Here is a 56,508-nt window from a genome sequence, read left to right as displayed (position 1 = left end):
CCTGCTCCTGCACACCTCCTTCCGCGAAGACTTTCACGGGCTTGTCGCTCGGGGAAAGCACGCCGGTCACCACCTGCCAGGCCATCGACAGGGCCCCGACGATGAACACCAGGTCGCCGAAGGTGCGCACCCAGCGCAGTGTCTGCAGCAGCGGTTGCTGCATGAACTCCTCGCTGCGGGCGTACCAGAGACCGACGCTGGCGCTGGCGTGGAACTGGATGATGCCGATGGGCAGCAGGCTGGTGGCGAGCATCAGCACCAGGCCGCCGTTGAGGCACCAGAAGGCAGTCTTCATCAGCCGTTCGTTGAAGTGCAGTTGCGGGCGGATGTAGCGCAGCACCAGCAGGGTGAAGCCCAGGGCGAGGAAGCCGTAGACGCCGAACAGCGCGGCGTGGGCGTGGGTCGGCGTGGTGTTCAGGCCCTGGATGTAGTAGAGCGCGACCGGCGGGTTGATCATGAAGCCGAATACCCCGGCGCCGAGCATGTTCCAGAAGGCCACGGCGACGAAGCAGGCCAGCGGCCATTTCACCCGCTGCATCCAGGCGGCACGGCTCTTCAGGCGCCAGTTCTCCCAGGCCTCGTAGCCCAGTACCACCAGCGGCACCACTTCCAGGGCGCTGAAGGTGGCGCCCACCGCCATCACCGGCGTGGTGGTGCCGGCGAAGTACAGGTGGTGGAAGGTGCCCGGCACGCCGCCGAGCATGAACAGCGAGGCCGAGGCCAGGCTGGCGGTGGTGGCGGCGCGGCCGGAGACCAGGCCCATGTTGGAGAAGATGAAGGCCAGCGCGGTGGTGGCGAAGACTTCGAAGAAGCCTTCTACCCACAGGTGCACCACCCACCAGCGCCAGTACTCCATCACCGACAGGTTGGTGCGCTCGCCGTAGGCCAGGCCGGCGCCGTAGAACAGGCCGATGGCGATCACCGAGGCCGATAGCAGCGCCAGCAGGTTCTTGTCGCCCGGCTTGCCGAAGGCCGGCAGGATGCCGCGCAGCATCAGCAGCAGCCAGAAGGCGATGCCGAGGAACTTGCCGATCTGCCACAGGCGCCCCAGGTCGACGTATTCGTAGCCCTGGTGGCCCAGCCAGAAGTTCCACTCCGGCGGCATCAGCTGGGCGATGGCCAGGTAGTTGCCGATGAACGAGCCGACCACCACCACGACCAGCGCCCAGAACAGCACGTCGACGCCGAGTTTCTGGTGTTTCGGGTCCTTGCCGCCGTTGATGATCGGCGCCAGGAACAGCCCCGCGGCGAGGAAGCCGGTGGCGATCCAGAACAGCGCGCTCTGGATGTGCCAGGTGCGCAGCAGCGAATAGGGGAACCACTGCGACAGCGGGATGCCGTAGAAGTCCTGGCCTTCCACCGTGTAGTGCGCGGTGGCGCCGCCCAGCAGCACCTGGAAGCCGAACAGCCCGACCACCAGCAACAGGTACTTGCCCAGCGCCCGCTGCGACGGGGTGAGCGCCACCAGGCTGAGCGGGTCCTGCAGCGGCGGCTCCGGTTCCGCCTCCTCATGCCCACGCAGGAAGGCCCAGACCAGGAAGCCCACCCCGGCGATCAGCAGCACCACGCTGACGATGGACCACATGACGTTCTCGGCGGTCGGCTGGTTGCCGATCAGCGGCTCGTGGGGCCAGTTGTTGGTGTAGGTGGCCGCCGCACCCGGGCGTTCGGTGGCCGCGGCCCAGGCGGTCCAGAAGAAGAAGTGCGTCAGCTCCTGGCGCCGCGCCAGGTCCGGCAGGGTGCCCTCCTTCATGGCGAAGCTCTTGCGGCTGTGCTGCAGCGCCGGGTCGTCGCCGAACAGCGCGATGTAGTAGTCGGCGGTGTGGCGGATGGCTTCGACGCGACGTGCGCTGAGGGTCAGCACGCCATCTTCGGCACGGTTGCCGCGGTACTCGCGCTTCAGGCGGGCGAGCAGCACGGCCTGCTGGTCGCCGTCCAGTTCGCTGAAGGCCTTGCCGTACTGATCATGCGCGCCGATGTCGAGCCAGGCGCTCAGCTCGCGGTGCAGCCAGTCCGCGGTCCAGTCCGGGGCCTGGTAGGCGCCGTGGCCCCAGATGGAGCCCAGTTGCATCCCGCCCACGCTCTGCCAGGCGGTCTGGCCGTCGAGGATGTCGGTGCCGGTGAACAGGGTTTCGCCGGTCTCGCTGCGCACCTGCGCGGGGATCGGCGGCGCCTGGCGGTAGACCTCGCGGCCGAACCAGCCGAGTATGCAGAAGGTCACGCCGAGCACGGCGATCAGCGCCCACCACAACTTGCGGTATTCACCCATGATGGCGCTCCTCCCCGGTGACCGGGCGAATGGGGCTGGCGGATTTGACGCAGGCACGGCGGCCTGGGATGTTGCTGAGCGGGACGTGCATGGGATGGCTCCTTGGTCAGGCACTGCTTGCGCTATCGCAAGCTGTGTGCCATCCCATAAACCTCCCAGGATCAATAACTTGCGAAATTCAAGAGTCGAAATGACCGCACCCGTAACGGGTTCAAATGACCTCGCAAAGGTAAAAAATACCTCACTACTGGACAGGCTCCTGGCGGACCTGGCCGACGACCTGCCCACCGCCGAGCGCCTGCAGCGGCTGGTGGTGGCTTTGCGCGACGAGTTCTCCTGCAGCGCCGTGGTGCTGCTGCAGCTCGATGGCGACAGCCTCCAGCCCCAGGCGGCCGTGGGCCTGGACCGCGAAGTGCTCGGCCGGCGCTTCGCCGTGGCCAGCCACCCGCGCCTGGCGCACATCCTCGCGCAGCGCGAGCCGCTGCAGTTCAGCGCCGACAGCGAGCTGCCCGATCCCTACGACGGCCTGCTCCAGGACAGCCCCGACAAGCCCCTGCCGGTGCACGACTGCATGGGCATGAGCCTCTACCTGGAAGGCCGCGCCTGGGGCGCGCTGACCCTGGACGCCCTGCGCCCCGGCAGCTTCTCGCCGGCGCTGGTCCGGCGCCTGGAGCACTACGCGCCGCTGATCGAGGCCGCCGTGCGCGTCGGCCGCCTGGAAAGCGAAGTGCGCCGCCTGCGCCTGACCCGCGGCGCCCTGGCCGAGCCGGCCCTGGAGCCCGGCGCCGGCATCCTCGGCGAGAGCCCGGTGCTGCACCAGTTGCTAGACGAGCTGAAGATAGTCGCCGACTCCGAGCTGCCGGTGCTGCTGCAGGGCGAGACCGGCGTCGGCAAGGAGCTGTTCGCCCGCGCCCTGCACGCCAGTTCGCCGCGTTCGCGCAAGCCGCTGGTGTATGTGAACTGTGCGGCGCTGCCGGAAACCCTCGCCGAAAGCGAGCTGTTCGGCCACGTGCGCGGCGCCTTCTCCGGCGCCGCCCAGGACCGCCAGGGCCGCTTCGAGGCGGCCAACGGCGGCACGCTGTTCCTCGACGAGATCGGCGAGCTGCCGCTGTCGATCCAGGCCAAGCTGCTGCGCGCCCTGCAGGGCGGCGAGATCCAGCGCCTGGGGGCCGACCGGCCCAAGCACGTCGACGTGCGCATCATCGCCGCCACCAACCGCCACCTGGCCGACGAGGTGCGCGGCGGGCGCTTCCGCGCCGACCTCTACCACCGGCTGTCGGTATACCCGGTGCACATCCCGCCGCTGCGCGAGCGCGGCCAGGACGTGCTGGTGCTGGCCGGGCACTTCCTCGAACTCAACCGCACCCGCCTGGGCCTGCGCTGCCTGCGCCTGGCGCCGGACGCCGAGCAGGCCCTGCTGGACTACGCCTGGCCGGGCAACGTGCGCGAGCTGGAACACCTCATCAGCCGCGCGGCGCTCAAGACCCTGAGCCAGGCCGGCTCCCGGCGCGAGCTGCTGAGCATAGATGCGGCGGGGCTAGGCCTGGAGCTGCCGGCGACCGACGACGCCAGCGTGGCCATCGCCCCCTCGGTCGAGGACGCCCATTCCCTGCAAGAGGCGGTGGACGACTACCAGCGCCGCCTGCTGCAACGCGCGCTGCAGCGCCACGGCGGCAAGTGGGCGGCGGCCGCCCGCGCGCTGAAGATGGACCCGAGCAACCTGCGCAAGCTGGCGCGTCGCCTGGACCTGCGCTGAGCGCCGGGCCTGCGCTGATCTTCGGAGCGGACCTTGTCCGCGATAGCCGGCCATCCCGGCGCGATTCGCGGATGAGATCCGCTCCTACGCTGCCCCACCCGCACCATTCCCATTGTAGGAGCGCGCCCTGCGCGCGAATCGCGGGCAGGGCCCGCTCCTACAGGTTGCCGGGAGGCACGGTATTCCTTCCCCGTAGGAGCGGACCTTGTCCGCGATGGCCGGACATCCCGGCGCGCTTCGCGGATGAGATCCGCTCCTACGCCGCCCCACCTGCGCCACTCCAATGTAGGAGCGCGCCCTGCGCGCGAAATCGCGGGCAGGGCCCGCTCCTACAGGTTGCCGGGAGGCACGGTATTCCTTCCCCGTAGGAGCGGACCTTGTCCGCGATGGCCGGACATCCCGGCGCGCTTCGCGGATGAGATCCGCTCCTACGCCGCCCCGGCACGCCATTCCCCTGTAGGCACACCGGGGTGCTCTTCGTAGGATGGGTTGAGCCTTGGCGAACCCCATGTGGCCATGGCGATGGGTATCGCTTCGCTCAACACCATCCTACGGGCGTTGTGTTTGCCGGAGGTTCAGGCCCCGCCGATCCACCCCGCCGCGCGCTCGGCGATCATGATCGCCGCCGCGTTGGTGTTGCCGCCCACCAGGGTCGGCATGATCGACGCGTCGACCACGCGCAGGCCCTCGATGCCGCGGACCTTCAGGCGGCTGTCCACCACCGCGTCCTCGTCGGGCCCCATGCGGCAGGTGCCCACCGGGTGGTAGATGGTGTCGGTGCGGCGGCGCAGCACCTCCACCAGTTGCTCGTCGCTGTGCAGGCCGCTGCTGTACATGTCGCGCAGGCCGAAGCGCGCCATGGGCCGTTGCTCGCAGATTTCCCGCGCCATGCGGTAGCCCTTGAGCAGCGTCTGCACGTCGTCGTCATGGCCGAGGATGTTCGGGTCGATGCGCGGCGCCGCGGCCGGGTCGGCGGACTGCAGGCCCAGGCTGCCGGCGCTCTTGGGCCGCAGCACGCAGACGTGGCAACTGAAGCCGTGGCCCCAGTGCAGCGTGCGGTTGTGGTTGTCCAGCAGGCTCACCACCGAGTGCAGCTGCACGTCGGGGCGGCTCTGCTCGGGGCCGGTGCGCAGGAAGGCGCCGGCCTCGGCGAAGTTGCTCGCCAGCGGGCCGCTGCGGCTGGCCAGGTACTGCGCCAGGGCCGCGCTCATGCGCGCGCCGCCGCGCAGCGAATAGCCGGGCAGCGAGGTGTCGTGGCTGCGGTAGCAGAGCACCACATCGGGGTGGTCGCGCAGGTTCTGCCCCACGCCCGGCAGCTCGTGCTCCACGCGGATGCCGTGGGGTTTCAGCTCGGCCTCCGGGCCGATGCCGGAGAGCATCAGCAGCTGCGGGCTGCCGAACACCCCGGCGCTGAGCAGCACCTCGCGGCGCGCCTTGAGTTCCAGGTGCTGGCCCTTGTGCGTCACCCGCACGCCGCAGGCCTGCCCGCCCTGCAGCAGGATGCGTTCGGCGCGGGCGCCGGTGAGCACCGTCAGGTTGCTACGCGCCTGGCGGATCGGCTTGAGGAAGGCGGTGGCGGCGCTCCAGCGGCGGCCGTCGCGGATGGTCACCTCGTAGTGGCCCATGCCTTCCTGCTCGGCGCCGTTGAAGTCCTCGTTATAGCGATGGCCGGCGTGCAGCCCGGCCTCGATGAAGGCATGGGAGGCCACGTGGGCGTCCACCTTGCCGACGTAGAGTTCGCCCTGGCCGCCGTGGTACTCGCAGCCGCCGCCATGGTGGCGCTCGCTCTTGCGGAAGTACGGCAGCACCTCGGCGAAGGACCAGCCGGGGTTGCCCAGCGCCGCCCAGTCGTCGAAGTCGCTATGGTGGCCGCGGATGTAGATCATGCCGTTGATCGAGCTGCTGCCGCCCAGCACCTTGCCCCGCGGCTGGTAGCCGATGCGCCCGCCCAAGCCGGGCTGGGGCACGGTGTCGAAGGCCCAGTTGACGTGGTGCGTCGGCAGGATGGCGGCGATGCCGGCCGGCGCGTGCACCAGCGGCGAGCGGTCCTCGGGCCCCGCTTCGAGCAGGCACACGGAAACGCCGGGGTCGGCGCTCAGGCGGTTGGCCAGCACGCAGCCAGCCGAGCCGGCGCCAACGATGATGTAGTCGAATTCCATGGGTGCTCCGGGATGAGGGGATGGGAACGCCCTGGATTCTTCGCCGGACGCGGGCGGATTGATTGATCTTTGATGACATATAATTGATTCTTGACGACATGGAACCCTTCATCCGCACCACCTCCTTCACCGGCTTCCGTGAGCTGGTCGCCCAGCACGGCCGGGACCCGGTCGCCTACCTGGAGCGCTTTCGCATCAAGCCGCAGTTGCTCGACGACGAAGACGCCCGGGTGCCCTTCCGCTCGCTGGTAGGGCTGCTGGAATGCGCCGCCGCCGAGCTGGACTGCCCGGACTTCGGCCTGCGCATGGCCGCGTACCAGAACCTGCACGTGCTCGGCCCCATCGCCGCCATCGCCCGCCACTCGGTGACCGTGGCCCACGCGCTGGCCGACGTGGTGCGCTTCATCGGCTACCACAGCCCGGGCATCCAGCTGGAGCTGGACCAGACGCCCGGCCAGGCCCCGCGGCTGTGCATCGCCCTGCGCATCCCCGGGGTGACGCAGCAGCGGCAGATGGCCGAGCTGGCCATGGGCGTGACGCACAACACCATGACGCTGCTCTGCGGCCCCGCCTTCAAGGCGCAGGCAGTGGAGCTGCACGGCGCCAGCCCGTTGCCCCTGCTGCGCTACCGCCGCTACTTCCGCACCGAAGTGCGCAGCGGCCAGGCCGGCTACGCCATGCTGCTGACCCAGGCCCAGTTGCAGCAGCGCATCGAGCAGCAGGACCCGACGCTGCACCGCACCCTGGTGCAGTACCTCAGCCAGTTCGAGCAGGAAGGCGCCAGCGACCTGGGCGAGCTGGTGCGGCGCATGGTCATGCGCATGCTGCCGACCCAGCGCTGCCGCCTGCCCCTGGTGGCCGAGCAGATGGGCCTGCACGAGCGCACCCTGCAACGCCGCCTGGGCGAGCTGGGGCTGACCTTCGACGAGGTGGTCGAGGGCGTCCGCCGCGAACGCGCGCAAACCTACCTGGCGGCGCGGGACATTCCCCTGGCGCAGATCGCCAACATGCTCGGCTACAGCGAGCAGGCGGTGTTCAACCGTGCTTGCCGGCGTTGGTTCGACGTTACGCCCGGCGCGTATCGGCGCCAGTTGTTGGGGCCGCGCGCGTAGGGCGAGTCCCGCCGAAGCGCTTTTCGCAGGATGGGTTGGGCCTTGGCGAAACCCATGCGGCCATGGCGATGGGTATCGCTTCGCTCAACCCATCCTACGAGGCTGGAGCCGTTGCCCTCACCCTAGCCCTCTCCCGGAGGGAGAGGGGGCCGTTCGGAGCGGGCGGCGAATCCGGCGTCATCCTGGTGCTCCTGGCTACCCGGTGACTCCCACCGTAGGGCGTATAACCGTTCGCGGTTATACGCCGTTGGAGTGGATGCTGGCGTCAGGGAGCTTCGTGATTCCGCATCGCGCCGAACGGTCCCCTCTCCCGCTTGCGGGGGAGGGTTAGGGAGGGGGTGCGGAGTCAGGGTTGGCAGAGGTGCGTGGGGCGAAGTCCGCAACCCTCTCCCCAGCCCTCTCCCTGAAGGGAGAGGGAGCCGTTCGGCGCCGATGGAAAACCCGGCGTCATCCTGGTGCTTCTGGCTACGGCGCGCCGAGGAACCAGCGGTAATAGGGATTATCGCCGTCGTCGCGGACCACCTGGCGGGCGTCCCGCGCCCAGGCCTGGCGGTCGCCGCGGTAGGCGTGCAGGCTCAGGTCGTAGAAGCGCCGCAGGCGCGTCCAGTGGTCGTCCACCGCGGCGCGGAAGGATGGCTCGGCGCCCTCCAGCGGCGGCGCGTGGCGCAGTGCCAGCAGCGCCGGCAGCACCCGGGTGATCTCCTTGGCGCGCACCCAGGGCGCGTACTCGATGCGCGGCTGGTCGTCGGTGACTGGCGGCGCGTCGCCGGCGAAGCTTTCCAGCCCGGCGCGGTCGGTCACCCAGGTGGCCAGCAGCGCTTCGGGCGAGTCCACGCCCACTTCGGCCAGGGCCGCGGAAACCTCCGGCTGGGCGAAGCGCTCGCGGATGCGCGGCACGTCCAGGCGCAGCGGCTGCAGCGAGCCCACCAGCAGCATCTCGTGGAACTCGGTGGTCCACAGCCAGGCGTGGGGGAAGACGTCGATGAAGCTGCGCACCAGCGCGCGGCTGTCCTCTTCGTTCTGCGTCGGCAGCGGCAGCCACTGGGCGACGATGCCGCCCTGCTCCAGGCGGCTGGCGGCCAGTTGGTAGAAGTCCCGCGAGTACAGGTTGACCACGCCGGCGGCCGAGGGCGGCGGCGGCTCCAGGGTGATCATGTCGTAGCGCTCGGCGCTGCGCAGCAGCTCGCGGCGGCCATCGCGCAGGCGGATCTCCAGGCGCGGGTCGTGGCGGGCGTCGAAGGTGCCCTTGAAGTGCGGCGCGGCGGCCAGCACCTCGGGCAGCAACTCGGCCACCACCGGGTGCTGCAGGCCCTGGTAGCGCAGCATGGCGCCGGCGGTGATGCCGGTGCCGAAGCCGATCACCAGCGCCGAGCGCGGCTCGCCATCGTGCACCAGCAGCGGCAGCAGTGCCTGCAGGCGCATGTAGCGCAGCGAAGGCATGGCGTCGCCGGTGTTGGACACGCCCTGGATGTACAGGCGGCTGAAGCGGTTCTGCCCCCTGCCCTGCTCCACCACCGCCACGGTGCCGCCGCGGCCTTCCTCGTAGAAGGTGATCTGCCCGTGGCGCGCCGCCGGCAGCAGTTCGGCCAGGTGCCGGGGCGAAGTGAGCGCGCCAACGGCCAGGGTGGCCACCGCGACCAGCGCCACGCCCAGGCGCAGCCGCTTGCCCACGCCTTCGCCGCGCCACACCGCCAGCAGGCCGACGGCCGCGGCCAGCACCGCGAGCAGCGCCAGGGTGCGCACCAGGCCCAGGGCGGGCACCAGCACGAAGCCGGTAAGCATCACGCCGAGGATGCCGCCGAGGGTGTTGAGCGCCACTACCCGACCGACGTCGCGGCCGACGTGGGCGCTGTCCACCGCCAGGCGCAGGGCCAGGGGGAAGGCGGCGCCCAGCAGGGTCGTCGGCAGGAACACCACGCACAGCGCGGCCACGGCGAAGCGCGCACACATACCGGCCAGCTCGCTGCCGCCCAGCCCCAGCATCAGCGCCTCGGCGCGGGTCTGCGCACCCAGCAGCCAGGCGCCCAGGCCGGCGATCTGGAGGATGGCCAGCAGCCCGGCGGCGGCGATCAGCAGGCCGAACAGCCCCCAGGGGTCGCGCAGGCGATCGGCGCGCCGGGCATAGAGCGCGCTGCCCAGCACCAGCCCGCACAGGTAGGTGGCCAGCACCACGGCGAAGGCGAAGGCGCGGGTACTCATGAACTGCACGATGGACTGCGTCCACACCACTTCGTAGCCCAGCGCCACGCCACCGGCCACGCAGTACAGGGCGATGGCCAGGCGCATGGCCGGGCGGCGCGGCGGCGCAACCTGCCCGGCGGGCGCGGCGGGTTCCACGGCTTCGCGGCGGACCAGCAACGCACCGGCTGCGGCCAGCAGGTTGAAGCCCGCGGCGGCGCAGGCGCTGCCCAGCACGCCCAGGGCCGGCAGCAGCACGAAGGCGGCCAGCAGCGTGCCGGCGATGGCGCCGGCGGTATTGGCCGCGTACAGCCCGCCGCCGGCGCGGCCCAGCTGGCCCTCGGCGGGCTTCAGCGCGCGCACCAGCACCGGCAGCGTGCCGCCCATGAAGAAGGCCGGCAGCCCCACCAGGGCGAAGGGCAACAGCCAGGCCAGCAGGCCGAGGCTGGCCTCCAGGCGGGCGAAGGCCCCGGCGGCATGGGCCAGGGCGAAGGTGGCGCCTACGCCCAGCAGCGCCACCAGCAGTTCCAGGCCGGCATACAGGCGCACCGGCCGGCGCAGGCGGTCGGCCCAACGGCCGAAGGCCAGGCCGCCCAGGGCCAGGCCGGCGAAGAAGGCGCTGATGGCGGTAGTGACGGCATACACCTCCACCCCCACCACCAGGGAAAGCTGTTTCACCCACAGCACCTGGAACACCAGGGCCGCGCCGCCGGAGGCGAACATCAGCAGCGCCGGGACCCGCATCGACAGCTGCGCCCGGGGCTGCGTGGCGAGCGCGGGGCGGTTTCTCATACGGGACGGGCTGGCGGCTGGGGGCATCGGGACGGCCTTGTCGGGAAATGGAAATGCCTGCGACGGCGAACCGTCGCAGGCACGGGGGCGAAAGCCCGCTTCACGCAGGGCGGCTTACTTGGCAGTGCCCTGTTGCTTCATCTTCTCTTCGATCTTCTTGTCCACCTCTTCGCGCACCTGGTCGATGCTGAAGCTGGCCGGACGCTGGCTCGGCGGGTACTCGACGAAGGTCTGCAGGAAGGCCGCCGCCTTGCGCTCACCCTGGAAGGCCAGGTAGACGTTCTTCACCGCCCAGTCGTAATACTGGTCGGAGACGATGTCCGCCCGCTCGTACGGGTCCATGCGCAGGTTGAACAGCTTGGGCACCCGCAGGCAGGTGAAGGGCTCGCTCCACACCGTGAATCCGCCCGGCGAGCGCTGCTCGCAGAACACCAGCTTCCAGTTGTCCCAGCGCATGGCCACCAGCACGCCGTCGTCGTTGAAGTAGTAGAACTCCTTGCGGGCGCTCTTGTCGGTCTTGCCGGTCAGGTAGTCCAGCTGGTTGAAGCCGTCCAGGTGCACCTTGAAGGTCTTGCCGCCGATGTTGGCGCCCTTGAGCAGGCGTTCCTTGATGTCGGTGTCGCCCACCGCGGCGAGCAGCGTCGGGAACCAGTCCATGCCGGAGAACATCTGGGTGGAGACCTCGCCGGCCTTGATGTGGTTCGGCCAGCGGACCATCGCCGGCACCCGGTAGGCGCCCTCCCAGTTGGAGTTCTTCTCGTTGCGGAACGGGGTGGTCGCCGCGTCCGGCCAGGACCACTGGTTCGGGCCGTTGTCGGTGGTGTAGATGACGATGGTGTTGTCGGCGATCTTCAGGTCGTCGAGGGTCTTGAGCAGCTTGCCGACGTCACCGTCGTGTTCGAGCATGCCGTCGGCGTACTCGTTGCCGGGCATGCCGCTCTGCCCCTGCATGGACTCGCGCACGTGGGTGTAGGCGTGCATGCGGGTGGTGTTCATCCAGACGAAGAACGGCTTGTCGGCCTTGGTCTGCTTGTCGATGAAGTTGATGGCGGCCTGGGTGGTGTCGTCGTCGATGGTTTCCATGCGCTTGGCGGTCAGCGGGCCGGTGTCCTCGACCTTGCCGTCGGCGGTGGAGTGGATCACCCCGCGCGGCGAGGCAGCCTTGACGAAGTCCGCGTCGTCCTTCGGCCAGTACGGGCGCTCGGGTTCCTCCTCGGCGTTGAGGTGGTACAGGTTGCCGAAGAACTCGTCGAAGCCGTGCCTGGTCGGCAGGTATTCGTCGCGGTCGCCCAGGTGGTTCTTGCCGAACTGCCCGGTGGCGTAGCCCTGGGCCTTGAGCGCCTGGGCGATGGTCACGTCGCGGTCCTGCAGGCCCACCGGCACGCCGGGCACGCCCACCTTGGACAGCCCGGTGCGCAGGGCCGACTGGCCGGTGATGAAGGTGGAACGGCCGGCGGTGCAGCTGTTCTCCGCGTAGTAGTCGGTGAACATCATGCCTTCCTTGGCGATGCGGTCGATGTTCGGCGTCTTGTAGCCGACCACGCCAAAACCGTAGGCGCTGATGTTGGTCTGGCCGATATCGTCGCCGAAGATCACCAGGATGTTCGGCTTGTCGGCGGCGCTGGCGAGCGAGCAGCCGACTATCGCCGTCGCCGCCAGGGCGAACTGCGACAACCATCTTCCCGTACGTTTCATGTAGGTGTTACTCCCTTCCGGTTTAGCTGTCGTGAACCACGACTACGTTCACCGGGGGCACCAACTGCCTGGCTGGAATCCCCTGCGCGCCCGTGGTTCAGTTGTTTCCCGCGTGCTGTTCGAACGGATAGATCCGCTTCCACTCCTTTGCCATGTCCACTACCGTCCAGCCCTTCTGCGTGGCTTCGTCGAGTGCCTTGTCCAGGCGCCCGACCTGGCTCTGCCGGTCGTAGGCCCATTCGCGCGCGGCGTCGGTGTGGCGCACCAGGCCGGCGAAGCGCAGGCCCTCGCCGGCGGTGGTCCACTGCAGCATCTGCAGGTCGCCGTCGGAGTTGCCGAAGGCGAGGATCGGCCGGCGGCCGATGATGGCGTCGATGCTCTCCGGCTTGCCGGCGCCGTCGTCGTTGTGGGTGAGTTTGGGCAGGCGCTGGATCGACAGCGCGCCCTCGTCGTCCTGGAAGCGGGTGGCGAAGGTGGTGCCGATCACCTGCTCCGGCGGAATGCCGTAGACCTCCTCGGCGAAGGTGCGCATGAAGCCCACTTCGCCGCCGGAAACGATGTAGGTCTTGAAGCCGTGCTCGCGCAGGTAGCCCAGCAGTTCCAGCATCGGCTGGTAGACCATCTCGGTGTAGGGCCTGCCGCTGCGCGGGTGCCTGGCGCTGGCCAGCCAGCGCTGGGTGTTGGCGGCGAAGGCCTCGGCGCTCATGTTGGTGTGGGTGGCCAGGACGATTTCCAGCAGGCCGCGGGTACCGGTTTCCGCCAGCGCCTTCCGGTCGTTCTCCAGCACCGCCTTGAACGGCATCTGCGTCTGCCACTCCGGGTGCTGCGGCGCCATGCGCTTCACCTCGTCCAGGGCGAACAGCACCTCGAAGTACATCGGCTGCTCGCTCCACAGGGTGCCGTCGTTGTCGAACACGGCGATGCGCTCGGCCGGCGCCACGTAGCTTTCGCCGCCTTCGGTGGTCACCGCCTCGACGAACTTCACGATGGACTGGCGCGAGGGCCCGTCGTTCCACGACGGCAGCACCTGCGCCGCCTGGGCCAGCAACGGCAGGCAGAGCAGCAGGGCGAAGATCCAGCGCAGGGTGGGCAGGGTTCGATACGTGTACATCATGGGACGTCCTTGCTTCAGGGGTTCAACGGTTTGAGACTGCGGCGCGCCGGTTGCGGGCCATCGTGTTCGGCAACGGCCTTCGGCAGCCCGGGCAGGGCCTTGAGCAGTTCCACCGAGGTATCTGAGCGGTGCTCGCGTCCATAACGAGTTCTGAAGAACGCTAGCAAACAATCGACGCTCGGCTCAGGTAGCCGGGGAAAGGCGCTGCTCATTTCGCGACAGCCCGTGCGCCGGCGCAGCCACAGGTACAGCGCGCCCAGCTGCGGCGGCGAACCCGCCAGCTGCGGGCGCACCTGGCGCCAGGCGTAGTCGGGGGAATCCAGCCAGGCCTGGCGGCGGCGCTGGCGCCAGGCGCGCCACTGGCCGAGCAGCGACGGGCCCCAGGTGTTCACGGCCCAGGCCAGCGCCGCCAGCAGCGCCAGGGCGAGGCCGAACGCCAGCCAGTGCCCGGCGATGTGCAGCTGGGCGCGCTGGCCCAGGCGGCGCAGGTCCTCGGTGATGGAGAACGGCGCCTGGTAGGCGGCCGCGCCCTTGGCTTCGAAATCCAGGGCCGGCAACGTGGCGCTGTGCCGCTGGCCCGTGGCGGCATCCCACCAGCGCAGCTCGATGGCCGGCAGGCTGTAGCGCCCGGCCTCGCTCACCACGTAGGTCGCCGCGTCCTCGCGCTGGCCGCCATCGACACCGCCGCGGCCGTCGCCCAGGGGCGCCACGCTGGGCGGCTGCACGTAGCGCTTGAGCCCCTCCACCTCGGCGAAAACCGGCGCCGGGATGAGCATCGCCTGGGCCCCTTCGGCCTGCACGCGCAGGCGCCGGGTGACGCTGTCGCCCACCCGCAGCGGCTGGTGCGAAGGCTCCAGCGCCTGGCTGAAAATCAGCTTCCGGGCCACCAGCCGCGGCCCCTCCCCCGCGCCGCCGGCGGGCTCGCGGGCGCTGAAACGCAGGGCCTGGGTGCTCACCGTCTGCGGCCCGCTGCCCTGCCCCGGCTGCACCTGGATGGCCAGGGCGGGAATGTCGAAAGCGCGGGCCTGTTGCGGGGTGATCTGGTAGCTGTAGCGCAGGCCGAAGAACGCCTTGCCGTCGATCCGCTCGTTCAGGTGCGTGGCCTCGCCGCCGGGCGCCGAGACCACCGCGCCGTCCAGCGTCAGCTTGGGCAGTTGCGGCGCGGCGCTGAACCAGGTGTCCACCAGCACGTCCACCTGCAGGCTGAGGGTGCCGCCCACCAGCACCGAATCGCCCGGCAGCAGCTGGCTGCGCACCTTCACCACGGGGTCGTCGGCCAGGGCCGGCAGCGACAGGGCCAGCAGCAGGCACAGCAACAGGCGCTTCATGGGCTGGCCTCCGTGGCCGGGGCGTGGGCGGCATCCTGCAGCAGGAACTTGCGCTTGAGGAAGCGCGCCGGCGAGGTGGTCAGGTTGCTCAGCCATTGTTCGTCGGAGTTGGCCTGGCCGGTCTGGCTGGGCACCGTCTTGCCCTTGCCGGCGGTGTTGTCGAACACCTCCTTGTCGGCCTTCTCGTCCGGCGGCCCGGCTTCCTGCTGGGCGTCGCGGTCCTTCTGCAGGGCCTCGGCCAGGGCCAGGTTGGCGCTGGCCTCGGGGAACCGCGGCTGGCGCTCCAGGGCCTGGCGATAGGCGGCGATGGCTTGCTCGAACCTGGACAGGCGCACGTAGGTGTTGCCCAGGTAGAAATATGCCGGCGCCGTGTCCAGCCGGGCGAAGGTGGCCTGGGCCAGTCGATAGTCCGCCGCGCGGTAGGCGGCGATGCCCTTCCAGTAGGCGTCCTGGAAGTGCGCCGCGGCCTGCGGGTAATGCGCGTGCTCGAAGGCCCAGCGGCCCTGCTGGTCGGCCGTGAAGAAGGCGTCCGCCAGCGGCCCCGCGTGGGCCGGCGGCGCCGGCCAGCCCAGGCCCAGGGCCAGCAGCGCCGCGCCCAGCCAGTGCACCCGCCAGCCCTTGCGGATGCTCAGCAGCGCCAGCCCCAGCAATGGCCAGCACAGCCAGTAGCCGGCGTCCTTCCAGTGCAGCTCGCGGCCGTCGTCCTGGGCCGCCTGGAAGTGCTGCTGGGCATGCAGCTCGATCCAGTCCAGGTCGTCGTCGTTCAGCGTCAGGCTGCCCAGGGGCGCGTCGGCGGCGTCGGCCAGGCCCTTCAGGCCCTCGGCGTCGAAGGGCGCCGGCCCGCCGGGGCTGCCCACGGCCAGCACCAGCACCTGCAGCTCGCTGCCCTGCAGGGCCTTGCCGATGGCCGCGAACTGCTCGCGGTCGGCGCCGTCGGTGAGCAGCGCCAGGGTGCCCGGCGCCTGCTCGGCGGCCAGCAGGCGCTTGGCCTGCTCGATGGCGCCGAGCGCGTCCTTGCCCTGGCGCTCGATGAGGTTGCTCGACAGGGCCTGGAGGAAGCCCTCCAGCAGCGCCGGGTCCTCCGTGGCCGGCAGCACCAGGTGCGCACTGCCGGCATAGGCCAGCAGCGCGGTGCGGCCGCCGGCGCGGCGCTGGATGAGGTCGTGCAGCTTGTGCTTGGCCGCCTCCAGGCGCGAGGGCGGCACGTCGTCGGCGTCCATCGAGGACGACAGGTCCAGGGCCAGGATCAGCGGCGCGCGGTTGTCGAGGAAGGCCGGGCGGTCCTGCTCCCAGGTCGGCCCGGCGGCGGCGATGCCGCCCAGCGCCAGCAAGGCGCCGAGCAGGTGCACCGGGCGCAGGCGCTGGTTGTCCTGCGGGGTGATCACCAGGTGCTGCAGCAGGTGCGGGGCGATGACGCCGTCCAGGCGCCGCATCAGGTCGTGGCGGCGCGCCCACAGCAGCGGCAGCAGCACGCCCGGCAGCAGCGCCAGCAGCCACAGCGGGCGCAGGAAGTGGAAGGCGGCGAGGTCGATGTCCATCTCAGCCCTCCGCCTGCCGCCGGCGCCGTCCCGGCGCGCCCACGCGCCCGGCCAGGGCCGCCAGGCCGTGGGCCAGCGCCAGGGCCAGCAGCGCGGCGCCCAGGGGCAGCCAGAACAGGTCGCGCTTGGGCTGGTGGCTGAAGGTCTTCACCTGGTGCGGGGTGATACGGTCGAGGGTCGCGTACACCTGTTGCAGGGCGCCGCTGTCGCCAGCGCGGAAGAAGCGCCCGCCGGTGCTCTGGGCGATGCCGCGCAGGCTGTCGAGGTCCACCTTGGCCTCGCCGCTGGCGGCGGGGTCGCCGATGCCGATGGTGTGCACCACGATGCCGCGCTCGCGGGCCATGGCCGCCGCGTGGTCGGGGGTGATGGCGCTGGCGGTGTCGTTGCCATCGGTGAGCAGGATCAGCACCTTTTCCTGCTCCTTGGCGTCGGCCAGCAGTTTGATGGTCAGGCCGATGGCGTCGCCCAGCGCGGTGTTCGGCCCGGCCATGCCGATGCCCACCTCGTCCAGCAGCATCGACAGGCTGGCGTGGTCCAGCGTCGGCGGAGCCTGGGGGAAGGCGCCGGTGCCGAAGACGATCAGGCCGATGCGGTCGTCCTTGCGCCTGGCGATGAAGTCGCACACCACGCCCTTCACGGCGCTCAGGCGGTCCACCTTCTGCCCGTCGGGGCCTGCGTAGTCGCGGGTTTCCATGGACTGGGAGATGTCCAGCGCCAGCATCAGGTCGCGGATCGGCCGTTCCCGCTCGATGGGTTTCTCCACCAGCACCGGGCGCGCGCAGGCGGCCACCAGCAGGGCCCACACCAGCAGGTTCAGCGGCAGCTGCCAGCGCCCGCCGCCGGCCTTGCCGTTGCCGGGGGCCTGGCCGGTGGCGCGGCTCATGGCGGCGAAGAACGGCACGCGCAGGGCGCTGCGCGATTCGTGGTAGGCGCGCAGGCAGCGGTACAGCAGCCAGGGCAGCGGCAGCAGGAACAGCAGCCAGGGGTAGTCAAACCGCCACATCGCGGGCCTCGAAAGCGTGGGCCTCGATCCACTGCCGGCAGGCCGCCAGCAGCGCCTGCACTTCGTCATCGGCCATGGCCTGCACCCGCTCCGCCGGGGCATAGGCCAGCAGCGCCAGGCGCTGCGCCAGGTCGGTCGGCAAGGGCGTGGCGCTGCGCCGCTGCAGGAACGCCTGCCACTGTTCCCCGCCCAGGCGCGCGGCGGCCTCGCCACCTGGCAACGACAGGGCCACGCGCTTGAGCAGCTGCGGCAGTTCGCGCAGGGCGCCCAGGCGGCGCTGCGGGTCGTCCAGGGCGGCGCTCAATGCGTCCAGCAGGGCCAGGGCCTCGCGCCGGTAGCGGTCGCGGCGCCAGCGCAGGTAGCGGCGGGCGCCCCAGGCCGCCAGCAACGCCAGCAGCACCAGCGCCAACACCAGCCAGCCCCAGGTCTGCGGCCAGTAGCCGGTGGCCGGCGGCGGCAGGGGCAGTTCCTGCAGCTGGTCGATGCTCGGTACCGCGGCCAGGCTCATCGCGGCACGCCCGACAGCCGGCCCAGTTCGCCGCGCAGTTGCTCCAGGCTCTCGCGCCCGCTGCTGAACATCATCAGCGGCACCTGGCTGCGGCGCAGCAGCGTGGCCACGTCCTTCAACCGACCAACGAGGAATTCGCCCAGCGGCCGGTGCACCTGGCGCCGGCCCACTTCCAGCTCCACCTGCAGCTCGCCCTGGGTCACGGTGATGCGGCCGCGGTCGGGAATCTGCATGGCGATGGGGTCGAACACCTGCAGCGCCAGCACGTCGTTGTGCGTGCCCAACTGGCGCAGCAGCTGCAGTGTCTGCGGGCCGACGCCGGCGAAGTCGCTGATGATCACGATCAGCGCGTCGTGCCCGGCCACCGCCAGGCATTCGCGCAGCGCCCGGTCGAGCTGCCCCGGCGACTCGTCGTCGGTGCGCGTCGCGTGCAGCGCATGGTTGTGGCGGATCACCGCCGCGCACAGCGCCTCGACCCGCGCGCGGCTGCGCAACGGGCGCACGTAGTCGATGCGCTGGTCGCCGAACACCAGCCCGCCCACCCGGTCGCCGGCGTGGAAGGCCATCCAGGCGCCGATGGCCGCCAGCTCCGCCGCGGTCACCGACTTGAAGTAGCGCCGCGAGCCGAAATACATGCTCATGCGCTGGTCCACCAGCAGCAGCGTCGGGCGGTCGCGCTCCTCGGTGTAGCCGCGCACGAAGGGCTTGCCGTAGCGCAGCGAGGCGCGCCAGTCGAGGTGCCGCAGGTCGTCGCCGGGGCTGTACTGGCGCAGCTCGTCGAAGCTCAGCCCGCGGCCGCGCAGGCGCGCCGCGTGGTTGCCGGAGAGCACGCTGGACAGCGGCTGCCGCGACAGGAAGCTGAGCCCGCGCACCTGGTGCTCCAGCAGCATCAGCTGTTCCAGCGAGGCATAGACGAAGCCGTCGGCGACAGGTGTTTCAGGGGCCATGGCTACCCTCCCCTCAGGCCGGGACCGCGACCTTGTCGAGCAGGCGGTCGACCACCTGGTCGGCGCTCACGCCGTCGGCCACGGCGTCGAAGGACAGCAGCAGGCGGTGACGCAGCACCGGGTGCAGCACGGCGCGCACGTCGTCGGGCGACACGTAGTCGCTGCCGGCCAGCCAGGCGTGGGCGCGCGCCACGCGGTCCAGGCTGATGCCGCCGCGCGGGCTGGCGCCCACCTTGATCCAGCGCGCCAGGTCGGCGTCGTAGTCGGCCGGGCGGCGGGTGGCGTTGATCAGGTCGATCAGGTAGCGGTCGATGGCCTCGGCCACGTGCACCTGGCCGACCTCGCGGCGGGCGGCGAAGACCGCTCCCTGGGCCAGCGGCGTCGGCGCCAGGGCGGATGCGCCGGCCTGCTGGCGCTGCTCCTCGGCGCGCACCAGGCGCAGCACCTGGGTCTCGTCCTCGACCCTGGGGTAGTCGATCAGCAGCTTCATCAGGAAGCGGTCCATCTGCGCCTCGGGCAGCGGGTAGGTGCCCTCCTGCTCGATGGGGTTCTGCGTGGCCAGCACCATGAACAACCCGGGCATGGCGTGGGTCTGCCCGGCCACGGTGATCTGGCGTTCCTCCATGGCCTCCAGCAGCGCCGCCTGGACCTTGGCCGGGGCGCGGTTGATCTCGTCGGCGAGGATCACGTTGCCGAACAGCGGGCCGGGCTGGAACTTCAGCTGGTTGCCGCTCTCGGTCTGCTGCAGGATCTCGCCGCCGGTGATGTCCGAGGGCAGCAGGTCGGGGGTGAACTGGATGCGGCTCATGTGCGCGTCCAGGTTCTTCGACAGAGCCTTGACCGTGCGCGTCTTGGCCAGGCCGGGCAGGCTTTCCAGCAGCACGTGGCCGTTGGCCAGCAACCCCAGCAGGATATTGCGGATGGTCTGTTCCTGGCCTAGCACCTGGGCGCCGACGCTGGCTTCCAGGTTGGCGATCTGCTCACGTGGGGTCACTGTCGTTTTCCTTGTTCCGGCCGTCGCATCGCACTGGTTTCCCTGCGGCGGGCGCGCCCTGCCTGGCGCTTTGCCATTCCACCGCGCTGGCGCAGGGATGCCGTAACTCTAGTCCGCGGCTCGGCCGCCGCCATGGGAAAACCGGCAATGTCGTGTAATGAGCATCCCCGACGAAGGACAGAGCCTGCGGGGTTGCGCAACCCCTGCCAGTATCTAGGCTGATCCCTGCCGCCACACTCCCCCGAAGGGGTGGTTCGCGCGCACGACAGGTATTAATACCCGCCGCCGCACGAACGATGACCGAGCAAAAGGAAGCGCCATGAACGCCATGAACAAGCACCTGCGCCTGACTGCCCTGGCCAGTGCCCTGCTCCTGCCCGGCGCCAGCGCCTGGGCCGGCGGTATCCTCATCTACGAGGCCGGCCAGGAAGGCAACGGCCTGGCCAACGCCGGCGCCGCCGCCCTGGCCAGCGACCCCGGCGTGCTGATGAGCAACCCCGCCGGCATCACCGAACTCAAGGGCACCCAGGTCAGCGCCAACGGCCAGCTGATCCTCGGCCACCTCCGCTTCTCCCGCGATGGCGACAACCAGTTCGACGGCAACGAAGGCGGCAACGCCCTGCAGTACCTGCCCGGCGCCAGCCTGTTCGTCAGCCACCAGCTCGACGCGCGCAGCGCCATCGGCTTCGGCATGTACGGCAACTTCGGCCTGGCTCTGGACTACGACGACGACTGGGCCGGCCGATACTTCAACCAGGAGGCGGCGGTGATCGGCGTGTCCTTCCAGCCGACCCTGGCGCACAAGTTCACCGACGACCTCTCGGTGGGCATCGGCCCGCGCATCGTTTACGCGTACTACCGCAGCGAGATGGCCATCAACAACAACCTGCTGGGCCTGCTCGACAGGCCCGACGGCCAACTGGAATACAAGGACACCGACGTCGGCACCGGCATCAACCTCGGCCTGCTCTACCGCGTGGGCCCCGGCACGCAGATCGGCCTCGCCTACACCAGCAAGGTCAAGCTGGAGTTCAAGGACAGTCCCGACGTGCGCAAGGTCGGCAACCCGCTGCTCAACGCCGCCCTGCTCCGCCTGGACGTGGACTCGCTGGAACTGGACATGAACGTGCCGCAGACGGTGCTGCTGAGCGTGGCCCACGACCTGGATGCGCAGTGGAAGCTGCTGGGCAGCCTGGGCTGGCAGGACTGGAGCGACTTCGGGAACATCGGCGTGGAGGTCGACGCCAACGCCGGCGGCCTAAGCCGCACCGTCGACCGCCAGTACAAGGACACCTGGCACGCCTCCCTCGGCGCCCAGTACCAGGCCACCCGGCAATGGCGCTGGAGCTTCGGCGTCGGCTACGACAGCTCCGCCGTGGACGAAAAGGACCGCACCGTCGACAACCCCATGGGCGATGCCTGGCGCCTGGCCACCGGCGTCAACTACCAGGTGGAAGAGGGCCTGGACCTGCACCTGGCCTACACTCTGGTGTGGCTGGGCGACATGGACGACCAGCAGACCAAGGCGCGCTCGGGTACCACTCTTTCCGGCACCTACAAGGACGCCGCGCTGCACATCATCGGCGGCGGCGCGACCTGGCGCTTCTAGCCCCGCCGGCCCCGCACCAATCTCACTGATACAGAACCGTCCACAAGGAGCAACTCGATGAAGTTGAAATCGTTAGCGGTATCCGTGTGTCTGGCATCCCTCGTGCTCTCCGGCTGCGCGAGCAAGTACGTCGAGCCCGAGCAGTACTCCGGTTTCCTCAAGAACTACGGCGTGCTCAAGGAAGACAAATCGCCCTCAGGCGCCCCGGTCATGCGCTGGATCCAGCCGGGCGTCGACGTCAACCGCTTCACCAGCGTGTACGTCGAGCCGAGCCAGCTCTACCCGCAGCCGCAGCCCACCGAGAAGATTCCGCAGAGCACCCTGCAGGGCATCACCAGCTACTACGACCAGGCGCTGCAGACGCAATTCGCCAAGGCCCTGCCGCTGGCCAGCGGCCCCGGCCCGGGCGTGCTGGTGGTGCGCCCGGCGATCACCGGCGTCAGCGCCTCGACCAAGGGCCTGCAGCCCTACGAGGTGATCCCCATCGCCCTGGTGGCCGCCGGCGTCAGCGCCGCCACCGGCATTCGCGACCAGGACACCAGCATCGCCACCGAGGCGGCCTTCCTCGACGGCGGCACCAACGAGGTGGTGGCCGAGGTGGTGCGCAAGGGCGCCGGCACCGAGCTGGACAACTCCTCCCAGGTCATGAAGGCCTCCGACGCCCGCGCCGTGCTCGATGGCTGGGCCACGGACATGCTCAGGTCGTTCCAGGCCCTGAAGAAATGAGCCTTGCCGCCCCGGGGCCCGCGCGGCCCCGGGCGGCTCTGCGCGCCATCTTCGGCAAACGACAGCTCATCGCCCCGGCGTGCAGGCGCCGCCCCCGCGGCCATACTCACGAACAACCCACTCGCTGCACACAAGAACAGCCATGGATAGCATTCGCGGTACTGCCTTTCTCAAATTCGGCGAACTGGTCGCCGAACGCGGCGCCTGCGTGCGCGACTTTCTCGCCCCTTATCGCATCGGCCTGGACGTGGTCGGCAGTTTCGACAAACAACTGCCCTACAAGAGCCTGGTGCAGATCTTCGAGGGCAGCGCCCAGGCCCTCCAGCTGCCGCACTTCGGCCTGGAGCTGGCCACCCGCCAGGGTTTCGCGCTGGCCGGTCCGCTGCAGCAACTGGCCCACTCCGCGCCCACGGTGGGCGACGCCCTGGTGGCGGTGATCCGCTACATGAGCATCTACAGCCCCTCGGTTCTGTTCCGCCTGGAGCGCCGCCCCGGCCAGGCGCTGCTGTACTTCGACAACATTCTGCCCTGCAGTACCGAGACACCGCAGATCGTGGAGAAATCGGTGCTGCACGGCAAACTGCTGATCAGCGAACTGACCGGCCTCCCCTGGCAGCCCAGGGCCGTGATGTTCCGCCACCAGGCCCTTGGCGAAATGGCGGTCTACCGCAAGTACTTCGGCTGCCCCGTCCTATTCGGCCAGGACCACAACGCCCTGGTCATACCCACGGACATTCTGCAGCGCGCCTGCCTCCACCACGACGCCGCCCTGCACGCCATCGTGCGCTTCTACCTGGAGGCCCATGGCGACGTCGACGACGACCTGGTCGCGAAGGTGGCGCGCAAGATCCAGACACTGCTGCCGAGCCGCCGCTGCAACCTGGAACAGGTCGCGTACTCCCTCGGCCTGCATCCCAGGACGCTGCAGCGGCGCCTTTCCGAGGACGGCGTCGACTTCGAGGAACACCTGGAGCGCATCCGCCGCCGCCAGGCCACGTACATGCTGCGCCATACCACCCTGGGCGTGGCGCAGATCGCCGGCGAACTGGGCTACCGGCGCACCACCTCCTTCTGCCGCGCGCACCAGCGCTGGTTCGACATGACGCCCCTGGAGCACCGGCGCCTGCACGGCGACGCCAACATCGTGTCGATGGCCGCCGCCGACTAGCCGCGCGCGCCGGGTTCGCCCTCCCCGGCCGGCGGCGTGGCCGGCGCGCTGTACCACTTGTCCCGCGGCACCCGCTTCTCCTGCGCGGGGTCGCCCAGGTAGTGCGGCGACATGATCTGCACGCCGTACTCGTTGAACACGTCCTGGATGTTGGCGTGCAGCAGGCTCAGCAGCTCCGCGCGCGGGCGCGGCTCGCTGGGCACGGCCTGGGCCACCAGGCGGTACTCCGGGTAGAAGTCCGACAGCCCGGTCTGGAACACCTGCGGCCGGGGCTTCTCGAGGATGCCGTCGGTGCGCCTGGCGGCTTCGACCAGCATCGCCTCCACCTGGCGCCAGGGCGTGTCGTAGCCGATGGTGACAACGGTGTCGACGATGTAGCCGGCGCCCTGCACGGCGCGCGAATAGTTGCGCGTCACCGAGCCGGTGATCATCGAGTTGGGCAGCGTCAGCACTTCGCCCAGGCCGGTGCGGATGGTGGTGTTGAACATGCCCACCTCGGTGACCGTGCCCTCGTTGTCGCCCACCCGCACGTACTCGCCCACCTTCAGCGTGCGCGAATAGGTGAGGATCAGCCCGGCGGCGGCCTGGCCGACCATGCTCGACGCGCCCAGGGAAATCATCAGGCCCAGCAGCACGGAAAGGCCCTTGAAGGCATCGGTGCCCGAGCCCGGCAGGTACGGGTAGGCCATCACCAGGGCGAACAGCCAGATGGCCAGGGAGGTCAGCCGCGTGGTCGGCTGCAGGGTTTCCACGGTCAGCCAGCGGGTCGACCCGGGGCGCGCCAGGCGTTCCAGCAGGCGCCGGCTGAAGGCGCTCACGCCGCGGGCGATGAAGAAGATCGCCACGGCCACGGCGAGGCCGGGAATGGCGCCGACGATGCCGTCCAGCAGGTAGTTGGCCAGCTCCAGCAGGTACAGGTTGAGGCCCTCGCCCCAGGGCCGGGTGTAGGGGAACTGCGAGAGCACGAAGCTCAGCCACTTGTAGCCGCACAGCAGCACGAACACCCAGTAGAGCAGCGCCAGCAGGCGGTCCACCAGGTAGAACACGTACTGCATGTCGAACAGCGGCGTGTGCCCGACCTTGATCTGGTAGGTGCGCTCGCGCATCAGCTGCGGCAGCAGCCCGCGCAGCTTGCGCCGCAGGTAGCCGGCGCCCTTGAGCAGCGCCGCGTAGACCAGCGTGGCCAGGGCCGAGAAGCCCAGGGCCGTGAGCAGAAAGCGCAGGCTGCGCGCCTGGCCGGTTTCCTCCACCACCAGGCGCAGGTTCGCCGCCGCCTGGGCGGCCGCCTCCTGCACCGAGCCGCCGGGCGGGTCCAGGTCCAGCGGCGCGACGATGAAGGCGCGCCGGCCGCCCAGCAGCACTAGTTGGCTGTGCAGGATGGCGTCGATGCTCACCGTCAGCTCATCGGTGCCCTGCAACGCCTCCTCGATCACCGCCTTGGCCCTCTGCGCGCGGGCCGCCGGCGTCTCGCCGAGCAGGGTGGCGCGGAACACGACGATGCTGCGGTTGGCCACCTTCAGCTCCGCCGGCACGCCCGGCACCCCTTCCGTGGCGTCGGCCGGCATCTGCGCCAGGGCCCAGCCCGGCAACGCGACGCAGAGCAACAACAGCATGCCGAACCAGCGCCTCATTCACTCCGCTCCTTGGCCCCTCGCTACGGGCGTCGATGGTGATCCAGCGGGCGAATGCGACCGCCCTGGCTCAAGCGTAGCCACTGCCGCGGCAGTCGTCGGCCCGGCGCAGCGAACTCTCGAAACCCTCGACTGCGCCACACTTCGCCAGCGAAGCGGCCATCGCCATCGGCTATACCTGGGGTGTCGCCCACCCGGTTACGGGCGGGCGGCTCTCGTGTTCCGATGCAATGGCCTACTGGCCCGCCACGTTGCGGGCGAGCGCTCCCCGCCGGGCCCGGCCAGGCTCCTGGGCCCGGCCCTGGCGGGGGCCTGTCGTTCAGGAAGGACGAGGGCATTCTTATGCCCGCTCGCCAGCCCAACCGTAGGGCGCATAACGCCCCAGGCGTTACCTATGTGTCCCGGCAGAACATTTGCAAAACCCATCGCCTACCCTGCCGACACAATCGCGGACAAAGTCCGCTCCTGCGCGGCAGGCGAGCACGGCTTTTCGTAGGAGCGAGCACCCCGGCGCAGTGGGCAAGGCAGTTGTTCCTACGGGATAACATCGCGTCTCCGTCCACGATTCGCATGCAGGGCAAGCGCCTGCACGGGAAAACGTGGAGACACCTGAACGCGAAGTGCAAGGCGATGGCAAGACGGCCATAATCCGCCCTTGCCCCGCGATCCAGGCCCCGTCGATGTCCGAACAGCCCAGCCCTGCCAACGCAGAACCCGCCCCCACCGCCCGCCTCCGGCGCTTCCGACGGCCACGCTGGCTGGAATGGCGACAGCGCCTGGCGTTCTGGGTCGGCGCGCTGCTGGTGGGCCTGGTGGCGCTGGCCTTCGCCTGGCTGGCGGACCAGTCCTTCGCGCTGTTCAAGCGCATGCTCGGCATCGCGCCCTGGCTGCCGCTACTGGTCACCCCGGCGGGTTTCGCCCTGCTGGCCTGGATCACCCAGCGCTGGTTCGGCGAGGCCAAGGGCAGCGGCATTCCCCAGGTGATCGCCGCGCTGGAGTCGCCCTCGCGGCGCTTCCGCGCCCGGGTACTGGCGCTGCCGGTGGCCGCCGTGCGCATGCTCTTCACCCTGGGCGCGCTGCTGGTGGGCGGCTCGGTGGGCCGCGAAGGGCCCACGGTGCACGTCGGCGCCGCGGTCATCTACGCCTTCGGCCGGCGCCTGGGCCTGCATGGCCGGCGCACCATCGCCGGGCTGATCCTCGCCGGCGGCGCGGCCGGCATCGCCGCGGCCTTCAACACCCCGCTGGCGGGCATCGTGTTCGCCATCGAGGAACTCAGCCGCACCTTCGAGCAGCGCTTCAGCGGCCTGGTGCTGACCGCGGTGCTGATCGGCGGCGCCGTCACCCTCGGCCTGATGGGCCACTACTCCTATTTCGGCGAGATCGGCGGCAGCCTGCCGGCCGGCTGGGGCTGGAGCGAGGTGCCGGCCTGCGCCCTGCTCGGCGGCCTGCTGGGCGGGCTCTACGTCAAGCTGGTGCTGCCCACCCAGGCCGGCTGGCTGGGCCGCATGTGCCGCCTGCGCGAGCGCTGGCCGGTACGCTTCGCCGCCGCCTGCGGCCTGCTGCTGGCGCTGCTAGGGCTGGCCTCGGGCAACCACGTGTTCGGCACCGGCTACGAGGAAACCCGCGCCCTGCTCGAAGGCCACCCGATGACCGACCAGGGCTTCGTGCTGTGGAAGTTCCTGGCCAACGTGGTGTCCTACCTCGCCGGCATCCCCGGCGGCCTGTTCTCGCCCTCGCTGAGCATAGGCGCGGCCTTCGCCCCGCTGCTGTCGCAGTTGCCCGACGTCAACCCGCAGACCTGCGCGCTGCTGGGCATGGGCGCCTACCTCGCCGGCGTGACCCGCTCGCCGCTGACCGCCTCGGTGATCGTCCTGGAACTCTCCCACAGCCCCGACCTGCTCATCCCCATGCTGGCGGTCACGGTCATGGCCACCGCCATTTCCGGCTGGATCGCCCCGGTCTCGCTGTACCATGCGCTGGCCCGGCAGATTCTGGACAAGCTGGCGCCGGCGCAGGGGCCCCGCTGACGGAACAGGCCCGCTCGCACCAAGACGCTTTTCTACGAAAAACCGTGCTTCCTGGAACCGTAGGAGCGGACTCCGTCCGCGATTGTCCGTCGTTGCCTAGTCCAGCCCCGCGTCGTTGGCCTGCTGCTGCAGGCTGGCCTGGCTGATCTGGCTGCCCGGCGGCACGCTGCGCGTCAGCCAGACGTTGCCGCCGATGGTGGAGCCCTTGCCGATGGTGACGCGCCCCAGGATGGTGGCGCCGGCGTAGATCACCACTTCGTCTTCGACGATCGGGTGGCGCGGCTGGCCCTTGTGCAGTTGGCCGGTCTCGTCGGCGGTGAAGCGCTTGGCGCCCAGGGTGACCGCCTGGTAGATGCGCACCTGCTCGCCGATGATCGCCGTTTCGCCGATCACTACGCCGGTGCCGTGGTCGATGAAGAAGCTACCGCCGATCTGCGCGCCGGGGTGGATGTCGATGCCGGTGGCCGAGTGCGCCAGTTCGGAGATGATCCGCGCCACCAGCGGCAGGCCGGCGCGGTACAGGTGGTGCGCCATGCGGTGGTGGATGATGGCCAGCACCCCCGGGTAGCACAGCAGCACCTCGTCGACGCTGCGCGCCGCCGGGTCGCCCTGGTAGGCGGCCAGCACGTCGGAGTCCAGCAGTTGGCGCAGCAGCGGCAGGGCCAGGGCGAAGTCACGGACGATCCCCAGCGCCCGCTCCTCGATGCCGTCCTCCGCCTCGCCACGCTGGCGCGCGCTGTAGCGCAGCTCCAGGCGCGCCTGGATCAGCAGCGCGTTGAGGGCGCTGTCCAGGGTGCGCCCGACGAAGAAGTCCTCGCTCTCGTCGCGCAGGTCATTGGGCCCCAGGCGCATGGGGAAGAGCGCGCTGGCCAGGCGCTCGACGATCTCCTCGATGGAGCGCCGCGAAGGCAGCTCGCGCCCGCCCTGCTCCCGCGGCCGGCCGCTGCGGCTGCGCCATTCGCTGCGCGCCGCGCGCAGTTCCTCGACGATGCGCTCCAGTTGCCAACCCGCCGGGCCGTTCTCGTTCTGTTTGCCGATCTCGTGCATGTATCGATACTTCCAATGCCGTGGTTCTTTTCAAGCGTAGGCCGGCTGGGCAGCCTCCGTCACCATTACCGGCCTATCCTGGGGGTTCCCGGGCCCGTCGACAAATCGCTGGCGGTTCTAAGCTCATGCCTGGCGACCGAGTGTCCCGGCCCGACGAAGGCCCGGTTCGCCAACCGGCGGGCCAGAGCAAACTGCGAACGGACAAGCCATCGCACGCCATTGGTCAAATAATGGCTATATGCCACCAATTTCTCACCTAACATGAACCTTGGCAGGATAGACGGACGCAGCACCGGAGGACCGGCCGCTGACGGGCCGCTGCCTTGCCAGAACCCGGCGGCCCGCCGTTTCCGGCCGCCATCTACCACGCGCCACTGGAATACGTCCATGTCATCCGGGGCCATCCCCAAGCTCAACCTGCGCACGCTGATCCTGCTGTTCACCTCGCTGGCCATCCTCGCCACGCTGTTGAACGACCTCTATGCCACCTACCGGATCCAGCGCGAGACGCTGGTGCGCAATTCGCTGGAGACCAACCGCGCGTACGCGGCGAAAGTCGCCCTGACCCTCGGCCAGAGCCTCGACGCCGACCTCGGCCGGCTGCGCTACAGCGCCCAGGTGATGGGCAAGGATTTCGCCTCCCGGGCGACGATGCAGGCCGAGGCCCGGCGCCTGGCGGAGCAGGACCAGAGCTTCAACACCCTGGTGATCGCCGATGCCCAGGGCCGGATTCTCGCCTCGCACCCGCCGGCGCTCAGTGTGGCCGGCCAGAACCTGCGCTCGCGGGAGCCGCTGGAACGGCGCCAGGCGATGATCAGCCCGGCCTTCAATTCGCTGGTGGGCAACCTGATCGTCTTCGTCTCCCACCCCATCCGCAGCCCGCAAGGCGAGTACCTGGGGCTGGTCGGCGGGACCATCTACCTGCGCAAGAACAACGCGCTCAACGAGATCGTCAGCAAGCACTTCCAGACCGACGCCTCGCACCTGTACCTGGTGGACGGCAACCGCCACCTGCTGTTCCACCCCGATGCCGACCACATCGGCAAGGCCGTGGGCCGCAACGCGGCGGTGGACGCCGTGCTGCACGGCGAGAGCGGCGCGATGCAGGTCACCGATGCCGACGGGGTGCAGATGCTGGCGGGCTATGCCCCGGTGCCCAACAGCGGCTGGGGGGTGGTAGTCCAGCAACCGATGAGCGTGCCCCTCGCCGCCCTGCGGGCGCTGATGCTCCAGGTGGTGCAGGGCATAGTGCCGATGATCCTGCTGGGGCTGGTCCTGCTCTGGTGGGCCGCCTCGCGGATCAGCCAGCCCCTGAGCAGGCTCGCCGACTATGCCGAGCAACTGGACGACTCCCGCGGCATCGGCCAGGTGAGCGCCTGGTACTACGAGGCCTGGCGCATCCGCCGCGCGCTGATCCAGGGCGCGCTGCTGACCCAGGAGCGCATCGGCAAGCTCAACCACCAGGTGCTCAGCGACCCGCTGACCGGCCTGGCGAACCGGCGGATGCTGGAGGACTGCCTGCGCGACTGGGCGCTGCTGGAGAAGCCTTTCGCGGTGATCAGCATGGACATCGACCATTTCAAGCGGGTCAACGACCAATACGGCCACGACGTCGGCGACAAGGTGCTGCAGGCCTTCGCCGGCCTGCTGCGGCAGAACTGCCGCGACGGCGACGTGCCCTGCCGGGTGGGTGGCGAGGAGTTCATCCTGCTGCTGCCGCTGACCGGCCTCACCGACGCCGCGGAAGTGGCGGAGCGGATCAGGCGCTCGCTGGCCGAGGCCGTCATGCCTCCGGCCGGGCAGGTCACCCTGTCGCTGGGGGTGACCTGCTGGACGGCGGACCGGCCCGACGTCGCCGCCACGCTCAAGGAGGCGGATGAGCTGCTCTACCAGGCCAAGCAGGCCGGCAGGAACCGGGTGATGGTCCACGGCAAGGGGACCTCGACGACGGCCGCCTGACGAGCGCGTCGGCCAGGCAGGCTCACTCCAGCGGCGCGAGCCCGGCCTGGTCCTCCTCCCGGGTGTCGGGGTGCAGCGCCAATTCGATCCGGTGCGCGGCCTGCAGCAGCGCATCGGCATTCTCCTCGAGGCGTTTCGCGGCGGTGAGCAGGGCCGCGGCGGTAACGGGCGAGACGGCCTCCGCCGCTGCCTGGCGCAAGACCTGCACAGCGGAAGTCTCGTTGATGGCTGAGGCCAGCAATACCTTCCTTAGTCGTTCCATCTCCTCCTCCATCGTTGGTTGGAGCAGTGCAGGAATAGCTCTGAATTTGATGGGGTAGTGGATGAGCCGACAATCGGCAGTGTGGGGTTATGGCTTCGTTTGCGAGCCCTTGCATCCAACCTAACCCCGTCATTCCCGCGAACGCGGGAACCCAGCTGCCTTGGCTTGGGTGTTTCTGCGCCGCTCCGAGTTTGCCCGACCGTCTGGTTTCGCCCCCTCGGGCGAGTCCCTTTTGTCAAACGCCACAAAAGGAACCAAAAAGGCTTGCCCCACATACGGGCCCGACAGAGTCGGGCTACCCTCACGAACTCCCCCGCCACGGAGGCCCGCCCCGAGGGTACGTCCCTGTAGCCCGCGGGGCTCTCGCGACATCCATGTCGCATGACCTCCTGAGCGCCGGTTTCGCTCGGCCTTCTGAAGGGGCGTTTCGGTGCGCTCGGAAATTTCTCTGGAAGACCAAAAACCAGAGCAAGAGCTGCTTTTGCTCTTCGTAGGAGCGAGCTTGCTCGCGAACCCGCCAGTCTCTGGGTTATTCCCCTTCGGGCCAGCGCAAGCGCTGTTCGCGATGGAGCCGCGTCCCGCGTTCGCGGGAATGACGGGGTGATGTTAGGCGTTTCAGGATGACTCAGGACTTCCCGGCGGCTCAGGACAGCCCCCTCTCCCTTCAGGGAGAGGGCTGGGGAGAGGGTTGCGGACTCCGACCACACACCTTTGCCAACCCTATACTCCGCTCCCCCTCCCTAACCCTCCCCCGCAAGCGGGAGAGGGGACCGTTCGGCGTGAAGCGCATTCACGAAGCTCCCTGCCCCCTCATCCGTCTAGTCAAACCAATCGCGGACGGAGTCCGCTCCTACGGGTCCGGAATCATCAGGCATCGGAGCTTCGGCCAACGGCGTATAACCGCGAACGGTTATACGCCCTACGCGCTCACAGGATGACTCCGAACTTTCCGCCCGCTCCGGACGGCCCCCTCTCCCTCTGGGAGAGGGCTGGGGTGAGGGAACGGCGGCCAGGATTGAACACTCTTGCCGAACCCAGACACCGCTTGCCCTTCCTCGGGCGCCCCACCCTCACCAGCGCAACAGCCGCGGCCCCAGCAACGCCCCCAGCAGCGTCGGCAGCAGCATCCCCAGCAGATACCAGATGCCCCAGAAGGGCACGCCCATTTCCGGGCAGTGCAGGCAGTAGGCCAGGGTCGCTGTGGCGCCGGCCAGCAGGCCGCCGGCGGCGCCGGCTTGGCGCAGGCGCGTCGGCGCCAGGCCGCGCAGGGCCCAGAACACGCCGATGAAGGCCGGCAGCGAGAGCAACGCTATGTTCAGCGGGCAGGTGCGCCAGGTGCGGCCGAAGACCAGGTCGACGCGCGCCTCCAGCGGCGCGCCGGCCAGCGCCAGGGCGCCGCCCAGCCATACCAGCAGCACCGGCACGCACAGCGCGGCCCAGGCCGCGCCGCCGCGCACGCCCGGGCGCGCCAGGCGGCTGCACAGCCACAGCGCCAGCGGCGCCAGGCTGCCCGGCAGCGCGACCTTGGCCCAGAACAGCGGCGTGCGCGCCACCTGGGCGAGGTCGGCGCGCACGCCGTAGAGCGCCGCCACCAGCAGCAGCGCGCCCAGGCCGCCACCCAGCAGGGCCAGGGCGAAGCGCCGGGCCAGGGCGTGCCGGTCCACCGCCGTTTCGCCGGCGGCCAGCAGGTCGATCAGCTCATCGGTCTTCATCGTTGCCCTTACCTCGAATTATGCCCGCCAGGGCCTTGAGCCCGCGGTGGATGCCTACCTTCACCGCCGAGCTGGACAGCCCGGTGAGCCGCGCCGTTTCTTCCACCGACAACCCTTCCAGCTTCACATGGACGATCGGCAGGCGCTGCCGCTCGGGCAGTCGCTGCAACAGGCGGCCGAGGTCGCGGCTGGCCTGCGCCGGTTCGCCGTCCTCGCTGGCGAAGAGTTCGTGATCGTCCTCTTCCAGTGGCTGCTGCAGCGCCTCGCGACGGGCGTAGGCGCGGAAGTGGTCGGCCAGCTTGTAGCGCGCGATGGCCTGCACCCAGGCGGTCAGCGGCTGCTCGGCGCGGTAGGTGTGGCGGGCGTTGTGCACGGCCAGCAGCACCTCCTGCAGCAGGTCCTCGACCTCCGCCGGGCGCTGTGCCAGGCGGCGGCGCAGGAAGGCCCGCAGGTGCACGCCAAGGGCGCCGAGAAAGTCGCGGTAGGCTGCGGCATCGCCGGCCAGGCCGCGCAACAGCAAGGCCTGGAGCTGCGCCTCGCGTGCGTTCAACTGCGCCTGGCTGGTAGTTCGTTGCATCGCTCGCCCCGGTTACACCGCGGATGAAATTTTTCTGCACGGCGCGCACCAGCCAGCATGCACACCCCGGCGGCATGAAAAAACAGGCCGCCGTTCAATACGTTAGGGCCACGCCGGGGAAATCTCAAAAAAATTTTCGCGGCGCTGTAACCGGATCGGCGCAGTCGACGAACTGGTTCATGAGCCGACGGTAAGCCTCCGCCGGCCATCCCAATCTTTCGGAGACCGCACCATGAAAAGCATCGCCCTCGCTACCGCCGCCCTGGCCCTCGCCTCCCTCGCCGGCGCCGCCATGGCCGACGACATGAACACCCAGGCCGGCGCAGGCGCCGCCATGGAGAAATGCTACGGCGTGGCCCTGGCCGGCAAGAACGACTGCAAGGCCGGCGCCGGCACCACCTGCGCCGGCAGCGCCAAGAAGGACTACGACGGCATGCACTGGAAGAACGTCCCGGCCGGCACCTGCACCTCGATCAAGACGCCCCACGGCATGGGCTCGCTGACGCCGACCAAGGCCTGAGCGGAGGCCGCCGACCATGAACGCCATGCATGAACCGGGCGCCGGCCTGGGCCTGAAGGCCGAGCATTACGCCCAGGCCCTGGAATGCGACGCCAAGGGCCTGTGGTTCGAGGTCCACCCGGAGAACTACATGGTCGGCGGCCCGCGCCGCGCCTGGCTGGAGCGGATCGGCGAACGCCATCCGCTGTCGCTGCACGGGGTCTCGCTGTCCCTGGCAGCCGATGCACCGCCCGACGCGGCGCACCTGCAACGCCTGCGCGCGCTCGCCGAGCGCGTGCAGCCGATGCTGATTTCCGAGCACCTGGCCTGGTCGACCTGGCGTGGCCAGTACCTGCCGGACCTGCTGCCCTTCCCGCGCAGCCATACCGCCCTCGCGCGCATCGCCGAGAACATCCAGCGCACCCAGGACGCCCTGGGCCGGCGCATCGCCATCGAGAACCCCAGCCACTACCTGCGCCTGACCGGCCACGACTGGGACGAGATCGACTTCCTCACCGAACTGGTGCTGCGCACCGGTTGCGGCCTGCTGCTGGACGTCAACAACGTGCATGTCAGCGCCCACAACCTCGGCTTCGACGCCGCGCACTACCTCGACTGTTTTCCCGCCGCGGCGATCCTCGAAATCCACCTTGCCGGGCACAGCCACGACGAAGGCGGCGAACTGCTGATCGACTCCCACGACGCCGCCATCGCCGAACCGGTCTGGGCCCTTTACCAACGCCTGATCCAGCGCATCGGCCCACGCCCGACCTTGATCGAGCGCGACGACCACATCCCCGCATTCGGCGAATTGCTGGACGAGCGCGATGTCGCCCAGGCCATCCTCAACCTGGCGCAGGTGCCGGTATGAACAGCTCCCTCGGCGCCTTCCAGGACGCCTTCGTCGACGCCCTCTACCAGCACCCGGCGGGCGAGCTGGCGGTGCTGGCCGCGCAGCTGGGCTTCAGCGTCTACCGCAACACCGTGCTCAAGGGCTGCGTCGATGCCCTGTGCGACAACTTCCCCGCCGTCGAGCGCCTGGTCGGCCGCGAGTGGCTGGCCGCCGTCGCGGCGCTATATGCCCGCGAGACGCCGCCGAACGACGCGCGGCTGATCCTCTACGGCGAAGGCTTCGCCGACTTCTTCGATGCTTTCGAACCGGCCCGCCAGTTGCCCTACCTGGCCGACGTGGCGCGCCTGGACCGGCTCTGGCTGGAGGCCTTCGCCGCCGAGCAGGAACCCGCCCTGGCCCTGGCCGAACTGGCCGGCATGACCGCCACCGACCTCGCCCGCTGCCGCCTGCGCCCGCGGAGCAATGTGCGCTGGCGCTGGTTCGGCGGCCAGCCGATCTACAGCCTGTGGCGCTACAACCGCGAGGCGCTGCCCTTGCCGGAGGACATCCCCTGGCACGGCGAAGGCGCCCTGCTGGTGGGCAGCGCCGCGGGCGTCGCCTGGCAGCCGCTGGACCTCGGCGCCTGCGCCTTCCTCGACGCCTGCGCCGCCGGGCACGACCTCGACCGGGCCTCCGCCCTGGCGCTGCAGGCCCAGCCCGACCTGGACTTCACCGCCCTGCTCGGCCGCCTACTGGCCGCCGCGGCCTTCGCCCCGCTCATCCTGCCCCACTGAGGAACCCGCCATGGACATCACCCACGCCCCGTCGACGAACCCCGGCCTGCGCCAGCGCTGGAACCGCCTGGCCGACGCCCTGCAGCGCCTGCTCGGCGAATCCTTCCTGTGCCTGGTGGCGCGCCTGGGCATCGCTTCGATCTTCTTCCTCTCCGGGCGCACCAAGGTAGAGGGCCTGCTGACCATCACCCCGAGCACCTACGAGCTGTTCCAGAGCGAATACGCGCTGCCGCTGGTCCCGCCGCACATCGCCGCGCACCTGGCCACCTACGCCGAGCACCTGTTCCCGCTGCTGCTGGTGCTGGGCCTGGGCACGCGCCTCTCGGCCCTGGCCCTGCTGGGCATGACCACGGTGATCGAGGTGTTCGTCTACCCCGACGCCTGGCCCACCCACCTGTCCTGGGCCGGCCTGCTCCTGCTGCTGGTCGCCCGCGGCGGCGGCCGGCTGTCGCTGGACCGCCTGCTGGGCATCCGCTGAGCGGCGCCGCCTCAGCCTTCGAAGATCGCCACGGCACGGACGAACCCCGCCGAGGCGTGGCGGATCTTGTAGGGGAAGCAGCTGACCAGGAAGCCGTCGGCCGGCAACCGGTCGAGGTTGGCCAGCTTCTCCATCTGCCCGTAGCCGATGTCGCGGCCGGCCTTGTGGCCTTCCCAGATGAGCGCGGCGTCACCGCTTTCGGCGAAGCGTTCGCGGGTGTACTTGAAGGGCGCGTCCCAGCTCCAGGCGTCGGTGCCCACCACCCGCACGCCGCGCTCCAGCAGATGGAGCGTGGCCTCGCGGCCCATGCCGACGCCGGCTTCCAGGTAGCCCGGCTGGCCGAACAGGCTGCCGGCGCGGGTGTTCACCAACACGATGTCCAGCGGCTGCAGCGTGTGGCCGATGCGCGCCAGCTCCGCCTCCACCTCGGCCGCCGTCACCACGTGGCCGTCGGGAAGATGGCGGAAGTCCAGCTTCACCCCCGGTTGCAGGCACCACTCCAGCGGCAGTTCATCGATGCCGAAGGCCGGCTTGCCACCGTCGGTGGTGGAAGCGTAGTGCCAGGGCGCATCCATGTGGGTGCCACTGTGGGTGGTGATCTGCAGGCGCTCGGCGGCCCAGGCCTCGTTGCCCGGCAAGTCTTCCTTGCGCAGGCCGGGGAACATCGCGGCCATTTCCGGCCAGCCCTGCTGGTGGTCCATGTAGTCGATCCTCGGCAACAGCGGCGGCGGGTCGCTGTAGGGGTTGTTGTCCAGGCTCACCGAGAGGTCGAGCAGGCGGCGCTTGCTCAGGTTCATGCGGAAACTCCTTTGCGGGCGGCCGCGCGGCTGCGGCGCGGCGCAAGGTCGAGGGCGTTGCGCAGCAGCGCGGCGGCCGAGCCGTCGTGGCGGAAGCCCAGGGCGCGGGCCTGCGGCGTGCGCAGCGGTGGGAAGCGGCCGAACAGCGCTTCCAGCTGCGCGTCGGGTTCGAAGGCGATGCGCGCGCGGTTGGCCTCGCCGAAGCCGGCGGCCAGGGCGTCGAGCACCTGGGCGATGGACAGTTGCAGCACCGGCAGTTGCCACACGCGCCGCGCGCCGGGGTTCTCCAGCTCGGCGGCGTGCAGCAGGTTGTCCACGCAGCAGCGCGCCGACATCCACCAGGCCGTTGCCTGGGGCGAGACCGGGCAGGTGTAGGGCTCGCCGGCGGCGTAGGCGTGCAGCAGGTCGCTCATGAAGGCCGAGCGCAGGCCGTTGGGCTGCCGCGGCCGGGCGACGATGCCGGGCAGGCGCAGGGCGCGGCCGTCCACCTCGCCGCGGCGGGCCAGGTCCTCCAGGGCGGTTTCCACCATCAGCTTGTGCGCGGCATAGGACAGTTGTGGGTGCGCCGGCTGCGTCTCGTCCATGCGCGCCGGCAGCTCGCCGCCGTACACCGCCACGCTGCTGGCGTACACCAGCACCGGCGGGCGCTCGCGGTGGCGCAGCTGCTGCAGCAGTTCCAGGCTGGCCTGCAGGTTGACCTGGTAGCCCAGTTCGTACTGCGCCTCGGCAGCGCCGCCGGGCACGCTGACCAGGTGGAACACCACGTCGATGCCGTCGGCCAACACTCGGCGCAGCAGCGCCGGGTCGGTGACGCTGCCGAAGTGGCGGCGCAGGCGGCGGTCGTCCGGCAGGCCGTCCAGTTGCTGGTCGAGCAGCAGCAGCGCGTCTATCCGCCGCCCGCGCAGCTCGCCGCGTTCCAGCAGGTGGCGGACCAGTTCGCGGCCGACGAAACCATTGGCCCCGCTGACCATCACGCGCATGGCCAGCCCCCTTGCACCACGCGCTGGTCGATGGCGCCGAACAGCACTTCGCCGTCCGCGCCGCGGGCTTCCATACGCACGCGGTCGCCGAAGCGCATGAAGCCGGTGCGCGGCGCGCCCTGGGCGAGGGTCTCGATGGCGCGGCGCTCGGCGATGCAGGCCGAGCCCACCGCGCGGTCGGCGTTGGACACGGTGCCCGAGCCGATCAGGGTGCCGGCGCTCAACCTGCGCGTCAGGGCCGCATGGGCGATCAACTGGTGGAAGCCGAAGTGCATGGCGCCGCCGTGGGGGTGGCCGAACCATTCGCCGTTCCACTCGACCTTGAGCGGCAGGTGCACGCGGCCGTCGCGCCAGGCCGCGCCCAGCTCGTCCGGGGTCACCGCCACCGGGGCGAAGCTGCTGGCGGGCTTGGCCTGGAGGAAGCCGAAGCCGGTCTTCATCTCCCGCGGCGCCAGGGCGCGCAGGCTGACGTCGTTGAGCTGCAGCACCAGGCGCACGTGGGCCAGGGCGGATTCGGCCGGGCAGCCCATGGGCACCGCGTCCACCAGCACGGCGAACTCGCCTTCGAAGTCGATGCCGTGGGCCTCGCTGGGCAGCGGGATGTCCGCCCGGGGGCCGAGGAAGTCGTCGCCGGCGCCCTGGTAGATCAGCGGGATGCTGTCGGCGCCGTCGATGGGCTCCAGGTCGAAGGCCTTCTGCATCAGCTCGCCATGGCTGAGGAAGCAGGAGCCGTCCAGCCACTGCCAGGCGCGCGGCAGCGGTGCGGCCAGCTGCGCCGGGTCGAGGGCGAAGGCGCCATCCGCCTCGTCGGCGTTCAGGCGCTGGTAGAGGTGTTGCAGGGCAGGCTCGACGGCGTGCCAGTCGTCCAGCGCCGCCTGCAGGGTGGCGGCTACGGCGCCGGCCTCCACCGCCCGCTGCAGGTCGCGGGAGACCACCAGCAGGCGGCCGTCGCGGCTGCCGTCATTGAGGCTGGCGAGCTTCATGGCAGCAGCTCCTTCAGCGCCTCGGCGTAGCGGCCGTCGAGGAGGATGAAGACCATCCGCGCCATCTGCTCGGTGCGGTTGCTCCAGGCGTGGTTGGTGCCACGCTGCACCACGATGTCGCCGCGCTTCAACTGCACCTCGCCTTCGTCCAGCACCAGCCACACCTCGCCTTCGGTGACGATGCCGTAGTCCAGGGTTTCGGTGCGGTGCATCAGCTTGTGCTTCGACTCGGCCTTGCCGGTGCCGGCATGGGCCTGGCCGATCTCGGCGAAGGCGGCGGCCGCGTCCGCGGCGCTGACCTGGTTCTGCACGCTGTCCGGCGGGATGTCCACCACGCGGATCACGCTGCCCAGCAGGCCGGGGCTCAGTTGCAGCGGCTGGTTGGTCGGGTCATCGCCATTGTCCAGCGGCGCCGGGCTGGCGGCGCTGTTCCACACCTCGTAGAACACGGTGCCGGGCACCGCCTTGATCGGGAAGACGTTGGGCGTCGGGCCGCAGCTGGCGACCACCGCCTGGCCCCGGGCGTCGTGCCCGGTGACTATGCGCTTGAATTCGGGAAGCTGTTGCATGGCATCTCCTTTCAATTGCCGTCGCCGATGGTGGTGCCACCGTCGACGATGAGGTTCTGGCCGCTGATGAAGGCGCCGCCGGGCGCGGCGAGCAGCAGCGCCAGGGCGGCCACCTCCTCGGGGCGGCCGACGCGGCGCAACGGGGTGAGCGCCAGGCGGCGCCGCAGGACTTCGGGGTTGTCGGTGAGCGGACGGGCGAACGCGGTCTGGATCACCCCGGGGCTGATGGCGTTGACGCGGATGTTCGCCGGGCCCCATTCCACCGCCAGGTTGCGCGCCAGCTGGGCCAGGCCGGCCTTGGACAGGCCGTAGAGGCCCAGGCCCTTGTTGCCGCGCACGCCGGCGATGCTGGCCATCAGCACCACGCTGCCGCCGCCGCGCGCGGCCATGGCCGGCAGCAGCGCATTGGTCAGCCAGAGGGCACTGCGCAGGTTGACGGTGAGGGTCAGCTCCCAGTCGGCGTCGCTGGCCGTGGCGAGCGGGCCCATGTGCGGCGCCACGCCGGCGTTGCAGACCAGCGCATCGAGGCCGCCGAGGCGCGCCAGGGCCTGTTCCGCCAGCCGCTGCACGGCTTGCGGGTCGCGCAGGTCGGCGGGCAGCGCGAGGGCCTCGATGCCCTCCTCCGCCAGTTGCGCCACGCTGCGCGCGCAGTCCTCAGCGTTTTCGCTGCTGATCGCCAGGCGCGCGCCGGCGCGGCCGTACTCGCGGGCGATGGCCAGGCCGATGCCGCGGGTGGCGCCGGTGATGAGCGCGGCCTTGCCGACCAGGGAGAAGAGTTCGCTCATAGCGCCTCCACCGCCGGCGCCGACCGGCCTCGGCGCAGCAGCACCAAGCACAGCGGGGCCAGGACCAGTTGGCCGATGGCGACCGCCAGCAAAGCCTGGGGCAGCTGCGGGTTGGCGCCGCCAGTGATCGCCAGCACCAGCAGCGGGCTGAGGAATTCGCCGGCGAAGATGGATGCGGTGAAGCCGCCGGTGGCGCGGCCACGCTGGTGGAAGCCGACCTGCAGCATCACCTGGGTGATCAGCGTCGGCAGCAGCAGGCCCACGCCCAGGCCGTTGACCAGCACCGCCAGCACCACAAGCGCGTGGCTGTCGGCCAGGGCCATGAGCGCGCCGCCCAGGCCGGCGGTGGCGAAGCCCAGGGCCAGCAGGCGCCGCGCCGGCAGCGTGGCGAGCAGGCGGAAGGCCAGGGCCCCGGCGAGCACGCCGAGCTGGTTGGCGCCCATGGTCATGCCCACCTGCTGCGGGGCGTCCACATGCAGCAGTTGCAGCAGGTAGCCGGCCTGCACCGGGACGATGAACAGGCTGACGCCGGCCAGCAGGGTCAGCAGGTACAGCGGCGCCAGCGCGGCCCAGGGGAAGCCTTCGGCGTCCGCGCGCAGCGGCCCGGCATGGCGTACCTGCGGTTCCCACAGCAGCGCCGCCATCAGCGGCAGGCACAGCAGGCCCACCACGTAGAGCGCGAAGGGCGTGCGCCAGCCGCTCTCCCCCAGCGCCCCGCCCAGGCCCATGAACAGCGCGGCGGACAACGAGGTGGCGACCATCTGCAGGGCGAACAGGCGTTCGCGGCGCTGGCCGTCGAAGTAGTCGCCCATCAGGGTGGTGCAGCAGGTCATGATGCCCGCCTCGGCCAGGCCGATGCCGGCGCGGCTGGCGACGATCAGCCCCAGCGAGTCGAGCCACAGCGGCAGCACCCCGCACAGGCTGTACAGCAACATGCTGGCCAGCAGAAGCGGGCGCCGCCCGATGCGGTCGGCGAGCAGCCCGGCCAGCGGCGCCAGGAAGGCGATCACCAGCGCTGGCAGGGTCAGGGCGACGGGCACCAGCACGGCGGCGCCGGGGGTTTCGGCGAAATGCGCCTGCATGCGCGGCAGCACCGGTGCGATGAGCACCGCGCCGAGCACCGGCAGGCAGCTGCCGAACAGCAGGAGCAGGGCTTGCGCGGTTCCGGCGGGGCGTGCGGCGGTCATTGCGCACCTCCGCGCTGGAAACCCATGGGGCCGCGGCGATGGGTATCGCTTCGCTCAACCCATCCTACGCAGGTGTTCCTGCCGCACCTGTAGGAGCGGGCCCTGCCCACGATTCGCGCCCAGGGGGCGCTCCTACATGTGAAGCCGGCATTCGATGGATTCAGGCATGGCATCGGGCGGTCCTCTGGTTGGGGTTCGGCTCGCAGCAGTCGCGGTCGTGGTGGACTTCCTCCAGGTGGTGCGCCGGCGCGGCGGGTTGCGCCTGGCGCCGGGGCAACAGGAAGTAGGCGAGCGCCGGCAACAGGACCAGGGCGCCGACCATGTTCCAGACGAACATGAAGGCCAGCAGCACGCCCATGTCGGCCTGGAACTTGATGGGCGAGAAGATCCAGGTGCCCACGCCGATGGCCAGGGTCACGCCGGTGAGCATCACCACCTTGCCGGTGAACAGCAGCGCCCGGTAATAGGCGCTGGACAGGCTGGCGCCCTGGCGCAGCTGGGCCAGGACGATGCTCATGACGTACAGCGCGTAGTCCACGCCGATGCCCACGCCCAGGGCGATCACCGGCAGGGTGGCGACCTTCACGCCGATGCCCAGGGCCACCATCAGCGCCTCGCAGAGGATCGAGGTGAGCACCAGCGGCAGCACCGCGCAGAGCACCGCGCGCCAGGAGCGGAAGGTCACCAGGCAGAGCAGGATCACCGCGCCGTAGACCCACCAGAGCATGTCGTGGTTGGCCTGCCTGACCACGATGTTGGTGGCCGCCTCGATGCCGGCGCTGCCGGCGGCGAGGAGGAACTTCGCCTGCTCGCTGTCGTTGTCGCGGGCGAAGGCCTGCACGCTGTCGACCACCCGCGCCAGGGTGTCGGCCTTGTGGTCGGTGAGGTAGGCGTACAGCGTCAGCAGGCTGCAGTCGTCGTTGTACAGGCCGCGCGGGGCGTTGGCGGTGACCATGTTCAGGGTGGCCTGGTTGTTCACCAGCTCGTACCACTTCGGGCTGCCCTCGGAGAGGCCCACCAGCACGCGGCGGTTGAGCAGCGCCAGGGAGTTGGTCGAATCCACGCCGGCCAGGCCGCGCAGTTGCCAGTCCAGGTCGTCGACGCGCTTGAGGGTGTCGTAGGCCGAGCAGGCGCCGGCCGGGGTCTGCACCATCACCGCGAACACGTCGCTGCTGGCGCCGTAGTGCTGGGTGACGAAGGCGTTGTCGCGGTTGTAGCGCGAGTCCGGGCGCAGTTCCGGGGCGCCGGCGTCGAGGTCGCCGATCTTCAGGTTCAGGCTCACCACGTAGCCGCCGGCGGCCAGCAGCGCAGCCACGGCGATGCACGCGGCGGCCCAGCGGCGCCGGGTGAACAGGTCGAGGAAGCGCCACACGGCGTGCTTGTCCGCCCCGCTCGCTTCGGCCTCCTCCGCGCGCAGGCTGCGCCGCGCCGCCTTCGGGCTGACGCCGACGTAGGACAGCAGCACCGGCAGCAGGATCAGGTTGGTGAAGATCAGCACCGCCACGCCCAGGCTGGCGATCACCGCCAGGTCCTGGATGACCTGGATGCGGATGATCATCAGCACCGCGAAGCCCACCGCATCGCACAGCAGCGCGGTGAGCCCGGCGAGGAACAGCCGGCGGAAGGTGAAGCGCGCGGCGACCAGGCGGTGCATGCCGCGGCCGATGTCCTGCATGATGCCGTTCATCTTCTGTGCGCCATGGCTCATGCCGATGGCGAACACCAGGAAGGGCACCAGCACCGAATATGGGTCCAGTTCGTAGCCCAGCAGCGGCAGCAGGCCGAGCTGCCAGACCACAGCCACCAGCGAGCACAGCACAACCAGCGCCGTGCTGCGCACGCAACGGGTGTACCAGTAGAGCACCGCGGCGGTGATGGCGATGGCGGCGGCGAAGAACAGCAGGATCTGCTTCAGGCCGTCGATCAGGTCGCCCACCACCTTGGCGAAGCCGGTGATGTGGATGTCCACGCCCCGGGCCTGGTACTTGCCGCGCAGGGCCTCCAGCTCATGGGAGAAGGTGGTGTAGTCCAGCGCCTGGCCGTCGGGGGTCTTCTCCAGCAGCGGCACGTAGAGGATGCTCGAACGCTGGTCGAAGGCCACCAGTTGGCCGATCTCGTTGGAGCGCTCGACGTTGCGCTTGAGCGCTTCCAGGCTGGCGGCGCCGCCGTCGTAGCCGTCGGGGATCACCGGGCCGCCTTCCAGGCCGTCCTCGGTCACGCCGGTCCAGCGGGTGGACGGCGTCCACAGCGACTTCATCGCCGCGCGGTCCACGCCGGGCAGCAGGTACACCTCGTCGTTAAGCTGCTGCAGCACCTGCAGGTAGTGCTTGTCGTAGATGCTGCCTTGGGGGTTGGCCACGGCGATGCGCACGGCGTTGCCCAGGCCGGCCAGCTCCTGGCGGTGGTCCAGGTAGTTGAGGATGAACGGGTGCTCGCGCGGGATCATCTTCTCGAAGCTGGCGTTGAGCGTCAGCCGCGTGGCCTGCCAGCCCAGCAGCAGGGTCGCCGCCAGGCACAGCAGCAGGACCAGGCCGCGGTGGTTGAACAGGGCGCGTTCCAGCAGCGAGCCGGAAGCGCTGTCGAAGTCGTCGAGGCGGCCGCTGGACGGCGCGGGGGAAGTCGGGGCGTGCATGGCTCAGTCCGCTGTGCTGGAGGAGGAAGAAGGCGCCAGGCGGCGCGCGCCGGCCATGCCGACGGCCACCAGGGCGCCGTCGGCGGCGACGGTGGCGGCGCTCAGCGGCAGGCCGTCGGAGACCGGTAGCGGCGTTGCGGCGAACTCGCCCAGGCCGCTGCGCAGGAGCATGCCGGCCTGGTTGGCGAGCAGCAGTTGGCCGCCGGCCACGCGGATGCCGTTGAGCGAGGCCGGGATGGGATTGGCCAGGGCCTGGAAGCTGGCGCCGCCGTCGTCGGAGGCGAACAGCTTGCCGCGCAGGCCGCCCACCAGCAGGCGGCCGCCGGGCAGCACGGCGGCGGCGAAGTAACTGCCCTCGTAGGGGCCCTGCAGCGCCTGGAAGTGTTCGCCGGCGTCGCGCGAGCGCAGCAGCAGGCCCTGTTCGCCGGCGATGTAGAGGTCGCTGCCCTGCCCCGCCACGGCATAAAGGTGCAGGCCTTGGGGATTGGGCAGGTGGCCCATCCACGACTGCCAGCTGCGGCCACCGTCGGTGGTGGCCAGGGCCAGGCCGTAGGCGCCCAGCACCAGGCCATGGCGGGCGTCGCTGAAATGCACGGCCAGCAGGGGCTTGTCGGCGCCGTCGGCCACCAGGCGTTGGGCAGCGGCAACGCGGCCGGCATCGGCCGAGGCCTGGGCAGCCTGCAGTTCCAGGGTGGCGGCGCGCCTGCCGTCCAGTTGCAGGTTCCAGTGTTCGCCGCCGTCGTCGCTGTGCAGCACCACGCCGGCATGGCCCACGGCCCAGCCGTTGCGTGCATCGACGAATTGCACTGCGGTCAGGCTGGCGCTGACCGGCACCGCGCTCGCTTGGCGCCAGTTGGCGCCGTTGTCGTCGGAGAGCAGTACCACGCCGCGCTCGCCCACCGCCACCAGGCGGTTGCCGGCGCGGGTGACGTCCTGCAGCACCGCGCGCAGGGCCTGGGAGCCTTGCACGGCGGGCTGCGCCAGCACGTCCGGGGTACTTGCCGCGAAGGCCGGCGGCAGGGTGCAGCAGGCCGCCGCCAGGAGCAGGCCGGAAAGCATTTTGTTCATCGCACGCAACCTTGGTTTTTCTTGTAGTCGGGCCTGACGAGGCCGGGTACAGCGAGGTCTCCCGTAGGAGCGGGCCCTGCCCGCGATTCGCGCGCAGGGCGCGCTCCTACAGGAGCAGGGTGCTAACGCTCAGCGCACGCCCTCGCCCGCCATGGCATCGGCGGTGAACACCGAGTCCTTGTACGGCGGCACGATGCGGTACTGCTCGTTCTTGCCGGCGAACAGGTCGCCGGCGAACCAGGCCCCGGAGAGCAGGTCGTAGAAGCCGTTGGTGAGGGTCACCACGCCGGGCAGGTCGGGCAGCACCACCGGCGAGGTCCAGAGCACCTTGGCCAGCTGGCCGCGGGCGTCGTAGCGCTCGCCCAGCACCGCCGCCCAGGTGTCTTCGTCCAGGTAGTAGGTGCTCTTGGGCATCACATGGCGCTGGCCGTTCTTCAGAGTCGCTTCCACCACCCAGACGCGGTGCTTCTCCCAGCGCAGGGCGTCGGACTTCAGGTGGTGCGCATCCAGCAGCGCCTCGGGGCCGGCAGCAGTGAACACCTTGTTGGCGTTGTAGGGGATGTACATCTCCTGCTTGCCCGCCAGCTTCCAGTCGAAGCGGTCGATGCGGCCGTTGAACACGTACAGCTCGTCGAAGCTCATGACCCCGGCGGTGGCCGGCGTCGGGGTGTCGCAGCAGGCGTTGGGCAGGCGGCGCACGCGGCGCTGGCCGGGCAGGTAGGTCCACACCGAGGCCTTGTCGGCGTTGAGGTTCTCAAGGCCGGTGATGGCCTCGCCGGCGCGCAGCGGCGGGCCGTCGTTGATCATGCGGACGGACCAGAACACGCCCCTCTCGGCGCTGCCACCGGGCAGGTACCAGGGCATCTGCAGGTCGGCGCGCGAATCGTTGGTCAGCACGTGCTTGCCGTCGGCAGTGGTCAGGTACTGGGTGAAGTTGACGTGCCAGGACGCCCCGCGCCAGCGCAGCAGGTGGTTCCAGATGGCCTCGGCACCGCTCTGCGGGATGGGGAACGGGATGCCGCCGGCGGCGCCCTCGGGCATGGGCCCGGCCGGGCCGTCCACCAGCTTGCCGCTGGTGGCGTTGGCGAAGGTGGCGTCGTACACCGACTGCGGTGCGGCGGCGCTGCGGTGCGTCGGGTAGACCTCCAGGCGGTAGCTGTCGGGGTACTTCTTCAGCATCGCCTGCACCCCGGGGGTGAGCTGCCCGGCGTACTGCGCCATGTTCTGCGCGGTGATGGTGAACAGCGGCTTGTCGGCGGCGAAGGGGTCGCCGCGCTTGCCGCCGTCCTTGTAGGCCGGGTCGGCCTGGGTGTAGCCGCCGGTCCAGGCCGGGATGCTGCCGTCGGCGTTGCCGGCGCGCTCGCCGCCCAGCGGGGTGAGCGTGGTCCTGAGCTTGCCCGCCTCTTCGGCGGAGACGGCGGCCAGGGCGCCGTGGGCGAACAGCAGGGAGGCACTCAGGGCGGTGAGCAGGGAAACGACTTTCTTGTTGTGTTTCATCGGGCAGTCCTCGGTCAGAAGGTGCGGCTGACGGTGAAGGCGATGAAGTCGCGGTCTTTCAGCGACTGTTCGAAGGTGTAGTGGTTGTCGGCGTCGAGGAAGGTGTTCTGCGGGCCGTAGTAGTGCGTGTAGGTCAGGCCCAGGCTCCAGGTGTTGAGGTAGCTGCCCTTCAGGCCGATGTTGATGTCGCCGCCGTGGTCGGTGCCGAAGCCGGTGCCCAGGGCCTCGGAGGCGCCGTTGGTATAGCTGGCGCCGAGCGGCACCGAGAGGTCCAGGCCGGGGTAGATCTGCCGGTACATCGGCTCGTAGACCAGGCGCAGGCTGGTGGCGTCGCGGTCGGCATTGGGGTCGATGGCGTCGCGGTTCTTGCTCACGCTCAGCACCCGGTTCCAGGCGATCTCGCCGAGGAAGCTCGACTCGCCGGCGATGAAGTTCGGCTCAAGGCTGGCCAGCCAGGAGAAGTTGGCATGCAGGGTGCGGCCGGTGGCGTAGAGCGGGTCGTCGCTGTTGTTGATGGCCTCGCCCACGGCCAGGGCGTGCTGGTTGGTGGAAGCCAATGGCTGGTTCCAGCGGGTGGAGACTTCGCCGGCGACGTTGAAGTTGCCCAGGGTGGTGGAGAAGCTGCCGCCCAGGGCGCTGATGCCTTCGGGGTACACCCAGTAGAACTCGCCGGCCTTGCCGGTGAGCGGGTTGAGGTTGGCGAAGTCGCTGCGCACGTTCAGCTGCGGCGACTTGTCGTGGAAGCGGATGGCGTACAGGCCCCAGTCCACCGTCTCGGTGCGCCAGCGCAGTTGCACGCCGCCCTGCCCCGAGTCCTTCGCCTCCTTGTCGTTGCCGTGGTAGAAGGCCAGCGGCTGGCCGCCGGGCATCACCGGCGAGCCGATGTACATGCGCTCGGCGCCGTCGCCGAAGAAGTCGTCGGTGGAGAAGTAGCTGCCGGCGGCCGGCAGGCGGTTGGCCTCCCACTCGAACTGGTAGTAGGCGCCGATGGACACGTCCGGGGTCAGCTGCAGCTGGCCGGAAACCTGCTGCACCGGGCGGATCAGTTCCTTGAACTGGGTGTTGGGCACCGACAGGCCCTTGACCACGTCGATCGGCGCCATGCCGCCGGCGATGCCGTTCATGCCGTAGAACAGGCTCTCGCCCCACTGCATGGCGTACTGGCCCAGGCGCCCGGAGAGCGGCATGCCGGCCAGTTCGGTCTTGCCGAAGACGAAGGCATCAAGCAGCTCACCCTTGCGCCCATGCAGGGTGCGGGTGTCGTCGGTGAATTCGTCGTAGTCCACCGAGTAGCTGTTGGCGCGGCTGGGGTCGTTGGCGTCGGTGCCGCGGTTGTAGACGTCGTCGTACCAGGCCGCGCCGCTGACCCGCGCGCCGACGTCGCCGTAGGTGACGTCCAGCTCGGAGAGCAGGTCCAGGCGGTTGGAGATCAGGCCCTTGTCGAAGTTGCGGTCGCCGTCGTCGAGGTTCAGCGCGGTCTGGCCCTCGCTCAGCTTGCTGCTGGCGTCCTGGGTGCGCCAGGCGGCGCTGTACTTCAGGGTGTTGTCCCAGCGCGCCCGCAGGTCGGGGTTGCCGGTGTCGAATTCGAAGGCCTGGGCCTGGCCGGCGGCCAGGGCCAGCAGCGCCAGGGTGAGGGGCTTGAGCGGCGGCAGCGGCCGCGCGGTTGCACGCTTGTCAGCGGACATCGAGGTCACCTCTTTCTTGTTCTTGTGCGTTGGTGTTGGCGTGGGCCGCGGCGCGCCGGCAAGGCAGGGCGCGCCGGGCCGTGGGGTCAGATGGGCTGCGCGGTGACCTCCAGCATCTGTTTCACCAGGCCGATGCGGTCGAAGGACGGGTCGCGCGCGATTTCCCGCTCCCCGGTCAGCAGGGATTTCTCGCTGATGAACCGGCAGCGCTCGAAGCGCCGCCCCATGAAGCGCTGCAGCTGCTCGGCCAGGCTGCCGCCGGCGGTCAGCTCCTCGGCCAGCACCACCGCGTCCTCGATGGCCATTCCGGCGCCCTGCCCCAGGTGCGGCGTGGTGGCGTGGGCGGCATCGCCGATCAGCAGCACCCGGCCGCGGTGCCAGGGCTCGTCGACGAACACCGCTTCCAGCGGCTTGTAGACGACCTCGGCGCTGTCGACGACCTGCTCGCGCAGCTCGCCGATCAGCCCGCCGAAGCCGGCCAGGCGCTGGCGCAGGCCCTCGGCCAGGCCGGCCGGGTCCATCCAGGGGTTGCCTGGCTCGTAGGAGGTGGTGAACAGGTACATCAGGTCATCGGCCAGGGGCACCAGGCCGGCGTTTTCCGAGGGGCCCTGGTAATTGGCCAGGTGGTCGATGCTCGCCACGCGCTTGAAGTTGTGCCGCCACACCGATTGGCCGGTGAAGCGCGGCTGGTACTTGTCGCCGAACAGCAGGCCACGGACCCGCGAGTACAGCCCGTCGGCGCCCACCAGCAACTGGTAGCGGCCCTGGCTGCCGTCGCTGAACAGCACGTCGACGCCGTCGGCGTCCTGCGCGAAGCTTTCCACCGAGGTACCCAGGCGCACCCGGGTGCCCAGTTCGATGGCGGTCTCGCTGAGCACCTTGTGCAGCGCGCGGCGGGAGATGCCGACGTTGGCCGGGTACTGCGGCCCCGCCAGGCGCTGGCCGGGGATGCGCGCCAGCTGCTGGCCGGCGGGGGTGTAGATGGCTACGTCCTCGAAGGCGTAGGCGGCGTCCAGGTAGGTGTCGAGCAGGCCCAGGCGATGCATCTCGCGCACCACGTTGCTCTGCTGGATGATCCCCACGCCGTAGACGGTCCACTCGGTCTTCAGTTCGACCAGGTCGACGGCGATTCCCTTGCGGCGCAGGGCGATGGCGGCGCACAGCCCGCCGATGCCGCCGCCGACGATCAGCACGTTGCTCACAGTGTTCATGGCGTCTCTCACGTGTTGTTCTTGTTGTCCGCACCGGCTAGCGGTGCGTCCGTTCTCCGTGCCCCGGGGCACAGCTTCCCGGCGGGGCCGGGCCTTGACCAATCGAGTCCGCGGATGCGACCTATCGCGCAGCGCGATACCTCAGCCCCGCAGTTGCGCCAGCGGCAATAGCAGCCAGCCGTCCCTCTCTTCATGCACCAGCGCCGCCAGCGACTGCCCAAGGCACGGGCCGTACACGCATTCGCCGTCGTGCGGGCGGAAGCGCGCGCCGTGGGCGTAGCAGATGACCCACTGGCCATCGGCGCTGAGGAACCTGTCCTTGCGGTACTCCAGGGGCACCTGCAGGTGCGGGCAGCGGTTGCGGTACAGGCGCACCTGGCCGCGGTGGCGCAGGGCGAACAGCGCATCCGTGCCCTCGCCCTGCGGGTCGAAGCCGCGCGCCTGGCCCTCGCCCAGCTCGTCGAGCCGGCACAGCGCCACGCAGTCCACGGCTCAGCCCTGCTTCGGCGGCGGGCCGCTCGGCGCCCAGTTCTCCCGCGAGGTGAAAAGGAACAGCTGCGAGGTGTCCGCCGACATCGGCGCCTGGCGCGCGGCCCAGTCGTCGTCGTGCTTGTCCATGTCGGCGTCGTACTCGATGTGGCAGCCCAGCGGGCTGTTGAAGTACCAGAACCAGTTGGAGCCCAGCAGGTGCCGGCCCGGGCCCCAGAAGCTGGTCCAGCCCTTGCGCTCGAAGCGCCGGCCGGCCAGCAGCACTTCGCTGCCGCTGCCCAGGTGGAAGGTGAAGTGCTCGCAGCCCTGCATGTGCGGCGGCGTCTGGATCATGAACAGGCAGTGGTGGTCGTCCATGCCCGCCGAACGCATGAAGGGGCCGACGCCGACGAAGCTGTCGGTGGTGACGAAGCCCAGGCGGTCGCGGTAGAAGGCCTCGCCCTTGGCGACGTCGGGCGCGAAGTAGACAACGTGGGACAGGGTGCGCGGCAGCGCCGGCATGTCCGGGGTGATGCCCAGCTGGTTGAGCGGGCGCTGCGGCGCGCTGCCGGGGGCGTTGGTCAGGTCGGCCGGGGCCTCTAAGGGCCGCCGGCAGCTGACCTGGAAGGCGATGGCGAAGCCCAGGTCGTCGACGCAGTGCAAGGCGCCTGCGGCATCGCGGCGCACCTCGCGGTCGCGCCCCAGTTCGTCGGCGATGGCTTCCAGGTCGGCGGCGCTGGCCACGCCGTAGACGGTCTCGCGCAGCGACGGCGTCGGGCCCAGGGCCGGCGGCAGGCTCGCGTCGTCGCCGCGGCGGATGACGATGGCGGTGCCGTCGAGGGCTTCGAAGCGCCCGCCGTCGGCGGTGAGTTGCACGGCCGACAGGCCATAGTCGCGCAAGCAATCGGCACAGGCCTGGATATCGTCGACGCCAAAGACCAGCGCGTCGAGGCCAAGGATGTTCATGGCTACCACTCCATTGAAATTATGATTCGGCGCCGGGCAGGGGGCCGCCGGTGGTGGGTCACCGCGGCACGGGGGCCGCTCGACTGGAGCGCAGGTTGCTGGGCGGGACGGCGCCCTGACCAATCGCATGTGGGGATGCGAGACATCGCCGATCGCGATACCTGGGCGCGAGCCCATGGCGGCGGGCGTTTGCCGCCCACTCATGACGAGGCGCTATTGACGTATCGGGAATGCGGCGGGAAGGTATCGCGAAAATAACTACAACAAGCCTGAGCCATCTGCCATGCGATTCCATCACCTGGACCTGAACCTCCTGGTGGCGCTGGATGTGCTGCTGGAAGAGCAGAACATCACCCGCGCCGCCGAACGCCTGCACATGACGCAGTCGGCCACCAGCGGCGTGCTCGGCCGCCTGCGCGCCTTCTTCGAGGACGAGCTGCTGGTGCAGGTCGGCCGCAAGATGCAGCCCACCCCCTACGCCCTGGAACTGGCCAAACCGGTGCGCGAGGTACTGCTGACCATCCGCTCCTCGATCACCGCCAAGCCGGTGTTCGACCCGGCCAGCAGCAAGCGCCACTTCCGCCTGGTGACCTCCGACTACCTGATCAGCGTGCTCTTCGCCCAGGTCATCCAGAAGATCCACCAGCAGGCCCCGCACATCACCTTCGAAATACTCAGCCCCGGCGACAACATCGCCGAGCTGCTGATGCGCGGCGAGGTGGACATGATGATCGTGCCCGAGCGCTACACCATCGACGGCCACCCGGCGCAGCTGCTGTTCGAGGAGGACCACGTCTGCGTGGTCTGGCGCGACAACCCCGAGGTGGGCGAGAGCCTGACCCTGGAGCAGTACATGCAGATGGGCCACATCTCGGTGGGCTTCGGGCGCAACCGGCACCTGAGCATCGAAGACTGGTTCATGAGCCAGTACGGCTTCAACCGCCGCCTGGAAGTGATCACCAACGACTTCAACACCCTGCCCCAACTGCTGGTCGGCACCCCGCGCGTGGCCACCATGCACCGCCGCCTGGCCGAGCTGTACGCACGCTACCTGCCGCTGCGCATCTTGCCTCCGCCGGTGAAGATCCCGGTGATGCGCGAGTACATGCTCTGGCACCGCAGCATGGAGGGCGACCCCATGCACCGCTGGCTGCGCGAGCGCATCCGCGACTTCATCCAGAGCCTCGACCAGCAGCCCGAAGCCCTGCGCCACACCGGCTGAGCCCGTCCCATCGCCCCGGCCGCCGGCATGGCGCCGGGGCATCGCGTTTGGCGATACCTCGCATCCCCACTCGCGATTGGCGCGCCGCCGCCCCGCCTGCGTACCTTGCCGTCGAACCGCGCCCTGCGTGCCTGCCGCCATTCCCGGGCGCCGGATACATCGACCGCAGAAGGACAACAAGAATGTTCCGCTACTTCCCCACCAATTACGTCTGGAACCTCTCGGTGGACCTGGCCATCGAGATGGGCGCCCGCCTGGGCGAGATCGAGGAAATGTGCGCCCCGCTGCAGGAGGCCGCGAAGCAGCCCGACGCCGCCGGCACCCAGGCCTTCCGCGAGACCTGGTCGAAGATGGCCGACAAGCTCTGCGGCCTGGCCGAGGAAGACGAGGCCGGCGGCCGCCTGCTCTCCGCCGGCGAGAAGTACAACCGCGCCGCCACCTACTACCTCACCTGCGAACGCCTGCAGGCCCACGGCGCACCGGGCCGCGAGGCGCTGTACCAGCGCTTCCTGCAGACCTTCGCCCGCGGCATCGCGCTGGCAAAGGAGAACTGCGAGCGCGTGGAGATTCCCTACGAGGGCAAGCACATCGCCGGCCTGTACGTGCGCGCCGAGGGCGTCGCAGGCCCGGCGCCGCTGCTGGTGCAGGTCAACGGCCTGGATTCGACCAAGGAAATGAAGTACCGCGTCGGCCTGCCGGCCTGGCTGGCGAAACGCGGCGTGGCCTCGCTGATCATCGACCAGCCCGGCACCGGCGAGGCCCTGCGCCTGCACGGCCGGACCGCGCGCTACGACAGCGAACACTGGGCCAGCCGCGTGTTCGACTGGCTGGAAACCCGCGAGGACGTCGACGCCAAGCGCATCGGCCTGGAAGGCGTGTCCCTGGGCGGCTACTACTGCCCGCGCGCGGTGGCCTTCGAGCCGCGCTTCGCCTGCGGCGTGGTCTGGGGCGCCAACCACGACTGGCGCAACGTGCAGAAACGCCGCCTGGAGAAGGAAGGCGACTTCCCGGTGCCGCACTACTGGGCCCACGTGCGCTGGGTATGGGGCGCCAAGGACATGGACGAGTTCATGCGCATCGCCGAGAACGTCCACCTGGACGGCGTACTGGAACGCATCCGCGTGCCCTTCCTGGTCACCCACGGCGAGAAGGACTCGCAGATCCCGCTGAAATGGGCGCACCGCACCTACGAGCAACTGGTGAACAGCCCGAAACGCGAGCTGAAGATCTTCACCGAACGCGAAGGCGGGGTACAGCATTCGAGCTTCGACAACAGCATCAATGCCGGGCAGTACATAGCCGACTGGGTGGCGGAGACGCTGGGTGGGCGTACGGACTGAGGGCTCGCCGGCGCGGACTTCGCCAAAGCGTTTCCGTAGGATGGGAGGCTATGGCGCCGGACCTGAGAGCACCCTCTCCCTAACCCTCTCCCTGAAGGGAGAGGGGACCGTTGGGCAGGGTCGGATGTTCTGGAGTTAGCCGGCTAGCACGGAGATTGCCGTCTGGAACCCGGCCTCCTCTCGGCAGAGTTAGCCGGCCTGCACAGGGATTGCCATCTGGAACCAGACCTACTCTCGGCACGGACAGCCCTCTCTCCCGCTTGCGGGAGAGAGGCCGTTGGCCAGGGTTGGATGTTCTGGAATTAGCCGGCTAGCACGGAGATTGCCGTCTGGAACCAGACCTACTCTCGGCACGGACGCCCCTCTCTCCCGCTTGCAGGAGAGAGGGCCGTTGGGCAGGGTTGGATGTTCTGGAGTTAGCCGGCTAGCACAGAGATTGCCGTCTGGAACCAGACCTCCTCTCGGCACGGACAGCCCCCTCTCCCGCTTGCGGGAGAGAGGGCCGTTGGGCAGGGTTGGATGTTCTGGAGTTAGCCGGCTAGCACAGAGATTGCCGTCTGGAACCAGACCTCCTCTCGGCACGGACAGCCCCCTCTCCCGCTTGCGGGAGAGGGTTGGGGAGAGGGGCTCTTCGCTCTGGAAGCAGGCGCGGAATCGGCGGATAACGCCTGGGCGTTATCCGCCCCACGATCCCGCCATCCGGCAAATCTGTAGGAGCGGGCCCTGCCCGCGATTTCGCGCGCAGGGCGCGCTCCTACAGGGAAATGGCGTGGGCGGGGCGGCGTAGGAGCGAGCTTGCTCGCGAACAGGCCTCGCTGCTGGGCTGATTCGCGAGCAAGCTCGCTCCTACGAAAAGCAACAGCCCTGCCCTACGCCGGCACCCGCGTCCCGTGGAACGACGCGATCCGCCAGCCCGCCTCTTCCTTCACCCACAGCTGCGTGGCGAAGCCCTCGGCACGCACCGGCTCGCCGCCGCCACGCTTCTGCAGCAGGTTGCACTGCGGCCCGCTCATCAGCGCCAGGCCATCGCCGAACAGGCGCACCTGCAGTTCGCCGCGCTCCACCGCCAGGTAGCGCACGGCGTGGCGGGCGTAGTCCAGGTACTGCGCCTTGTCCTGCACCAGGCCTGTGGTGTGCACGTACAGCAGGTCGTCGGCGAATAGCCACTCCAGGCCGGCGTGGTCTTCTTCCACCAACGCGCGCTGGCGTTCCTGCTCCAGGGCCAGCAGTTCGCTACGGATATCGTTCATCGGGTTTCCCTCTTGGTTTGATGGCGGCGGCATCCTCACCCCGGCCGCCGCGGCGGGAAAAATCGCCATTGCCCATGCCTGCCATCGCCACTGCCGATACCTGCCCTGCGCTGCGTCCCACCTGCCTGGAACCCGGACGCCACGCACCCTGGAGTAGGTATCGACACCATCGATGGCCGCGCATCGACAGCATCTGTTGGTCAGTCGGGCCGGCGCCGCCCTAGCCTGCCAGCACAACAAGAAGCCGAGGAGAAACCGCCCATGGGCGCCCTGCACCTGCACTGCTCCACCCTGTTCGACGGCACCGGCCTGGAGGCCCGCCACGCCCAGACGCTGATCATCGACAACGGCCTGATCCGCCATGTCGGCCCAACCGCCCAGGCCCCGCGGCCGCAGCCGGGCGACCGCGAGGAACGCGCCGCCTTCGTCATGCCCGGGCTGGTGGACGTGCACACCCACCTGGCCTTCGGCAACGCCCAGAGCGAGGAAGACATCGATATCTGGACCAGCGACGAATTCCGCGCCCTGCGCGGGCTGTTCTTCGCCCAGCACGTGCTCGCCGCCGGTGTCACCTCCATGGTCTGCCCCGGCGACAGCGGCCAGCTCAGCATCGCCGTGCGCAACACGGTCAACGCCGGGCTGTTCGAGGGCCCGCGCATCGCCGCCAGCAGCCGCGTTATCACCAACCGACAGAGCCTCAACGACTGGTTCCCCAGCCGCGTCGGCGCGCCCGAATACTTCACCGCCGCCCTGGTCACCAGCCGCACCGAGGCCATCGCCGAGATCCGCAAGCAGGCCAAGGACGGCGTCGACCTGATCAAGATCGCCATGGACGGCACCCACCGCCGGCCCAACGGCGAGATCATCGCCGCCTTCACCGCCGACGAGACCCGCGAGATGGTCGAGGAAGCCCACCGCCTGGGCTGCCGGGTGGCCACCCACGCCTACGGCCGCGAGGCGGTGATGTACGCCGCCAGGGCCGGGGTGGACCTGGTGTTCCATGCCTTCTACATGGACGACGCCTGCATCGAGGCGCTGCTGGAGGCCGGCAGCGTGCTGGCCCCGACCATGACCTTCCCGCAGAACACCGTGGACTTCTGCCAGCCCCACGACCCGGCCATCGCCACCGGCTACGCCGGCTACTGCGCACGCACCCTGGAGCTGGGCACCCCGGTGCTCAAGCGCGCCAAGGCCGCCGGCATCCCCTTCGCCTGCGGCAGCGACAGCGGCTTCGCCGTCACCCCCTACGGCGAATGGCATGCCCGCGAGCTGGAGCTGCTGGTCACCCGCCTGGGCTTCACCCCGGCCGAGGCGCTGTACGCCGCCACCAACGTCGGCGCCCGGCTGATGCCGCGCGGCGAGACGCTGGGCGCGCTGGAAGCGGGCAAGCAGGCCGACCTGCTGCTGCTCGACGGCTCGCCCCTGGACGACATCCGCATCCTCCAGGATCGCCAGCGCCTGCAGGCCGTGTACAAGGCCGGCGAACCGGTGCGCCTGCAGCGCACGGCGTACAACCCCAAGCAGGTGTCGGACTTCAACTCGCTGAAATGGACCGACCTCTACACCCGCGACCGCGTCGCCCAGCTCGGCAAATGGAGCCTGTGAGCATGCCCACCCTCGACTTCGAACGCGCCGCGCAACTGGCCGCCGCCACCCTGCGCCATGCCCGAACGCTGGGCCTGCGCCCGCTGGCCGCCGCGGTGCTGGACGCCGCCGGCCACCCGCTGGCAGTGCTGCGCGACGAGCAGGCCAGCTTCCTGCGCCCGCAGATCGCCAGCGGCAAGGCCCGCGGCTGCCTGGGCATGGGCTTCGGCGGCCGCGAACTGGCGCGCCGCGCCCAGGCCATGCCGGCGTTCTTCGATGCGATCAACAGCCTGACCGGCGGCGAGGTGATCCCGGTGCCCGGCGGCATCCTGCTGCGCGACGAGGCCGGCAACCTGCTCGGCGCCATCGGCGTGAGCGGCGACACCTCCGACAACGACGAGCGCTGCGCCCTGCTGGCCATCGAGGAATTGGGCCTGCACGGCGACACTGGCGACGCTCAGGCCTGATCCAGCCGCGCGGCCTGCTCCGCCAGCAGTCCGCGGAGCCAGGCCAGCGCCGGGTCCAGGTCCTGCTGCGGGTGCCACTGCAACAGCTGCGGCGCCGCCGGGAAGGCCAGCGGCGCCGGCAGCACCCGCAGCGGGTAGCGCCGCGCCAGGGCCTGCGCCTGGCGGCGGAACAGCGTGGCCACCCGCGGCGTGCCGACGATGAACTCGGCCATCAGCGCGAAGCTCTGCACCGCCACCGCCGCGCGCCGTTCGATGCCCAGCTCGCGCAGGTGCAGCGCGTCCATGGCCAGGTTCTGGCCGTCGGCGAACTCGCGCAGCACATGCTCGGCGGCGCAATAGTCGGCCAGGCTCAGGCCCTCGGCGAAGGCCGGATGCCCGGCGCAGACGATGCAGCACAGCTCGTCGCTGAGCAGCGACATCTGCGGATAACGGGCATTCACCCGGCGCTGCGGCACTATCACCAGGTCGCTGCGGCGGTACTCCAGGGCTTCGGCGACCACGTCACCGTCGCGCGGCAGCGGCAGGTCGCGCACCACCAGCGAGGCCCCCGGCGCCAGCCGCGACAGTTCGCGGCTGGCCGCCGGCAACAGGGTCGCCGCCACGTAGTCCGAGGCCACCAGGGTGAAGCGCCGGTCGCAACGCGAAGGATCGAACACCACCGCCGCATCCACCACCTCGCCGGCCAGGGCCAGCGCCTCGCGCACCTTCGGCAGCAACTGGCGGCCCAGGGCGCTGGGCACCAGGCGCCGCCCCACCGGCAGCAGCAGCGGGTCGTTGAAATGCTCGCGCAGGCGCGCCAGCGCCGCGCTGGTGGCCGACTGGCCCAGGTGGAGGCGTTCGGCGGCCCGGCTGACGCTGCACTCGTCGAGCAGCGCGGCCAGGGCCACCAGCAGGTTGAGATCGAGGCGACGGTAGCGCATGGGCGCTTTATACCCCGCCCGCCGCCGGCGACGGAGCGCGTTTGCCGCTGGCAGGTATCGCGCCGGGCGATACCTGCCGGCGCTTACCCTGCGAAACGTCGCGCCAGGAAGGGCTCCAGCGGCACCGACAGCGCCAGCCCCGAGGCCTGCTCGGCCAGCAGTTGGCCGGTGATGGCGCCCAAG

Annotated in this window: 47 protein-coding genes (2 of these 47 only partly in view); 15 read left to right on the top strand and 32 right to left on the bottom strand. The window is 70.0% G+C overall.

The features are described 5' to 3' along the window. Positions 1 to 2,269 carry the 5' portion of a nitric-oxide reductase large subunit gene (locus tag M8R19_RS31645; protein WP_249919971.1) on the bottom strand. Its footprint begins 5 nt before the window's first position, so only the first 2,269 of its 2,274 coding nucleotides appear in the window; its start codon is at positions 2,267 to 2,269; its stop codon lies beyond the left edge, outside the window. A 190-nt stretch (positions 2,270 to 2,459) separates the two neighbouring features. Between M8R19_RS31645 and norR the strand changes: the two genes are divergently transcribed. Further along, positions 2,460 to 4,025 (top strand): nitric oxide reductase transcriptional regulator NorR, encoded by a 1,566-nt coding sequence (gene norR, locus M8R19_RS31640; protein ID WP_249919970.1) that lies wholly within the window; start codon positions 2,460 to 2,462, stop codon positions 4,023 to 4,025. Between the two features lie 575 nt (positions 4,026 to 4,600). Here the strand turns inward: norR and M8R19_RS31635 are convergent. Further along, on the bottom strand, positions 4,601 to 6,184 hold the full coding sequence (locus tag M8R19_RS31635) for a GMC family oxidoreductase (protein ID WP_249919969.1): 1,584 nt from the start codon (positions 6,182 to 6,184) through the stop codon (positions 4,601 to 4,603). A gap of 98 nt (positions 6,185 to 6,282) precedes the next feature. Between M8R19_RS31635 and M8R19_RS31630 the strand changes: the two genes are divergently transcribed. Next, a complete protein-coding gene (locus tag M8R19_RS31630; RefSeq protein ID WP_116424374.1) occupies positions 6,283 to 7,296 on the top strand; it encodes an AraC family transcriptional regulator in 1,014 nt (337 codons plus the stop codon). A 465-nt stretch (positions 7,297 to 7,761) separates the two neighbouring features. Here M8R19_RS31630 and M8R19_RS31625 read toward each other — a convergent pair whose 3' ends face one another. The 9 genes from M8R19_RS31625 to M8R19_RS31585 all read right to left on the bottom strand — a co-directional run bounded on the left by M8R19_RS31625 (position 7,762) and on the right by M8R19_RS31585 (position 19,393). Continuing rightward, positions 7,762 to 10,266: a fused MFS/spermidine synthase gene (locus M8R19_RS31625; protein WP_249919968.1), complete on the bottom strand. Its 2,505-nt coding sequence runs from the start codon at positions 10,264 to 10,266 to the stop codon at positions 7,762 to 7,764. A gap of 114 nt (positions 10,267 to 10,380) precedes the next feature. Beyond that, positions 10,381 to 11,961 (bottom strand): arylsulfatase, encoded by a 1,581-nt coding sequence (locus M8R19_RS31620; RefSeq protein WP_249919967.1) that lies wholly within the window; start codon positions 11,959 to 11,961, stop codon positions 10,381 to 10,383. Between the two features lie 97 nt (positions 11,962 to 12,058). Further along, positions 12,059 to 13,075, bottom strand: coding sequence for an HAD family hydrolase (locus tag M8R19_RS31615; protein WP_249919966.1), 1,017 nt, complete (start codon positions 13,073 to 13,075; stop codon positions 12,059 to 12,061). A gap of 14 nt (positions 13,076 to 13,089) precedes the next feature. Continuing rightward, positions 13,090 to 14,403, bottom strand: a complete 1,314-nt coding sequence (locus M8R19_RS31610; protein WP_249919965.1) for a hypothetical protein — start codon at positions 14,401 to 14,403, stop codon at positions 13,090 to 13,092. Further along, entirely contained in the window at positions 14,400 to 15,941 is a 1,542-nt protein-coding gene (locus M8R19_RS31605) for a VWA domain-containing protein (RefSeq protein ID WP_249919964.1), read from the bottom strand. Before M8R19_RS31605 ends, M8R19_RS31610 begins: the two co-directional genes overlap by 4 nt. 1 nt (position 15,942) lies before the next feature. After that, positions 15,943 to 16,944 carry a vWA domain-containing protein gene (locus M8R19_RS31600; RefSeq protein WP_249919963.1) on the bottom strand — a complete coding sequence of 334 codons (1,002 nt, stop codon included), beginning with the start codon at positions 16,942 to 16,944 and terminating at the stop codon, positions 15,943 to 15,945. Next, positions 16,931 to 17,452 (bottom strand): DUF4381 domain-containing protein, encoded by a 522-nt coding sequence (locus tag M8R19_RS31595; RefSeq protein ID WP_249919962.1) that lies wholly within the window; start codon positions 17,450 to 17,452, stop codon positions 16,931 to 16,933. The genes M8R19_RS31600 and M8R19_RS31595 overlap by 14 nt, the downstream gene beginning before the upstream one ends. Next, positions 17,449 to 18,399, bottom strand: coding sequence for a DUF58 domain-containing protein (locus M8R19_RS31590; RefSeq protein ID WP_249919961.1), 951 nt, complete (start codon positions 18,397 to 18,399; stop codon positions 17,449 to 17,451). Before M8R19_RS31590 ends, M8R19_RS31595 begins: the two co-directional genes overlap by 4 nt. 13 nt (positions 18,400 to 18,412) lie before the next feature. Further along, positions 18,413 to 19,393, bottom strand: coding sequence for an AAA family ATPase (locus tag M8R19_RS31585; RefSeq protein ID WP_249919960.1), 981 nt, complete (start codon positions 19,391 to 19,393; stop codon positions 18,413 to 18,415). A 328-nt stretch (positions 19,394 to 19,721) separates the two neighbouring features. On the opposite strand from M8R19_RS31585, the gene M8R19_RS31580 reads away from it, so the two are divergent. The 3 genes from M8R19_RS31580 (at position 19,722) to M8R19_RS31570 (ending at position 22,896) form a co-directional block, all read left to right on the top strand. Next, the gene (locus tag M8R19_RS31580) at positions 19,722 to 21,002 is read left to right on the top strand and encodes an OmpP1/FadL family transporter (RefSeq protein WP_249920259.1); all 1,281 of its coding nucleotides are present in this window, start codon (positions 19,722 to 19,724) and stop codon (positions 21,000 to 21,002) included. A gap of 57 nt (positions 21,003 to 21,059) precedes the next feature. Beyond that, positions 21,060 to 21,728: a DUF3313 domain-containing protein gene (locus tag M8R19_RS31575; protein WP_249919959.1), complete on the top strand. Its 669-nt coding sequence runs from the start codon at positions 21,060 to 21,062 to the stop codon at positions 21,726 to 21,728. 142 nt (positions 21,729 to 21,870) lie between these two features. Then, positions 21,871 to 22,896, top strand: coding sequence for an AraC family transcriptional regulator (locus tag M8R19_RS31570; RefSeq protein ID WP_249919958.1), 1,026 nt, complete (start codon positions 21,871 to 21,873; stop codon positions 22,894 to 22,896). Here the strand turns inward: M8R19_RS31570 and M8R19_RS31565 are convergent. Next, entirely contained in the window at positions 22,893 to 24,509 is a 1,617-nt protein-coding gene (locus tag M8R19_RS31565; RefSeq protein ID WP_502943079.1) for a mechanosensitive ion channel family protein, read from the bottom strand. The genes M8R19_RS31570 and M8R19_RS31565 overlap by 4 nt on opposite strands. Positions 24,510 to 25,207: 698 nt before the next feature. Here M8R19_RS31565 and M8R19_RS31560 point away from each other — a divergent pair. Further along, on the top strand, positions 25,208 to 26,554 hold the full coding sequence (locus M8R19_RS31560; protein WP_249919957.1) for a chloride channel protein: 1,347 nt from the start codon (positions 25,208 to 25,210) through the stop codon (positions 26,552 to 26,554). Between the two features lie 96 nt (positions 26,555 to 26,650). Here M8R19_RS31560 and epsC read toward each other — a convergent pair whose 3' ends face one another. Continuing rightward, positions 26,651 to 27,601 carry a serine O-acetyltransferase EpsC gene (gene epsC / locus M8R19_RS31555; RefSeq protein WP_009620203.1) on the bottom strand — a complete coding sequence of 317 codons (951 nt, stop codon included), beginning with the start codon at positions 27,599 to 27,601 and terminating at the stop codon, positions 26,651 to 26,653. Between the two features lie 387 nt (positions 27,602 to 27,988). Between epsC and M8R19_RS31550 the strand changes: the two genes are divergently transcribed. Next, positions 27,989 to 29,560, top strand: a complete 1,572-nt coding sequence (locus tag M8R19_RS31550; RefSeq protein WP_249919956.1) for a GGDEF domain-containing protein — start codon at positions 27,989 to 27,991, stop codon at positions 29,558 to 29,560. A 22-nt stretch (positions 29,561 to 29,582) separates the two neighbouring features. On the opposite strand, the gene M8R19_RS31545 is transcribed toward M8R19_RS31550, so the two are convergent. The 3 genes from M8R19_RS31545 to M8R19_RS31535 all read right to left on the bottom strand — a co-directional run bounded on the left by M8R19_RS31545 (position 29,583) and on the right by M8R19_RS31535 (position 32,111). Then, positions 29,583 to 29,822: a hypothetical protein gene (locus tag M8R19_RS31545; protein ID WP_074982492.1), complete on the bottom strand. Its 240-nt coding sequence runs from the start codon at positions 29,820 to 29,822 to the stop codon at positions 29,583 to 29,585. Positions 29,823 to 30,892: 1,070 nt separating this feature from the next. Beyond that, the gene (locus tag M8R19_RS31540) at positions 30,893 to 31,534 is read right to left on the bottom strand and encodes a DUF1109 domain-containing protein (RefSeq protein ID WP_249919955.1); all 642 of its coding nucleotides are present in this window, start codon (positions 31,532 to 31,534) and stop codon (positions 30,893 to 30,895) included. Beyond that, positions 31,521 to 32,111, bottom strand: coding sequence for a sigma-70 family RNA polymerase sigma factor (locus M8R19_RS31535; RefSeq protein WP_249919954.1), 591 nt, complete (start codon positions 32,109 to 32,111; stop codon positions 31,521 to 31,523). Before M8R19_RS31535 ends, M8R19_RS31540 begins: the two co-directional genes overlap by 14 nt. A gap of 232 nt (positions 32,112 to 32,343) precedes the next feature. On the opposite strand from M8R19_RS31535, the gene M8R19_RS31530 reads away from it, so the two are divergent. The 4 genes from M8R19_RS31530 to M8R19_RS31515 are packed head-to-tail and all read left to right on the top strand — an operon-like array spanning position 32,344 to position 34,714. Beyond that, positions 32,344 to 32,631: a BufA1 family periplasmic bufferin-type metallophore gene (locus tag M8R19_RS31530; protein ID WP_249919953.1), complete on the top strand. Its 288-nt coding sequence runs from the start codon at positions 32,344 to 32,346 to the stop codon at positions 32,629 to 32,631. Between the two features lie 16 nt (positions 32,632 to 32,647). Next, positions 32,648 to 33,481 carry an MNIO family bufferin maturase gene (gene bufB / locus M8R19_RS31525; RefSeq protein WP_249919952.1) on the top strand — a complete coding sequence of 278 codons (834 nt, stop codon included), beginning with the start codon at positions 32,648 to 32,650 and terminating at the stop codon, positions 33,479 to 33,481. Next, positions 33,478 to 34,236, top strand: a complete 759-nt coding sequence (locus M8R19_RS31520) for an HvfC/BufC N-terminal domain-containing protein (RefSeq protein WP_116426098.1) — start codon at positions 33,478 to 33,480, stop codon at positions 34,234 to 34,236. The genes bufB and M8R19_RS31520 overlap by 4 nt, the downstream gene beginning before the upstream one ends. 10 nt (positions 34,237 to 34,246) lie before the next feature. Further along, positions 34,247 to 34,714 carry a DoxX family protein gene (locus M8R19_RS31515; protein WP_074982508.1) on the top strand — a complete coding sequence of 156 codons (468 nt, stop codon included), beginning with the start codon at positions 34,247 to 34,249 and terminating at the stop codon, positions 34,712 to 34,714. Between the two features lie 11 nt (positions 34,715 to 34,725). Here the strand turns inward: M8R19_RS31515 and M8R19_RS31510 are convergent, their stop codons facing one another. The 13 genes from M8R19_RS31510 to M8R19_RS31450 all read right to left on the bottom strand — a co-directional run bounded on the left by M8R19_RS31510 (position 34,726) and on the right by M8R19_RS31450 (position 49,542). Beyond that, positions 34,726 to 35,511, bottom strand: coding sequence for a cyclase family protein (locus tag M8R19_RS31510; RefSeq protein WP_249919951.1), 786 nt, complete (start codon positions 35,509 to 35,511; stop codon positions 34,726 to 34,728). Then, positions 35,508 to 36,491: an NAD-dependent epimerase/dehydratase family protein gene (locus tag M8R19_RS31505; protein ID WP_249919950.1), complete on the bottom strand. Its 984-nt coding sequence runs from the start codon at positions 36,489 to 36,491 to the stop codon at positions 35,508 to 35,510. Before M8R19_RS31505 ends, M8R19_RS31510 begins: the two co-directional genes overlap by 4 nt. Next, complete coding sequence (locus tag M8R19_RS31500) at positions 36,482 to 37,474, bottom strand: fumarylacetoacetate hydrolase family protein (RefSeq protein ID WP_249919949.1); 993 nt, start codon at positions 37,472 to 37,474, stop codon at positions 36,482 to 36,484. Before M8R19_RS31500 ends, M8R19_RS31505 begins: the two co-directional genes overlap by 10 nt. Continuing rightward, positions 37,471 to 38,043 (bottom strand): cupin domain-containing protein, encoded by a 573-nt coding sequence (locus tag M8R19_RS31495; RefSeq protein WP_249919948.1) that lies wholly within the window; start codon positions 38,041 to 38,043, stop codon positions 37,471 to 37,473. The genes M8R19_RS31500 and M8R19_RS31495 overlap by 4 nt, the downstream gene beginning before the upstream one ends. Positions 38,044 to 38,054: 11 nt before the next feature. Beyond that, complete coding sequence (locus M8R19_RS31490) at positions 38,055 to 38,828, bottom strand: SDR family NAD(P)-dependent oxidoreductase (protein ID WP_074982518.1); 774 nt, start codon at positions 38,826 to 38,828, stop codon at positions 38,055 to 38,057. After that, positions 38,825 to 40,015: an MFS transporter gene (locus M8R19_RS31485; RefSeq protein ID WP_249919947.1), complete on the bottom strand. Its 1,191-nt coding sequence runs from the start codon at positions 40,013 to 40,015 to the stop codon at positions 38,825 to 38,827. Before M8R19_RS31485 ends, M8R19_RS31490 begins: the two co-directional genes overlap by 4 nt. A gap of 160 nt (positions 40,016 to 40,175) precedes the next feature. Beyond that, entirely contained in the window at positions 40,176 to 42,647 is a 2,472-nt protein-coding gene (locus M8R19_RS31480; RefSeq protein WP_249919946.1) for an efflux RND transporter permease subunit, read from the bottom strand. A 3-nt stretch (positions 42,648 to 42,650) separates the two neighbouring features. Further along, entirely contained in the window at positions 42,651 to 43,715 is a 1,065-nt protein-coding gene (locus M8R19_RS31475) for a WD40/YVTN/BNR-like repeat-containing protein (protein ID WP_249919945.1), read from the bottom strand. Positions 43,716 to 43,844: 129 nt separating this feature from the next. Beyond that, positions 43,845 to 45,212 (bottom strand): DUF1329 domain-containing protein, encoded by a 1,368-nt coding sequence (locus M8R19_RS31470; protein ID WP_116426090.1) that lies wholly within the window; start codon positions 45,210 to 45,212, stop codon positions 43,845 to 43,847. A gap of 14 nt (positions 45,213 to 45,226) precedes the next feature. Beyond that, entirely contained in the window at positions 45,227 to 46,897 is a 1,671-nt protein-coding gene (locus M8R19_RS31465; RefSeq protein WP_249919944.1) for a DUF1302 domain-containing protein, read from the bottom strand. 86 nt (positions 46,898 to 46,983) lie between these two features. Then, positions 46,984 to 48,108, bottom strand: a complete 1,125-nt coding sequence (locus M8R19_RS31460) for an FAD-dependent oxidoreductase (RefSeq protein WP_249919943.1) — start codon at positions 48,106 to 48,108, stop codon at positions 46,984 to 46,986. Positions 48,109 to 48,249: 141 nt separating this feature from the next. Next, positions 48,250 to 48,597, bottom strand: coding sequence for a Rieske (2Fe-2S) protein (locus tag M8R19_RS31455; protein WP_249919942.1), 348 nt, complete (start codon positions 48,595 to 48,597; stop codon positions 48,250 to 48,252). Between the two features lie 3 nt (positions 48,598 to 48,600). Beyond that, the gene (locus M8R19_RS31450; protein WP_249919941.1) at positions 48,601 to 49,542 is read right to left on the bottom strand and encodes a VOC family protein; all 942 of its coding nucleotides are present in this window, start codon (positions 49,540 to 49,542) and stop codon (positions 48,601 to 48,603) included. A 283-nt stretch (positions 49,543 to 49,825) separates the two neighbouring features. On the opposite strand from M8R19_RS31450, the gene M8R19_RS31445 reads away from it, so the two are divergent. Together M8R19_RS31445 and M8R19_RS31440 are read left to right on the top strand one after the other, a co-directional pair. Next, positions 49,826 to 50,764 (top strand): LysR family transcriptional regulator, encoded by a 939-nt coding sequence (locus M8R19_RS31445; protein WP_249919940.1) that lies wholly within the window; start codon positions 49,826 to 49,828, stop codon positions 50,762 to 50,764. Between the two features lie 182 nt (positions 50,765 to 50,946). Continuing rightward, on the top strand, positions 50,947 to 52,104 hold the full coding sequence (locus M8R19_RS31440) for an alpha/beta hydrolase family protein (protein ID WP_249919939.1): 1,158 nt from the start codon (positions 50,947 to 50,949) through the stop codon (positions 52,102 to 52,104). 869 nt (positions 52,105 to 52,973) lie between these two features. Here the strand turns inward: M8R19_RS31440 and M8R19_RS31435 are convergent. Next, positions 52,974 to 53,354: a nuclear transport factor 2 family protein gene (locus M8R19_RS31435; RefSeq protein WP_249919938.1), complete on the bottom strand. Its 381-nt coding sequence runs from the start codon at positions 53,352 to 53,354 to the stop codon at positions 52,974 to 52,976. A 261-nt stretch (positions 53,355 to 53,615) separates the two neighbouring features. Here M8R19_RS31435 and M8R19_RS31430 point away from each other — a divergent pair, with 261 nt between their 5' ends. Further along, positions 53,616 to 54,959: a metal-dependent hydrolase family protein gene (locus M8R19_RS31430; protein ID WP_249919937.1), complete on the top strand. Its 1,344-nt coding sequence runs from the start codon at positions 53,616 to 53,618 to the stop codon at positions 54,957 to 54,959. 2 nt (positions 54,960 to 54,961) lie between these two features. Continuing rightward, on the top strand, positions 54,962 to 55,405 hold the full coding sequence (locus M8R19_RS31425; RefSeq protein WP_249919936.1) for a GlcG/HbpS family heme-binding protein: 444 nt from the start codon (positions 54,962 to 54,964) through the stop codon (positions 55,403 to 55,405). Here M8R19_RS31425 and M8R19_RS31420 read toward each other — a convergent pair. Together M8R19_RS31420 and M8R19_RS31415 are read right to left on the bottom strand one after the other, a co-directional pair. Further along, positions 55,396 to 56,325: a LysR family transcriptional regulator gene (locus M8R19_RS31420; protein ID WP_249919935.1), complete on the bottom strand. Its 930-nt coding sequence runs from the start codon at positions 56,323 to 56,325 to the stop codon at positions 55,396 to 55,398. The two genes, M8R19_RS31425 and M8R19_RS31420, sit on opposite strands and share 10 nt — an antisense overlap. A gap of 83 nt (positions 56,326 to 56,408) precedes the next feature. Further along, positions 56,409 to 56,508, bottom strand: partial view of an NAD(P)/FAD-dependent oxidoreductase gene (locus M8R19_RS31415; protein WP_249919934.1) — the 3' portion only. Its footprint extends 1,166 nt past the window's final position; 100 of the gene's 1,266 nt are visible here — the last part of the coding sequence; its start codon lies off the right edge, out of view — the gene reads right to left on this strand; its stop codon occupies positions 56,409 to 56,411.

The organism is Pseudomonas sp. R3.Fl, from assembly GCF_023516765.1.
GTDB classification, from domain to species: Bacteria; Pseudomonadota; Gammaproteobacteria; order Pseudomonadales; family Pseudomonadaceae; genus Pseudomonas; species Pseudomonas citronellolis.
The sequence above is the reverse complement of the archived record's forward strand: the minus strand, read 5'-3'. Positions and strand labels throughout refer to the sequence as shown.

Coding starts and splice junctions, on each gene's coding strand:
- M8R19_RS31625 (WP_249919968.1), bottom strand. CDS start 10,266: ATGAGAAACCGCCCCGCGCTCGCCACGCAGCCCCGGGCGCAGCTGTCG.
- M8R19_RS31440 (WP_249919939.1), top strand. CDS start 50,947: ATGTTCCGCTACTTCCCCACCAATTACGTCTGGAACCTCTCGGTGGAC.
- M8R19_RS31570 (WP_249919958.1), top strand. CDS start 21,871: ATGGATAGCATTCGCGGTACTGCCTTTCTCAAATTCGGCGAACTGGTC.
- M8R19_RS31600 (WP_249919963.1), bottom strand. CDS start 16,944: ATGTGGCGGTTTGACTACCCCTGGCTGCTGTTCCTGCTGCCGCTGCCC.
- M8R19_RS31420 (WP_249919935.1), bottom strand. CDS start 56,325: ATGCGCTACCGTCGCCTCGATCTCAACCTGCTGGTGGCCCTGGCCGCG.
- M8R19_RS31615 (WP_249919966.1), bottom strand. CDS start 13,075: ATGATGTACACGTATCGAACCCTGCCCACCCTGCGCTGGATCTTCGCC.
- M8R19_RS31535 (WP_249919954.1), bottom strand. CDS start 32,111: ATGCAACGAACTACCAGCCAGGCGCAGTTGAACGCACGCGAGGCGCAG.
- M8R19_RS31465 (WP_249919944.1), bottom strand. CDS start 46,897: ATGTCCGCTGACAAGCGTGCAACCGCGCGGCCGCTGCCGCCGCTCAAG.
- M8R19_RS31480 (WP_249919946.1), bottom strand. CDS start 42,647: ATGCACGCCCCGACTTCCCCCGCGCCGTCCAGCGGCCGCCTCGACGAC.
- M8R19_RS31500 (WP_249919949.1), bottom strand. CDS start 37,474: ATGAAGCTCGCCAGCCTCAATGACGGCAGCCGCGACGGCCGCCTGCTG.
- bufB (WP_249919952.1), top strand. CDS start 32,648: ATGAACGCCATGCATGAACCGGGCGCCGGCCTGGGCCTGAAGGCCGAG.
- M8R19_RS31485 (WP_249919947.1), bottom strand. CDS start 40,015: ATGACCGCCGCACGCCCCGCCGGAACCGCGCAAGCCCTGCTCCTGCTG.
- M8R19_RS31630 (WP_116424374.1), top strand. CDS start 6,283: ATGGAACCCTTCATCCGCACCACCTCCTTCACCGGCTTCCGTGAGCTG.
- norR (WP_249919970.1), top strand. CDS start 2,460: ATGACCGCACCCGTAACGGGTTCAAATGACCTCGCAAAGGTAAAAAAT.
- M8R19_RS31565 (WP_502943079.1), bottom strand. CDS start 24,509: ATGCTGTTGTTGCTCTGCGTCGCGTTGCCGGGCTGGGCCCTGGCGCAG.
- M8R19_RS31515 (WP_074982508.1), top strand. CDS start 34,247: ATGGACATCACCCACGCCCCGTCGACGAACCCCGGCCTGCGCCAGCGC.
- M8R19_RS31580 (WP_249920259.1), top strand. CDS start 19,722: ATGAACAAGCACCTGCGCCTGACTGCCCTGGCCAGTGCCCTGCTCCTG.
- M8R19_RS31425 (WP_249919936.1), top strand. CDS start 54,962: ATGCCCACCCTCGACTTCGAACGCGCCGCGCAACTGGCCGCCGCCACC.
- M8R19_RS31470 (WP_116426090.1), bottom strand. CDS start 45,212: ATGAAACACAACAAGAAAGTCGTTTCCCTGCTCACCGCCCTGAGTGCC.
- M8R19_RS31610 (WP_249919965.1), bottom strand. CDS start 14,403: ATGAAGCGCCTGTTGCTGTGCCTGCTGCTGGCCCTGTCGCTGCCGGCC.
- M8R19_RS31445 (WP_249919940.1), top strand. CDS start 49,826: ATGCGATTCCATCACCTGGACCTGAACCTCCTGGTGGCGCTGGATGTG.
- M8R19_RS31590 (WP_249919961.1), bottom strand. CDS start 18,399: ATGGCCCCTGAAACACCTGTCGCCGACGGCTTCGTCTATGCCTCGCTG.
- M8R19_RS31595 (WP_249919962.1), bottom strand. CDS start 17,452: ATGAGCCTGGCCGCGGTACCGAGCATCGACCAGCTGCAGGAACTGCCC.
- M8R19_RS31505 (WP_249919950.1), bottom strand. CDS start 36,491: ATGCGCGTGATGGTCAGCGGGGCCAATGGTTTCGTCGGCCGCGAACTG.
- M8R19_RS31635 (WP_249919969.1), bottom strand. CDS start 6,184: ATGGAATTCGACTACATCATCGTTGGCGCCGGCTCGGCTGGCTGCGTG.
- M8R19_RS31545 (WP_074982492.1), bottom strand. CDS start 29,822: ATGGAACGACTAAGGAAGGTATTGCTGGCCTCAGCCATCAACGAGACT.
- M8R19_RS31605 (WP_249919964.1), bottom strand. CDS start 15,941: ATGGACATCGACCTCGCCGCCTTCCACTTCCTGCGCCCGCTGTGGCTG.
- M8R19_RS31430 (WP_249919937.1), top strand. CDS start 53,616: ATGGGCGCCCTGCACCTGCACTGCTCCACCCTGTTCGACGGCACCGGC.
- M8R19_RS31495 (WP_249919948.1), bottom strand. CDS start 38,043: ATGCAACAGCTTCCCGAATTCAAGCGCATAGTCACCGGGCACGACGCC.
- M8R19_RS31435 (WP_249919938.1), bottom strand. CDS start 53,354: ATGAACGATATCCGTAGCGAACTGCTGGCCCTGGAGCAGGAACGCCAG.
- M8R19_RS31550 (WP_249919956.1), top strand. CDS start 27,989: ATGTCATCCGGGGCCATCCCCAAGCTCAACCTGCGCACGCTGATCCTG.
- M8R19_RS31520 (WP_116426098.1), top strand. CDS start 33,478: ATGAACAGCTCCCTCGGCGCCTTCCAGGACGCCTTCGTCGACGCCCTC.
- M8R19_RS31460 (WP_249919943.1), bottom strand. CDS start 48,108: ATGAACACTGTGAGCAACGTGCTGATCGTCGGCGGCGGCATCGGCGGG.
- M8R19_RS31560 (WP_249919957.1), top strand. CDS start 25,208: ATGTCCGAACAGCCCAGCCCTGCCAACGCAGAACCCGCCCCCACCGCC.
- M8R19_RS31620 (WP_249919967.1), bottom strand. CDS start 11,961: ATGAAACGTACGGGAAGATGGTTGTCGCAGTTCGCCCTGGCGGCGACG.
- M8R19_RS31530 (WP_249919953.1), top strand. CDS start 32,344: ATGAAAAGCATCGCCCTCGCTACCGCCGCCCTGGCCCTCGCCTCCCTC.
- epsC (WP_009620203.1), bottom strand. CDS start 27,601: ATGCACGAGATCGGCAAACAGAACGAGAACGGCCCGGCGGGTTGGCAA.
- M8R19_RS31575 (WP_249919959.1), top strand. CDS start 21,060: ATGAAGTTGAAATCGTTAGCGGTATCCGTGTGTCTGGCATCCCTCGTG.
- M8R19_RS31475 (WP_249919945.1), bottom strand. CDS start 43,715: ATGAACAAAATGCTTTCCGGCCTGCTCCTGGCGGCGGCCTGCTGCACC.
- M8R19_RS31540 (WP_249919955.1), bottom strand. CDS start 31,534: ATGAAGACCGATGAGCTGATCGACCTGCTGGCCGCCGGCGAAACGGCG.
- M8R19_RS31490 (WP_074982518.1), bottom strand. CDS start 38,828: ATGAGCGAACTCTTCTCCCTGGTCGGCAAGGCCGCGCTCATCACCGGC.
- M8R19_RS31450 (WP_249919941.1), bottom strand. CDS start 49,542: ATGAACATCCTTGGCCTCGACGCGCTGGTCTTTGGCGTCGACGATATC.
- M8R19_RS31510 (WP_249919951.1), bottom strand. CDS start 35,511: ATGAACCTGAGCAAGCGCCGCCTGCTCGACCTCTCGGTGAGCCTGGAC.